This is a genomic window from uncultured Haliea sp. (assembly GCF_963973825.1).
In the GTDB taxonomy this organism is placed as follows: Bacteria; Pseudomonadota; Gammaproteobacteria; order Pseudomonadales; family Halieaceae; genus Haliea.
Window position 1 is genome coordinate 57,672 of record NZ_CAXBAE010000010.1, and the last position, 56,003, is coordinate 113,674.

56 protein-coding genes and 1 tRNA gene (2 of these 57 cut by a window edge) are annotated in these 56,003 nt (G+C 60.7%); 40 read left to right on the top strand and 17 right to left on the bottom strand.

Going from position 1 to position 56,003, the window contains the following annotated elements; all coding sequences use genetic code 11:
• The 3 genes in view from AACZ17_RS12335 to AACZ17_RS12345 are tightly spaced (at most 31 nt apart) and all read right to left on the bottom strand, a layout consistent with a single transcriptional unit that may run on beyond the window.
• Nucleotides 1-870, bottom strand: partial view of an alcohol dehydrogenase catalytic domain-containing protein gene (locus AACZ17_RS12335; RefSeq protein WP_290739886.1) — the 5' portion only. It extends 72 nt beyond the left edge of the window; 870 of the gene's 942 nt are visible here — the first part of the coding sequence; the start codon lies at nt 868-870; its stop codon lies off the left edge, out of view.
• A 31-nt stretch (nt 871-901) separates the two neighbouring features.
• Complete coding sequence (locus AACZ17_RS12340) at nt 902-3,082, bottom strand: FAD-dependent oxidoreductase (RefSeq protein ID WP_290739889.1); 2,181 nt, start codon at nt 3,080-3,082, stop codon at nt 902-904.
• Nucleotides 3,083-3,109: 27 nt separating this feature from the next.
• Entirely contained in the window at nt 3,110-3,538 is a 429-nt protein-coding gene (locus tag AACZ17_RS12345; RefSeq protein ID WP_290739892.1) for a lipocalin-like domain-containing protein, read from the bottom strand.
• Nucleotides 3,539-3,774: 236 nt separating this feature from the next.
• On the opposite strand from AACZ17_RS12345, the gene AACZ17_RS12350 reads away from it, so the two are divergent.
• The gene (locus AACZ17_RS12350; protein ID WP_290739895.1) at nt 3,775-6,120 is read left to right on the top strand and encodes a TonB-dependent receptor; all 2,346 of its coding nucleotides are present in this window, start codon (nt 3,775-3,777) and stop codon (nt 6,118-6,120) included.
• 17 nt (nt 6,121-6,137) lie between these two features.
• On the top strand, nt 6,138-6,917 hold the full coding sequence (locus AACZ17_RS12355) for an SDR family oxidoreductase (RefSeq protein WP_290739898.1): 780 nt from the start codon (nt 6,138-6,140) through the stop codon (nt 6,915-6,917).
• Nucleotides 6,918-6,924: 7 nt separating this feature from the next.
• On the opposite strand, the gene AACZ17_RS12360 is transcribed toward AACZ17_RS12355, so the two are convergent.
• The 4 genes from AACZ17_RS12360 to AACZ17_RS12375 all read right to left on the bottom strand — a co-directional run bounded on the left by AACZ17_RS12360 (nt 6,925) and on the right by AACZ17_RS12375 (nt 9,752).
• Nucleotides 6,925-8,142 carry an FAD-dependent oxidoreductase gene (locus AACZ17_RS12360; RefSeq protein WP_290739901.1) on the bottom strand — a complete coding sequence of 406 codons (1,218 nt, stop codon included), beginning with the start codon at nt 8,140-8,142 and terminating at the stop codon, nt 6,925-6,927.
• A complete protein-coding gene (locus AACZ17_RS12365; RefSeq protein ID WP_290739904.1) occupies nt 8,139-8,558 on the bottom strand; it encodes an FdtA/QdtA family cupin domain-containing protein in 420 nt (139 codons plus the stop codon). The genes AACZ17_RS12360 and AACZ17_RS12365 overlap by 4 nt, the downstream gene beginning before the upstream one ends.
• Nucleotides 8,555-9,394: a glycosyltransferase family A protein gene (locus tag AACZ17_RS12370; protein WP_290739908.1), complete on the bottom strand. Its 840-nt coding sequence runs from the start codon at nt 9,392-9,394 to the stop codon at nt 8,555-8,557. Before AACZ17_RS12370 ends, AACZ17_RS12365 begins: the two co-directional genes overlap by 4 nt.
• A 271-nt stretch (nt 9,395-9,665) precedes the next feature.
• Nucleotides 9,666-9,752, bottom strand: a tRNA-Leu gene (locus tag AACZ17_RS12375).
• Between the two features lie 192 nt (nt 9,753-9,944).
• On the opposite strand from AACZ17_RS12375, the gene AACZ17_RS12380 reads away from it, so the two are divergent.
• From AACZ17_RS12380 to AACZ17_RS12405, 6 genes are read left to right on the top strand one after another with little or no spacing between them, the layout of a single operon-like run.
• A complete protein-coding gene (locus tag AACZ17_RS12380) occupies nt 9,945-10,199 on the top strand; it encodes a hypothetical protein (protein ID WP_290739911.1) in 255 nt (84 codons plus the stop codon).
• A gap of 47 nt (nt 10,200-10,246) precedes the next feature.
• Nucleotides 10,247-11,317 (top strand): tRNA preQ1(34) S-adenosylmethionine ribosyltransferase-isomerase QueA, encoded by a 1,071-nt coding sequence (gene queA, locus AACZ17_RS12385; protein ID WP_290739913.1) that lies wholly within the window; start codon nt 10,247-10,249, stop codon nt 11,315-11,317.
• Nucleotides 11,314-12,435, top strand: coding sequence for a tRNA guanosine(34) transglycosylase Tgt (tgt, locus tag AACZ17_RS12390; protein ID WP_290739915.1), 1,122 nt, complete (start codon nt 11,314-11,316; stop codon nt 12,433-12,435). The genes queA and tgt overlap by 4 nt, the downstream gene beginning before the upstream one ends.
• A gap of 3 nt (nt 12,436-12,438) precedes the next feature.
• The gene (locus AACZ17_RS12395) at nt 12,439-13,047 is read left to right on the top strand and encodes a CoA pyrophosphatase (protein ID WP_339638350.1); all 609 of its coding nucleotides are present in this window, start codon (nt 12,439-12,441) and stop codon (nt 13,045-13,047) included.
• Nucleotides 13,044-13,568 carry a gamma carbonic anhydrase family protein gene (locus tag AACZ17_RS12400; RefSeq protein WP_290739921.1) on the top strand — a complete coding sequence of 175 codons (525 nt, stop codon included), beginning with the start codon at nt 13,044-13,046 and terminating at the stop codon, nt 13,566-13,568. Before AACZ17_RS12395 ends, AACZ17_RS12400 begins: the two co-directional genes overlap by 4 nt.
• The gene (locus AACZ17_RS12405; protein ID WP_290739924.1) at nt 13,568-13,759 is read left to right on the top strand and encodes a DUF1289 domain-containing protein; all 192 of its coding nucleotides are present in this window, start codon (nt 13,568-13,570) and stop codon (nt 13,757-13,759) included. The genes AACZ17_RS12400 and AACZ17_RS12405 overlap by 1 nt, the downstream gene beginning before the upstream one ends.
• Here the strand turns inward: AACZ17_RS12405 and AACZ17_RS12410 are convergent, their stop codons facing one another.
• Both AACZ17_RS12410 and ccsA read right to left on the bottom strand, forming a co-directional pair.
• Entirely contained in the window at nt 13,760-15,037 is a 1,278-nt protein-coding gene (locus tag AACZ17_RS12410) for an HlyC/CorC family transporter (protein ID WP_290739927.1), read from the bottom strand.
• 114 nt (nt 15,038-15,151) lie between these two features.
• Nucleotides 15,152-15,955: a cytochrome c biogenesis protein CcsA gene (gene ccsA, locus AACZ17_RS12415; RefSeq protein ID WP_339638353.1), complete on the bottom strand. Its 804-nt coding sequence runs from the start codon at nt 15,953-15,955 to the stop codon at nt 15,152-15,154.
• Nucleotides 15,956-16,053: 98 nt separating this feature from the next.
• On the opposite strand from ccsA, the gene ffh reads away from it, so the two are divergent.
• From ffh to AACZ17_RS12485, 14 genes are all read left to right on the top strand, one after another.
• Nucleotides 16,054-17,433 (top strand): signal recognition particle protein, encoded by a 1,380-nt coding sequence (gene ffh / locus AACZ17_RS12420; RefSeq protein ID WP_339638355.1) that lies wholly within the window; start codon nt 16,054-16,056, stop codon nt 17,431-17,433.
• A gap of 159 nt (nt 17,434-17,592) precedes the next feature.
• Nucleotides 17,593-17,841: a 30S ribosomal protein S16 gene (rpsP, locus tag AACZ17_RS12425; protein ID WP_290739930.1), complete on the top strand. Its 249-nt coding sequence runs from the start codon at nt 17,593-17,595 to the stop codon at nt 17,839-17,841.
• 16 nt (nt 17,842-17,857) lie between these two features.
• A complete protein-coding gene (gene rimM / locus AACZ17_RS12430; protein WP_290739934.1) occupies nt 17,858-18,397 on the top strand; it encodes a ribosome maturation factor RimM in 540 nt (179 codons plus the stop codon).
• Between the two features lie 20 nt (nt 18,398-18,417).
• Nucleotides 18,418-19,170: a tRNA (guanosine(37)-N1)-methyltransferase TrmD gene (trmD, locus tag AACZ17_RS12435; protein ID WP_290739938.1), complete on the top strand. Its 753-nt coding sequence runs from the start codon at nt 18,418-18,420 to the stop codon at nt 19,168-19,170.
• Between the two features lie 45 nt (nt 19,171-19,215).
• Nucleotides 19,216-19,575 carry a 50S ribosomal protein L19 gene (rplS, locus tag AACZ17_RS12440; protein ID WP_290739941.1) on the top strand — a complete coding sequence of 120 codons (360 nt, stop codon included), beginning with the start codon at nt 19,216-19,218 and terminating at the stop codon, nt 19,573-19,575.
• Nucleotides 19,576-19,675: 100 nt separating this feature from the next.
• Complete coding sequence (gene xerD / locus AACZ17_RS12445; RefSeq protein ID WP_290739944.1) at nt 19,676-20,581, top strand: site-specific tyrosine recombinase XerD; 906 nt, start codon at nt 19,676-19,678, stop codon at nt 20,579-20,581.
• Between the two features lie 92 nt (nt 20,582-20,673).
• Nucleotides 20,674-21,423, top strand: coding sequence for a DsbC family protein (locus AACZ17_RS12450; protein WP_290739947.1), 750 nt, complete (start codon nt 20,674-20,676; stop codon nt 21,421-21,423).
• A gap of 121 nt (nt 21,424-21,544) precedes the next feature.
• Nucleotides 21,545-22,741, top strand: coding sequence for an alanine transaminase (gene alaC / locus AACZ17_RS12455; protein WP_290739949.1), 1,197 nt, complete (start codon nt 21,545-21,547; stop codon nt 22,739-22,741).
• Between the two features lie 3 nt (nt 22,742-22,744).
• Nucleotides 22,745-24,082 (top strand): homoserine dehydrogenase, encoded by a 1,338-nt coding sequence (locus tag AACZ17_RS12460; RefSeq protein ID WP_290739952.1) that lies wholly within the window; start codon nt 22,745-22,747, stop codon nt 24,080-24,082.
• 11 nt (nt 24,083-24,093) lie between these two features.
• A complete protein-coding gene (gene thrC, locus AACZ17_RS12465; RefSeq protein ID WP_290739954.1) occupies nt 24,094-25,491 on the top strand; it encodes a threonine synthase in 1,398 nt (465 codons plus the stop codon).
• Between the two features lie 11 nt (nt 25,492-25,502).
• Nucleotides 25,503-27,245 carry a single-stranded-DNA-specific exonuclease RecJ gene (gene recJ / locus AACZ17_RS12470; RefSeq protein WP_290739958.1) on the top strand — a complete coding sequence of 581 codons (1,743 nt, stop codon included), beginning with the start codon at nt 25,503-25,505 and terminating at the stop codon, nt 27,243-27,245.
• 80 nt (nt 27,246-27,325) lie between these two features.
• Nucleotides 27,326-28,424 (top strand): peptide chain release factor 2 gene (prfB, locus tag AACZ17_RS12475; RefSeq protein ID WP_290739961.1). Its coding sequence is split into 2 segments (ribosomal slippage): nt 27,326-27,400 and nt 27,402-28,424, totalling 1,098 coding nucleotides; the frame shifts between segments, so codons are not numbered across the junction.
• A gap of 8 nt (nt 28,425-28,432) precedes the next feature.
• Nucleotides 28,433-29,929, top strand: coding sequence for a lysine--tRNA ligase (gene lysS, locus AACZ17_RS12480; protein ID WP_290739964.1), 1,497 nt, complete (start codon nt 28,433-28,435; stop codon nt 29,927-29,929).
• A gap of 92 nt (nt 29,930-30,021) precedes the next feature.
• Nucleotides 30,022-30,633, top strand: a complete 612-nt coding sequence (locus AACZ17_RS12485) for a hypothetical protein (RefSeq protein WP_290739967.1) — start codon at nt 30,022-30,024, stop codon at nt 30,631-30,633.
• Here AACZ17_RS12485 and AACZ17_RS12490 read toward each other — a convergent pair.
• From AACZ17_RS12490 to AACZ17_RS12500, 3 genes are read right to left on the bottom strand one after another with little or no spacing between them, the layout of a single operon-like run.
• Nucleotides 30,581-32,116, bottom strand: a complete 1,536-nt coding sequence (locus AACZ17_RS12490) for a HAMP domain-containing sensor histidine kinase (protein ID WP_290739971.1) — start codon at nt 32,114-32,116, stop codon at nt 30,581-30,583. The genes AACZ17_RS12485 and AACZ17_RS12490 overlap by 53 nt on opposite strands.
• Complete coding sequence (locus tag AACZ17_RS12495) at nt 32,113-32,487, bottom strand: response regulator (protein ID WP_290739974.1); 375 nt, start codon at nt 32,485-32,487, stop codon at nt 32,113-32,115. The genes AACZ17_RS12490 and AACZ17_RS12495 overlap by 4 nt, the downstream gene beginning before the upstream one ends.
• Nucleotides 32,480-33,922 carry an adenylate/guanylate cyclase domain-containing protein gene (locus AACZ17_RS12500; RefSeq protein ID WP_290739977.1) on the bottom strand — a complete coding sequence of 481 codons (1,443 nt, stop codon included), beginning with the start codon at nt 33,920-33,922 and terminating at the stop codon, nt 32,480-32,482. The genes AACZ17_RS12495 and AACZ17_RS12500 overlap by 8 nt, the downstream gene beginning before the upstream one ends.
• A 213-nt stretch (nt 33,923-34,135) precedes the next feature.
• Between AACZ17_RS12500 and AACZ17_RS12505 the strand changes: the two genes are divergently transcribed.
• Nucleotides 34,136-34,783, top strand: coding sequence for a Crp/Fnr family transcriptional regulator (locus tag AACZ17_RS12505; RefSeq protein ID WP_290739980.1), 648 nt, complete (start codon nt 34,136-34,138; stop codon nt 34,781-34,783).
• 11 nt (nt 34,784-34,794) lie between these two features.
• Here the strand turns inward: AACZ17_RS12505 and xseA are convergent, their stop codons facing one another.
• Complete coding sequence (gene xseA, locus AACZ17_RS12510) at nt 34,795-36,153, bottom strand: exodeoxyribonuclease VII large subunit (RefSeq protein WP_290739983.1); 1,359 nt, start codon at nt 36,151-36,153, stop codon at nt 34,795-34,797.
• Between the two features lie 77 nt (nt 36,154-36,230).
• Here xseA and guaB point away from each other — a divergent pair, with 77 nt between their 5' ends.
• The 3 genes from guaB to AACZ17_RS12525 all read left to right on the top strand — a co-directional run bounded on the left by guaB (nt 36,231) and on the right by AACZ17_RS12525 (nt 40,796).
• On the top strand, nt 36,231-37,700 hold the full coding sequence (guaB, locus tag AACZ17_RS12515) for an IMP dehydrogenase (protein ID WP_290739986.1): 1,470 nt from the start codon (nt 36,231-36,233) through the stop codon (nt 37,698-37,700).
• Nucleotides 37,701-37,713: 13 nt separating this feature from the next.
• Nucleotides 37,714-39,291 (top strand): glutamine-hydrolyzing GMP synthase, encoded by a 1,578-nt coding sequence (gene guaA, locus AACZ17_RS12520; RefSeq protein WP_339638359.1) that lies wholly within the window; start codon nt 37,714-37,716, stop codon nt 39,289-39,291.
• A 308-nt stretch (nt 39,292-39,599) separates the two neighbouring features.
• Nucleotides 39,600-40,796 (top strand): tyrosine-type recombinase/integrase, encoded by a 1,197-nt coding sequence (locus tag AACZ17_RS12525; RefSeq protein WP_339638361.1) that lies wholly within the window; start codon nt 39,600-39,602, stop codon nt 40,794-40,796.
• On the opposite strand, the gene AACZ17_RS12530 is transcribed toward AACZ17_RS12525, so the two are convergent.
• Both AACZ17_RS12530 and AACZ17_RS12535 read right to left on the bottom strand, forming a co-directional pair.
• On the bottom strand, nt 40,780-41,028 hold the full coding sequence (locus AACZ17_RS12530) for an AlpA family phage regulatory protein (RefSeq protein ID WP_035230350.1): 249 nt from the start codon (nt 41,026-41,028) through the stop codon (nt 40,780-40,782). The genes AACZ17_RS12525 and AACZ17_RS12530 overlap by 17 nt on opposite strands.
• Nucleotides 41,029-41,274: 246 nt before the next feature.
• A complete protein-coding gene (locus AACZ17_RS12535) occupies nt 41,275-42,015 on the bottom strand; it encodes a S24 family peptidase (RefSeq protein ID WP_339638366.1) in 741 nt (246 codons plus the stop codon).
• Nucleotides 42,016-42,219: 204 nt separating this feature from the next.
• Between AACZ17_RS12535 and AACZ17_RS12540 the strand changes: the two genes are divergently transcribed.
• From AACZ17_RS12540 to AACZ17_RS12580, 9 genes are all read left to right on the top strand, one after another.
• Complete coding sequence (locus AACZ17_RS12540; RefSeq protein WP_339638367.1) at nt 42,220-43,839, top strand: ParB family protein; 1,620 nt, start codon at nt 42,220-42,222, stop codon at nt 43,837-43,839.
• Nucleotides 43,826-44,428, top strand: a complete 603-nt coding sequence (locus AACZ17_RS12545; RefSeq protein ID WP_339638394.1) for a DUF2857 domain-containing protein — start codon at nt 43,826-43,828, stop codon at nt 44,426-44,428. The genes AACZ17_RS12540 and AACZ17_RS12545 overlap by 14 nt, the downstream gene beginning before the upstream one ends.
• Complete coding sequence (locus AACZ17_RS12550; protein WP_339638368.1) at nt 44,376-45,674, top strand: STY4528 family pathogenicity island replication protein; 1,299 nt, start codon at nt 44,376-44,378, stop codon at nt 45,672-45,674. The genes AACZ17_RS12545 and AACZ17_RS12550 overlap by 53 nt, the downstream gene beginning before the upstream one ends.
• Before the next feature lie 187 nt (nt 45,675-45,861).
• Entirely contained in the window at nt 45,862-46,602 is a 741-nt protein-coding gene (locus AACZ17_RS12555) for a TIGR03761 family integrating conjugative element protein (RefSeq protein WP_339638370.1), read from the top strand.
• A 433-nt stretch (nt 46,603-47,035) separates the two neighbouring features.
• Complete coding sequence (locus tag AACZ17_RS12560) at nt 47,036-48,142, top strand: ParM/StbA family protein (protein WP_339638371.1); 1,107 nt, start codon at nt 47,036-47,038, stop codon at nt 48,140-48,142.
• Nucleotides 48,143-48,331: 189 nt separating this feature from the next.
• Nucleotides 48,332-48,760 carry a DUF3577 domain-containing protein gene (locus tag AACZ17_RS12565; protein WP_290740010.1) on the top strand — a complete coding sequence of 143 codons (429 nt, stop codon included), beginning with the start codon at nt 48,332-48,334 and terminating at the stop codon, nt 48,758-48,760.
• A gap of 104 nt (nt 48,761-48,864) precedes the next feature.
• Complete coding sequence (locus AACZ17_RS12570; protein ID WP_290740013.1) at nt 48,865-49,380, top strand: JAB domain-containing protein; 516 nt, start codon at nt 48,865-48,867, stop codon at nt 49,378-49,380.
• Between the two features lie 93 nt (nt 49,381-49,473).
• Nucleotides 49,474-49,899, top strand: coding sequence for a DUF6573 family protein (locus AACZ17_RS12575; RefSeq protein WP_290740016.1), 426 nt, complete (start codon nt 49,474-49,476; stop codon nt 49,897-49,899).
• Between the two features lie 246 nt (nt 49,900-50,145).
• Entirely contained in the window at nt 50,146-50,478 is a 333-nt protein-coding gene (locus AACZ17_RS12580) for a YegP family protein (protein WP_290740018.1), read from the top strand.
• A gap of 133 nt (nt 50,479-50,611) precedes the next feature.
• Here AACZ17_RS12580 and AACZ17_RS12585 read toward each other — a convergent pair whose 3' ends face one another.
• Together AACZ17_RS12585 and AACZ17_RS12590 are read right to left on the bottom strand one after the other, a co-directional pair.
• Entirely contained in the window at nt 50,612-51,862 is a 1,251-nt protein-coding gene (locus AACZ17_RS12585; protein ID WP_290740021.1) for a type II toxin-antitoxin system HipA family toxin, read from the bottom strand.
• Nucleotides 51,855-52,139, bottom strand: a complete 285-nt coding sequence (locus tag AACZ17_RS12590; RefSeq protein ID WP_290740024.1) for a helix-turn-helix transcriptional regulator — start codon at nt 52,137-52,139, stop codon at nt 51,855-51,857. The genes AACZ17_RS12585 and AACZ17_RS12590 overlap by 8 nt, the downstream gene beginning before the upstream one ends.
• Nucleotides 52,140-53,006: 867 nt before the next feature.
• On the opposite strand from AACZ17_RS12590, the gene AACZ17_RS12595 reads away from it, so the two are divergent.
• From AACZ17_RS12595 to AACZ17_RS12615, 5 genes are all read left to right on the top strand, one after another.
• Nucleotides 53,007-53,873, top strand: a complete 867-nt coding sequence (locus AACZ17_RS12595) for a phage integrase N-terminal domain-containing protein (RefSeq protein ID WP_027948952.1) — start codon at nt 53,007-53,009, stop codon at nt 53,871-53,873.
• A 228-nt stretch (nt 53,874-54,101) separates the two neighbouring features.
• Entirely contained in the window at nt 54,102-54,482 is a 381-nt protein-coding gene (locus AACZ17_RS12600; protein ID WP_290740027.1) for a PilL N-terminal domain-containing protein, read from the top strand.
• Nucleotides 54,482-54,709 (top strand): hypothetical protein, encoded by a 228-nt coding sequence (locus tag AACZ17_RS12605; protein ID WP_290740030.1) that lies wholly within the window; start codon nt 54,482-54,484, stop codon nt 54,707-54,709. The genes AACZ17_RS12600 and AACZ17_RS12605 overlap by 1 nt, the downstream gene beginning before the upstream one ends.
• On the top strand, nt 54,699-55,517 hold the full coding sequence (locus tag AACZ17_RS12610) for a TIGR03759 family integrating conjugative element protein (RefSeq protein WP_290740032.1): 819 nt from the start codon (nt 54,699-54,701) through the stop codon (nt 55,515-55,517). The genes AACZ17_RS12605 and AACZ17_RS12610 overlap by 11 nt, the downstream gene beginning before the upstream one ends.
• A 12-nt stretch (nt 55,518-55,529) precedes the next feature.
• Nucleotides 55,530-56,003 carry the 5' portion of a lytic transglycosylase domain-containing protein gene (locus tag AACZ17_RS12615; protein ID WP_290740034.1) on the top strand. It continues 87 nt past the right edge of the window, so 474 of the gene's 561 nt are visible here — the first part of the coding sequence; the start codon lies at nt 55,530-55,532; its stop codon lies beyond the right edge, outside the window.

The following is a 56,003-nucleotide window of genomic DNA, read 5'->3' on the forward strand; positions in this document are numbered from 1 at the left end:
CTCCAGGGGCAGCCTGTGGGTAATCAGGGTGGGCGCGATCAGCGGGTTCCCCGCGAGGGTGGCGGCGGCGATATCCACATCACGCACAAGCCCCTGACGCGCCTGTGCCATGGAGGTGACTGTGCGCAGTTCCTTCATCATCATCTGCATTGCCGGCAGGGTTAAACCGCCCCAGTAGGAGGCCAGCATGAGGATGGTGGCACCGGGGCGGCAGAGGTCGGCGGCCTGCGCCATCGCCGAATCCGTTCCTGCGCAGTCAATCACCAGATCGTAGTCGTCTGTGGCGCCGTCCAGCGTCGCGCCGAGAATTTCGCCGGCGCGCTGTTGCGCGGGATGGCGTGCGAACAGGTGCACCCGGGGACTGACCTGGCGCGCCACCACCACGGCGCACTGGCCGATGGTGCCGCCGCCGATCACCGCAACTTTGTGCCGATGGCTGATGCCCGCCATGGCGATACCTCTCACCGCCACCGACAGCGGCTCGACCAGGCAGGCATCCTCCACCGCGATGCCACCCGGCAGGGGCACCAGGCAGTGTTCGGGCACGATGATCTCTTCGCTCATGCCGCCGTCCCGGCCCACCCCCAGCACCGCATCGCTGCCGCGCACGCAGAGGTTGTAGTCACCCCGCACACAGCGCTCGCAGTGACCGCAGTAGACGGTTGGCTCGATGGCCACCCAGCGCCCGTCGGGCGTGATGCCTGATATCTCATGGCCGAGGGTGAACGGCACGGGAAACCCGCCCTGCCAGAAGTGCAGGTCGCTGCCGCAGATGCCGGCCGCGGCCACCTTCACCCGCACACCTTCACCGCTGGGTGCCGGCACGTCGTGCACGTGTATTTCATGATTGTGGCAGCGTACTGCTTTCATCCCGCACCTTTCTGTCGATCGGTGTACAGCGTCACGCTGTTGCGGTCTCCATGCCGTGTTCTGTGGCAGGGGCGATACCGGCATTGATGGCATCGACGACCTGCTGGGCGTTGCGGATGGCCCCCTCGATATAGCCAACGCCGGTGCAGTCGCCGGCCTCATGGACCTCAAAACCCGCGCCGCGGAGCTGCTGTGCGACGCGTGTATCGCCGGTGGCGCCCTTGGCAACAATCACCTGCTGTGCTGTGACCCGCTGTGCACTGCCGGTCGCGTCCCGGAAGGTGACGGCATCAGCTTCGATGCGGATATCGGCTGCGGAGGGCTGCAGTGCGACGCCGTGCTCCCGCAGCTCTGCCAGCAGGCGCATGCGGCGCACAATGGGCAGCCCGGCGCCAAAGCGCGGCGCTTCATCGACCACGGTGACCACGCGCCCGCGCTCGGCGAGGAACTCGGCCAGCTCGACGCCCACCAGCTCGCCACCGATGATTACGATATGCCTGCCCAGCGGCATCCAGGTATGGGTCAGTTTGCGCACCAGATTGAGATTGGCGCTGAGGCCGGTCGCCGCACCGATACGCGTTGCCAGTCGGGTCAGCGGGCTGGTGCGCGCCGTGAGTCGCTCGGAGCTTTCGCCCAGGATCAGCTTGCGCATGTCGTCGCCGCTGAATACGTGGTGCTGATCGTTGCCGGGGATCTCCGGAAGGTCACGCCTGGCACCGGTTGCCACGATAACGGCGTCGGCGCCCAAAGACGCAAGCAGCGCAGGTGTTGCCTCAGTGTTCAGGCGCAGGTCGATATCCGCCTTGCCGACCTCTCTGCGCAACCAGGTCAGGAAGCGCTGGTTGGGTTCATAGGCCAGGGATGCGAACTGCAGCGTGCCGCCCAGCCGCGGCCCGCGTTCCAGCAGCGTGACTCTGTGCTGGTCAGCGGCGAGCAGGCGCGCCGCCTCCATGCCGGCGGGCCCGCCTCCCACCACAACAATATGGCGCGGCGTGCTGGACCGCGGGCGGGCGATGCGCAGGTGCTCGACGCCGACCTCGGCATTGACGGCACAACGCGTGGCGTCGCCGGTGTAGATGGCGCTGGCGCAGGTAATGCAGTAGACGCAGGGGCGAATCGATGCCGTGTCGCCGGCGGCGAGCTTATTCGGCAGTTGGGGATCGGCGAGCAGTTTGCGCCCCAGGCCGAGAAAATCGAAGCTGCCTTTTCGCAGCTCTGCTTCGCCGACATCCAGCTCGATGCGCCCCGAGGTAATCAGGGGTATTTTCACCACCTGGCGGATGGCAACGGTTGCCGGCAAATTGGCACCGGGTACCTGGGGGATGTTGGATTCGGAGTGCATCTTGCCATACGCCGTCTCGTGGTAGGCGCTGACCGTAATGGCGTCGACGCCAGCGTCTTCGACCAGCTGCGCGGTTCGCTTGGCATCCTCCAGGGTGATGCCGCCTTGCTTGCCCACTTCCCGGGAATCGAGTTTTACCCACAGCGCAAAGTCGTTGCCGACTTCGGCGCGAATGGCGTGGATCACTTCCAGCAGCAGGCGGGCGCGGTTCTCCACGCTGCCGCCGTAGGCATCCGTGCGCGTATTGGTCTTCGGTGAGATGAATGAGGAGAGTATGTAACCATGCCCGCCGTGTATCTCGATGCCGTCGAACCCCGCCTGCTTTGCGCGCCGCGCCCCCTCGGCAAACTGCTGCACAAGCTGTTGAATATCCGCCAGGTCCAGCACTTTAACCTGCGGTGGTCCCTTCATGCCGGCAGACAGTTTTGCCAGTTCCTCGGGCAGGAAGTAACTCATGAAATCGGCATCCTTGACCGGGCTGGGAACCGCGGGCGCCCACAGCGGGTGACCGTCCCGTGCACTGTCTCCAGCCACCAGGCCACCGTGGTGAAGTTGCACGGCAGCTCGCGCACCGTGGCGTTGTACCGCCCTGGCGAGTTTCTCGAGGCCCGGCAGGAAGCGATCCTCGGATATGCCCACCTGCCAGCGCTGCACGCGACCCACGGGCAGGGCGACGCCCGTCGCGCCGGTTATGACCATGCCGACACCGCCCCGCGCCTGCTCTTCGTGATACGCGATCAGCCGGTCGCCGGCGCTGCCATCACTCTCGGCAAAGTTCACCCCCATGGCGGTGACGATCATGCGATTTTTCAGTTCGAGGCTGCCAATCCGGCCGGGTGACAGGAGTGTGCGGTAGTGCGATGCGCTCATCGGCGTGTCTCCGTGCGTCGCTGACGTTCAGCCAGTCCGTTGCCAGCGCAGCGCTGGGGCATAACCCTGGGCGTTGGCCTCGGCGGTCAGCGTCAGCTGGTGATTATCGAGCTGGTAGGCTCGTGGAAAAACGGCTCCGGCCCAGCCCAGCACGGATGCGCCTTGCACGAAGTGCGTGACCTCGTTGCGTTGCTCATCGACCTCGTAGCGACCGAAGTAGCTGGAATAGCAGCCGTAGGATAGGGCCAGGTCCGGCGTGATGCCGGCGGGCAGGCTGTCCGCTGGTGGCGGCTCTGCGCCGGGTTGCATCAGGTGTACCGACAGCTCGCCAGTGCTGCCGTAGACCAGCAGTCCTCGCGGGGACTCACCCATCGGAAAGAGAACGGACCCATCCGCGGTGGTGAGCGTGTAGGACACCAACTCCCAGCAACCGACAAGTGCCTGTGCGTCCCTCATGCTGTCCGTGACCCTCTGGTGCGCTTTATTACTCGCTGACAGCATACTCCATTCAGCCATCGGCACCCTGATTCCCGCGCGCCGTAGCGCATTCAACCTGGCTCGGGTACCAGTTATTTGTACTCCGCAGTGGTGCCGGCGGTGTGCCTGAAAATTAGTGGTGGCGCAGGAGCCGCGCACGGGAGTACAGTCGGAATATTAATAAGCATAATTTTAATTCCCCGGAGGTTCGGCCCATGCGTCATTTCTCGTCCCTGTCCCTGCTCGCTTCATCGATCGCGCTGATTGTCAGCGGTAATGCCATCGCGCAGGAAAACCAGCGCAACGTTGCACTGGAGGAGATCATCGTCACGGCACAGAAGCGCGAACAGAACCTGCAGAGCGTGCCCATCGCGGTCACCGCACTCAACGCGCAGACGCTGAACATGTTCCGCGTCACCAACACGGAAGACCTCAGCAATCTGGCGCCCAACCTGAACATCCAGAACCAGGGGCGCGGCACAATCCCCCAGATCAATATTCGCGGCGTATCCTCGGGCGTGTCGGCGGCTGAAGTGGACCCGAAAATTGCGACCTACCTCGACGGCGTATACATCGGGCGCACCATCGGCTCGATTTTCGATATGGCCGATATCGAGCGCGTAGAGGTGCTGCGGGGCCCGCAGGGTACCCTGTTCGGTCGGAACGCCACGGGGGGCGCGATCAGCATCACCACATCAGCGCCAACGGGTGAATTCGGGCTCTCCCAGGATGTGTCCGTGGGTAACCTCAATGCACAGCGCTTCCGTACCATCCTCAACCTGCCCTCGGTCGGCCCCCTGAGTGTCAAGCTTAGCTACTTGTACGACAGCAACGATGGCTACTCGGACAACCTGATCGCCGGACGCACACTGGATCTGCGCTTGCGCAACCCGGAGATGGGCGTGCTCACCTACGCGGAGAACCTCGGCAGCAAGAACGTTGAAGCCTTCATGCTGGCCGCCAATCTGGACTTCGACACCATCAACGTGGACTACCGCTTTGACTACACGGACAGCCTGACCGTCGGCGCACCGGTGCAGCAGGTCGGGATCATCGGCGCGACTGCGCCGCTGGTTGGCGCCATCAACCAGTTCCAGCCACTGTATGGCGGCATCACCAACCTCAGCACCACACCGCTGAAAGACGTCGCGGCTGCCACCAGCGAGGAGCCTCTGCTCATTCAGGGGCATAACGTCACCGTGAGCTGGGAAATCAACGACAACCTGAGCCTGAAAAGCATCACAGCGTTCCGCCAGATGGACCAGCGCCCGGCTATCTACGACCTCGGGGCAACCGGCGGCTGGAAGTTCACCGCCGCGCAGCTGGGTGCCCTGCTGCAGGGAGACGTGGGTGGAATTCTCGGCAATCCCCCCGGCCCCAACGATTCCCTGTTCACCCTCTTGACTGCCCGCGCGCTGGAGCAAGAGCAGTTCAGCGAGGAACTGCAGCTGACCTGGAGCACCGACAACTACACCCTGGTCGGTGGCGTGTTCTATTTCCAGGAGGAAGCAGAGGCGCGTAACGTGCTGGGTGTATTGCAGCCCGTAGCCAATGGCGTGGTGATCCCCACGCCCTTTGATGCGATTTTCGGCAGTGGCGTCAACTCCACCGATACCGATAACAGCTCCTGGGCCGTGTTCGCCGAGGGCACCTTCCACGCAACGGAGAAGCTCGACGTCACCGTGGGCATCCGCCGCACAGAAGATGATCGGGAAATCGAGCTGATCGACATCAGCGCAACCTCCGGTGGCGGCAGCCTGGATGAAGGCCTCTACAAGCTCAGCTACGGTGAGACCAACTACAATGTGGTGCTCAGCTACAACTGGGCCGATGATGTGATGTCCTACGCGAAGGTGAGCACCGGCTTCGTCGCCGGCGGCATTCTCAATGGCATATCCTACGACCCCGAGTCCATCACCAACTATGAACTGGGCCTGAAGTCACAGTTTCTGGATAATCGTCTGCGCCTGAACGCTGCAGCGTTCTTTATGGATTACGAAGACCTGCAGGTGCAACTGTTTGAAGATGGCAAACAGAGCTTTGAGAACGCCGGCAACGTGGAGGTGACTGGTCTCGAGATTGAAATGGACGCCATTCTTGGCGAGGGCCTGACGCTCAGCACGACCCTCGGCACCTACGACTACGAATACAAGGAATACATCCGCAATGGCGTGAACGTGGCGGATGATGTGCGCCCGATTCGCGCGCCGGATTTCAATACCCGTATTTCGCTGCAGTATGACTTCGGCCAGAAGATGCTCGGCGGCGCACCCTTTATGCGCCTGGACAGCCGCTACCTCGCAGAGGGCGAGAACACGGCCTTCGCCAGCGGTTTCCCGGAAGCCGATCGCCTGTCCCAGCGTGAAGCCTACTGGTTGATCAACGCGCGCGCCGGAGTGATGGAAATTCCCATGGGCTCCGCCGTCAGCAGTGTGTCATTCTGGGTCAAGAACCTGTTGGACGAGGATGAAATCAACGTCTTCGGCAATGAGGTGATCAACATGACTGCCCAGTACAGTTTGCCGCGTACCTACGGCATCGACTTCAATATCACCTTCTAGGTTACAGGAGTGCCGTGGTGTCGGTCGTTCTGGAGAGGCTTGCCGGTAAAGCCATAATCGTTGTCGGGTCGGGCACCGGAATCGGTGCCGCCACCGTGCGCCAGCTGGCGGCTGAGGGTGCCCGCGTGTGTGTCGCGGATATCAATCTCGATGCCGCGGAGTCGGTGGCTGCTGCGGTAACCGACTCCGGCGGAGAGGCTTTCGCCGTGCCTGTTGATATTGCCGACGAAGCATCGGTCGATACGGCGGTCGCGACCGCCTGCGCCAGGCTGGGTCGACTGGACGGCGCCCATATCAACGCGGCGGACCTGCGGGTGATCTTTGAGGACAGCGACGTGCTGGCAGAGGATCTCGCTGTGTTCGACCGCACCCTGCAGGTCAACCTGCGCGGGCACGTATTGTGCACGCGGGCCGTGCTGCCGCATCTGTTGCGCGGCGGTGGCGGTGCCATCGTCTACACCAGTTCCGGTGCAGCGGATGCGGGTGACAGGGAACGGCCGGCGTATGCCATGGCCAAAAGCGGCCTCAATGCGCTGATGCGGCATGTGGCGTCTCGCTGGGGTCGAGAGGGTATCTCCGCCAACTGTGTTGCTCCGGGCTTTGTCTTCACCCCCGAGATGGAGGCCAGCGGCAACGTGCCTCAGGCCATGCTCGACGCGATACTCGCGCACACGCCGACGACGCGACTGGGTAAGGCCGAGGACATCGCCGGGTTGGTGGCACACCTGCTGTCGGACCAGGGCCGCTGGATCAACGGACAGGTGTACAACATCAATGGCGGCGCATTGATGCGTTAAGACAGGGCTAACCGTCCGTCAGCGCCTGTACGAGATTGCGCGCGGTCCAGGGCGCAGTGGCGTATTTCCCGGTATCAATGCTCAGGTAATTGCCATTGCGGGTAATGCCGTAATCAGAGCGCTTGTGCAACGTGGCTGTGGGGTCCGACAGTGCGCCACGGCCGGCGGCAAACACCCAGCCCCCGCCCACCTGAACACGCTCCGCGTTCGCGCGGATGTCTGCCACCCAGGGCAAAAGCCCTTCCAGGGTGTCCAGAACACGGGTTGTCAGTGCGGCGTGATCGGGTGTATCCAGGGTGTGCAGGGGCGGTGGCTCGATGGCGGAGCTGTCGACGCGCAGTCCGGCGGGGTACCACGACAGGTAAAAGTCACGTTCGTTGTAGTTTTTGATGTCGCCGAAGGGGCCTGTGGCAATGATCGCGCAGGGAGTGCGCACGCGTTGCCGCGTGCGCAGAAACAGGGACTGTCGATAGCGGTTTGACCAGACACCGGCAGCTGCGATCCCGGCAGTCTGGTCGACGGCCATGCGGCCGTGCCAGAGGGCGTTGATCACTTCACTGTAGTGTTCGGCTTGTCGGACGTTTGTGGCTACTGTCCAGCGGCCGTGTACCGAGTTCCCCTGCGGGTACGCCGCCAGAACGCGCTCGCCCAGGCGCAGGGTGATGCGTGGCTCAGCGGCCACGGCCTGGAGAAAGCGGTCGGCGACCCAGTTGGTTTCCACCGAACGCTCGGGAACCTGAAAGCCGGCGATGATCTCGTCACTGCCCGCTGCGGCCTTCAACTCTGCGCCGGACAGCCGCCGTGCGCGAGCCTGCGAGGCATCCACGAGGTATTTTCCGGCATCGGGGTGGGAGCGAACCAGGCCGCTGACCTGCGCCAGGTAGTGCGCCATGTCGTCGGCAGACACCAGCGAATCGCGGTGGCACAGGTACAGGTCATCCTGTTCGGTGATAACACCCGCCAGTGATGTGTCCAGTAGCTCTTCGGTCAGTCTTCCAAAAAGCAGGCTGCCACTCAGCACATGCTGCGCCGAGCGCAGCGAGCTGTCTGCGGCGTAAAGGTAGCCCAGGTGAATCTTGCCTTCATTCCAGCGGCTGGCACCGGTGAACGGCGCGCTGGCCTCGTCAAATAGCGATACGTCGATTCCCCGGCGAGCCAGAAACAGTGCGGTAGAGCAGCCCATGATGCCGGCACCGAGCACCGCGATGTGTCGACTTGCAGTCATGGAGCGGCGCCGTCCAGTGAAAAGTAGGAGTCGGCATCGTAGGGGTCGCTGGCCAGCACCAACAGCACGCTTTGCGCGTCGATATACGTCTGTTCTCCCCAGATTCCCGCACTCACCAACAGTGCCGGGCTCGCGCCGTCAAGGGTGATGTCCACGCGCTCGCCGTCACGCTGCAGCGTGACGAGGATCTTTCCGGACAGGCAGGCCAGCAATTGCTGGCCACGCAGGTGCCCGTGTCCGCCGCGGCGGGTGCCTGCGGGCACTGCGGAAACCGTAAATACACGCTCCGGCCTGAAAGGCAGCTGCGCGAAGTCCAGGGGCAGCAGGGAGCCCCGGCTGTCGTTGTGGCGCTGCACCGCCAATAAGCGGGCCGCGCCTCCAAACCACCGTGTAGCCGCGGAGGCCGGTATTGTCATGCCGCGGTGACGCCCTGGGGACGGTTGTGGTGCAGGTACTGAACCAGTGGTACCGCAATATCCAATTTCGCGGTGCTGCTGATGTTGGCATTCCAGAGCTCCCGCAGGCAGGCGCAGAGCACCTCGAAGCGCTGTTCCGGGGTGAAGGCCCAACTGCGCGACAGGCTGCCCGGCTTGTAGTATTTGAAACACAGGGTCTCGGGCACGCGGAGGAACTTTCCCAGCAGGCTCATGTGGAACAGCCACGGCCAGTCAGTGGAAAACTCGCCCGCGCCGTGCAGTTTCAGGCCACCGATCTGCCGCGCCATCGACAGGCGGAAAACGCCGCGGTTGGGTACCCACCACTTCAGCCCTCCGGCGAGCATCAGGTGGCCGCGTTCTGCCGGGTTGGCGATACCTTCTAGTTCGCTGAGTACCCAGTGCTCTTCGCGGCCATCGGTGTGCGTCAGGTGAACATCCGAGAAGCTGACAACAGCTTCCGGATCGCCATCCAGCGCGGCAGCCAGTCGCTCAATGTAGGTGGGGGCGATGATGTCGTCATGGAAGGCGAACATTGCGTAGTCGCTATCGGCGAGCTGGAGAAGGGCATTGCAGTTGCCAACGTAGCCCAGCCGTTCGCTTTGCTGAACAACTCGAAACCGCGGATCGCCCTCAGCGTGCGCCCTGCACAGCTCAGCGGTGTCGTCGGTGCACTGGTCCACGGATACGATGACGCGGAAGTTGCGATAGGTCTGTGCCGAGAGCGACTCCAGTGTTGGTTGGATGAACTCGGCCGCCTGCCAGGCGGGCAGCAGCGCGCAGACAGACGAGGAACCAGCAGCGGTGTGTTCGGTCATGATCCCGGTATTCCCAGCCAGAGGGTATGCAGTGCTGGCAACCTGGAGGCACGAAGTACACGCCGTGTTGCATACGGAGACCAGCCGCCAAATGTTACCGCGTAGGTGAGATGATTACACGCGCTCGCGTGCCGCATGATGTTGTTTGGTACCGGAGGCCGGACTCGATGGTCCGACATTTCGGCCGGCACGCGCTCGCGTGCCGCATGACGTCAATCGAGTTTAGTGAGAACCGGTCTATCCCCCGTTAATTGGGGAGAGCCACGTTGTTTGGTACCGGAGGCCGGACTCGAACCGGCACGCTTTTTACGGCGGGGGATTTTGAATCCCCTGTGTCTACCAATTTCACCACTCCGGCAAAGAGTGCGGGCGTTGCCGAGGGCGGCCCGTGAAGAGGGCGCGATTATAGCAACCCGCGCCCGCGCTGCAATGATTTTCCTTAACCTCGCGCTGGTTTGCAGGTAGACTTCGCCCGGCTCGCGCGGTTCGCTGTGCGGGCATGGGTGGCGCCTCCGGGGCCGACATTCTGAGTATCGAAGGAGAAAAGATCATGGCGATGAAATTGGTCAAGAAGACAGACGAATACAGCATTTTCCAGCGTGGTGATGAGCGCTATGCAGTCAAGGACGCAAATCGCAAAGCGGTGAATGGCGACGAAAAAGTCCGCATTCTGTCTGCCGAAGGCTTGGTGAAGGCGCCGGCGCCAAAGGCGGTCGAAGCACCCGCGGAAGAGGCACCTGCAGAAGCGGCGGCCGAAGAAGCTGCTGTAGAGTCAGATGCAGCCGAAGGCGATGCCGAGGCCTGAGCGCCCCGATTGCGTGGAGAGCCGGCTTGAGGCCGGCTTTTTTTTCAATGAAACTTGACGATTTCCACTACGAATTGCCCCCGGAGCTGATCGCCCAGTATCCGCTCAAGGAGCGCAGCGCCAGCCGGTTACTGGTGTTGGACGGCGCCTCGGGCGCTACCCGGCACGGTGTGTTCAGCGCGTTGCCAGGCTGTTTGCAGCCCGGTGACCTGTTGGTATTCAACAACACCCGGGTGATTCCGGCCCGGCTTTGGGGGCAGAAAGCCACCGGCGGGCGCGTGGAGATCCTTATCGAGCGGATTACCGGGGAGCACACCGCCCTGGCACACATCCGCAGCAGCAAGTCGCCCAAGCCGGGCAGCGTCATCCACCTGTCCGCTGAACCCGGTGGAGCGCCCGGCCCGCTGCAGCTGACGGTGACCGGCCGCGAAGGCGCGTTGTTCCAGCTTGCATCGCCACCCCAGGTGGCCTTGCACAGCGTGCTGGCAGACATCGGCCACATGCCGCTGCCACCCTACATCGAACGGGGCGACGAAGCGGCGGATCAGGAGCGTTATCAAACCGTGTACGCGGAGCGTGCCGGTGCAGTGGCCGCCCCTACGGCCGGATTGCACTTCACGGAGGCGCTGCTGGAGCAGCTGGATGCCGCAGGCATCCAGCGTGCAACGGTGACCTTGCACGTCGGCGCCGGCACGTTCCAGCCAGTGCGGGTGGACAATATCCAGGAGCACCACATGCACGCCGAGTACCTGGAGGTGGATGCCGGCGTGTGTGCGGCGGTGGAAGCCACCCGCTTGCGCGGTGGTCGCGTGGTTGCCGTGGGGACCACGGCCGTGCGGTCACTGGAGTCCGCCGCCTGTGGCCAGGGTCGCATTGCACCGCTCACCGGCGACACAGACATATTCATCTACCCCGGATACCGCTTTCAGGTTGTGGATGCGATGATCACCAATTTTCATCTGCCGGAATCGACACTGTTGATGCTGGTCAGCGCCTTTTGCGGCCGCGACAACATGCTGGCCGCCTACCGGGAAGCGATCGCCGAGCGCTATCGCTTTTTCAGCTACGGGGACGCCATGTTCCTGACGCCCACGCCGGCTGCGATGGGGCCCCGATGAGCCGCCAGTGCCACATGCGGTTTGAGCAGTTGGGTAGCGACGGTGCAGCGCGGCGCGGGCGACTGCTGTTCCCGCGGGGCAGCGTTGAGACGCCTGCGTTCATGCCGGTGGGCACCTACGGTACCGTCAAGGGCATGCTGCCGCGCGATATCCGCGATATCGGCGCCGAGATCATTCTGGGCAACACTTTCCACCTCTGGTTGCGACCGGGTACCGACATCATCGAGCAGCATGGCGATCTGCATGACTTCATGGGCTGGAGCGGTCCCATCCTGACCGATTCCGGTGGTTTCCAGGTGTTCAGCCTGGGCGCCATGCGCAGGATCTCGGAAGAGGGCGTCCGCTTTCAGTCGCCGGTCGATGGGTCGAAGGTGTTTCTCGATCCGGAAACGTCAATGGCCATACAGCGCAAGCTGGGCTCTGATATCGTCATGATATTTGACGAGTGCACACCCTATCCGGCCACCGAGGCCGAGGCCCGCGCCTCCATGGAGCTGTCACTGCGCTGGGCAAGGCGCAGCCGCGACGCCCATGGCGATAGTGCCTCGGCCCTGTTTGGCATCGTCCAGGGTGGCATGTACGGGGACTTGCGTGCTGAATCCCTCGCTGGCCTGGAGTCGATCGGTTTTGACGGCTATGCCATCGGTGGGCTCTCTGTCGGCGAGCCCAAGGACGAGATGATTGCTGTGCTCGAGTCCCTCCAACATCGCCTGCCCGCCGACAAGCCGCGGTATCTCATGGGCGTAGGGACGCCGTCAGACCTGCTGCAGGGTGTGCTGCGCGGCGTCGATATGTTCGATTGCGTCATGCCGACGCGCAACGCCCGCAATGGCTTCATCTTCACCTCTCGCGGCGTGCTGAAGCTGCGCAATGCACGGCACAAGACCAGTACCCTGCCGCTGGACGAGCGCTGCGATTGCTACACCTGCCAGAACTTCTCCCGCGCCTACCTGCATCACCTGGACAAGTGCAACGAGATCCTGGGCTCGCAGCTCAACACCATCCACAACCTGCGCTACTACCAGAACCATATGGCCGGGATTCGCGCCGCGATTGAACAGGGCACCCTGGCGAGCTTTGCGGCCGGGTTTTATGCGGCCCAGGCAGAGGGTGTTTAAGCCGTGAACGATTCGGCGCAGTTGTTTCAGCGGCTGCGGGAGGCTCTGCCGCTGGCGCGAGCATCATGGACATGCAGCGGGCGCCAGGCGGGTGTGCTGGTGGCGCTCACCGATGAGCAGCGCCCCCGGGTCCTGCTGGGGCGCCGCGCCCTGCATTTGCCGCTGCACCCGGGCGAGATCGCCTTTCCCGGCGGCAAACGGGAAGCGGGCGATACGGGGCCCTGGGATACGGCACTGCGCGAGGCGTTCGAGGAAGTGGCCTGTCCGCCCGGCGCCGTGTGCCCGTTGGGGGAACTGCCCCCGCTGCTGACTCGCAGCGGTTATACCATCCACCCCTGCGTTGCGATCATTCCCGCATCGCTACCGCTGCGAGCGGACCCCGGTGAGGTGGCGGAATTACTGTTGCCGCGGCTCGAGCGCTTCGCCGACCCGGCGGGCTGGCACGTGCAGCACATGCCTGAGCCAGACAGCGGGCGCGTCACCCCGGTGCCGCATTTTCGCCTGCCGCGTGATACGGTATGGGGCACTTCGGCGCGAGCGTTGCTGCTGCTGGTGAACCTGGGGTTGCAGGCGCGGTTGGATTTGTCGACATTCAAGGAGAACAGGGAATGAAGTACAGCCTGGAAGGGCAGGCGGTAATGCTGATCGGCAGCGGGCATTTTATTGCCCCCAACGCCGCGGTTATCGGCGATGTCACCTTGCATGAAAACAGCAGCGTATGGTTCAGCTGTGTGCTGCGCGGCGATGCTGAACGTATTGAAGTTGGCGCGGGTAGCAATATCCAGGACGGTGCGGTATTGCATGCGGACCCGGGCTTTCCGATGGTGGTGGGCGCCAGCGTCACGGTGGGTCACAAGGCGATGCTGCACGGCTGCACCATCGGCGACGGCACCCTGGTGGGTATTGGTGCCATCGTCCTGAATGGCGCAAAAGTGGGGAACAACTGCCTGATTGGTGCCGGTGCGCTGGTCACCGAGGGCATGGAAATACCGGATGGCAGCCTGGTGCTGGGGGCTCCAGCGAAGGTAAAGCGCACGTTGTCTGCCGAGCAGCAGGCGGCGGTGGGTCTCAATGCCGAGCATTACGTGCAGAACGCGGCGCGATTCCAGCGCGGACTGCAGGAGCAGGCGTAATGGGGAATGCTGAACCTGCATCACCGTGCATTTCGGTCTGTCTGCTGGACGAGAACGATGTCTGCCTCGGCTGCTATCGCAGCGCGGAGGAAATCACCGATTGGTTCATGGCCAGCCCACAGGAAAAGCGCGAGATGCTCCTGCGGGCAGCGGAGCGCCGTCAGGCAGACGACAAGCCGCAACTGCGTTGATCAGCGCCGGGCCTTGCCCTTGACGGCCGCGGGAGAGGCTAGCACCGACTGCACGACATTGCCCTGCAGTTCGAGGATCTCCAGCCGGTAGCCGGCAATCGCCAGGCAGGCATTGCCGGCGGGAAACGACTCCAGGTACTCCAGAATCAGGCCGCTCAGGGTCTTTGGACCGTCGGTGGGCAGGTCCCAGTCCAGCGCCTTGTTCACATCGCGCAGGTTGGCGTTGCCGGCGATGATGTAGCTGCCGTCGCGCTGGGCAAAGATGCTGTCGCCGGTATCGCCCATGCGCGAGGTGAACTCGCCGACAATTTCTTCGAGAATATCCTCCAGGGCGACAATGCCCATCACCTCACCGTATTCGTCGACGACGATGGCCAGGCGCAGCTTGTTTTTCTGGAAGTGCAGCAATTGCGTGTGCAGGGGTGTGCTTTCTGGAATGAAGTAGGGTTCGTCCATCTCCCGCTCCAGCGCGCCGCGATCCAGGCCATGTTTGTCGATGACCCGGCTCAGGTTGCGCAGGTGAAGGACGCCGACGATATTGTTGATGTCGTCGCGCCAGACCGGCAAGCGGGTGTGGGTGGAGGCCTGCAGGCAGCGGAGAATTTCGTCATCACTGTCGTCCAGGTCGATACCGTAGACGTCATTGCGCGGCACCATCACATCGTCGACGCTGACCTCCTCGAGGTCGAGGATGTTCAGCAGCATGCCCCGATGTCGGGGGGGGATCAGTGCGCCGGCCTCGGTCACGATGGTGCGCAATTCCTCGGACGAGACGTGTTCTTCCTTGGCGGCCCCGGCATCCACACCGAGCAGGCGCAGAAGCCCGTTGGTCACCCCGTTCACCAGCCACACCACCGGGTACATCGCCTTCATCAGGGGCAGCAGAATCACGCTGGCCGGGAAGGCGATGCGTTCCGGGTACAGCGCGGCAATGGTTTTCGGGGTGATCTCGGCGAACACCAGGATCACCAGCGTGAGGCAGATGGTGGCGATGGCAATGCCCGCATCGCCCCACAGGCGAATGGCGATGACCGTGGCGATGGCTGAGGCCAGAATATTGACCGCGTTGTTGCCGATCAGGATCAGGCCGATGAGCCGGTCCGGACGATCCAGCAGCTTGCTCGCGCGCCGGGCGCCGCGGTGGTTCTGCTTTCTCAGGTGTTTCAGCCGATAGCGGTTGAGCGACATCATGCCGGTTTCCGAACTGGAGAAGAAACCAGACAGGAGAATGAGAACAACCAGGATGGACGACAGGAGACCCAGCGGGGCTTCGTTCAAAGCGGGGGCGAACCTTTGGCGTGAGTGGACCGCGTATCTTGAAGAAAAAGGCTGGCTGGGGCAACCCCCGGGGCGTTGCCCCCTGTGGCGGGCGCTCGCCTCTGATCCGCGGGTCTAGCCGCGTTGCAGCAGCAACTCCAGCACCAGTTTGGAGCCCAGGAAGGCGAGCATGAGGAGCAGGAAGCCGCCGATGGTGAAGCGCACCGCCGTTTGACTGCGCCAGCCAAGCTGGTAACGCCCCCACAGCAGGGTGGAGTAGATCACCCAGGCAAGCAGGGTCAGCACGGTTTTGTGCACGAGGTGCTGGGCAAAGAAATCGTCGACAAACAGAAATCCGGTAGCGATTGCCACGGTGAGCAGTATGACGCCCATCCACACCAGCTCGAAGAGCATGGTCTCCATCAGCTGCAGGGGTGGCAGGAAGCTGACGATGCCGGTGGCCCGGTGCTGTTTCAACTGCCTGTCCTGAACCGCCAGCAGGGCGGCCTGCACGGCGGCGATGGTCAGCACCGCATAGGCCAGAATGGATGAGGCAATGTGTACCAGCAGGCCGTTGTCCAGGGCTTCCGGTGTGGTGCTGGTCTGGGGGGCAAAGGCGGAAATGAGTACAGTGGAGGCAGACAGGGGCAGAAGCACGATCAACAGGTTCTGCAAGGGCCAGCGCACCAACCAGGTCACGCAAACCAGGTTGATGACGAAGGAGATCAGGGCGAGGATGCGATACAGCCCCAGGTGTATGCTGTGCTCGTCGAAGATGCTCGACCAGGCCACTAGCGCGTGGCAGGCCAGCGCCACGCCGCCCAGGACGATCACCGAGGTGCTCAGGCGCGGTTTTCGCTGCAGGATGTGCATCAGGTGCAGTCCCGCAGCTGCCAGGTAAAGCAGCGCGGCAGCAATGGCGAGCAGTGGCAGTGGCATGGTTGGGGGTTAGACCCGGGTGGCGTATACTGCGCCCCTTTGTACCGATTTGTCCGGCCATTGGCAATAGTGGCCGCCTGCTGCTGAGAGTTCTAGCGATGTTCGAGAGCCTGTCTGACCGCCTTTCCCAGAGTTTGCGCGCCATTACCGGCAAGGCGCGCCTCACCGAGGACAATATCCAGGAGACCCTGCGCGAAGTACGCATGGCCTTGCTGGAGGCCGATGTGGCGCTGCCGGTGGTCAAGGACTTCGTAGAGGCAGTGAAGCAGCGCGCGCTGGGCCAGGAAGTGAGCAAAAGCCTGAGCCCCGGCCAGGCGTTTCTGCGCATTGTGCAGGCAGAGCTCGAGGCAGTCATGGGCACTGCGAACGAGGGCCTGAACCTTGCCACGCAGCCACCGGCGATCATCCTCATGGCTGGTCTGCAGGGCGCGGGCAAGACCACGTCGGTCGCCAAGCTGGCGCGCCTGCTCAAAGAGCGCGACAAGAAATCGGTGACCGTGGTCAGCGCCGACGTTTACCGGCCGGCAGCGATCAAGCAGCTGGAAACCCTCGCCGCCGAGGTGGGTGTCGACTTCTTCCCCAGTGAGTCGCAGCAGGCGCCGGTGGACATCGCCAAAGCGGCGATGGAGCACGCCCGCATCCGTTTCAGCGACGTGCTGATTATCGATACCGCAGGGCGCCTCGCGGTGGATGAGGCAATGATGGCCGAGATCGCCGAGCTGCACCGGGTGACGCAACCTGTGGAGACGCTGTTTGTGGTGGACGCCATGACTGGCCAGGATGCCGCGAATACCGCAAAGGCCTTCGGCGAGGCACTGCCGCTCACCGGCGTTATCCTGACCAAGGTGGATGCAGATACCCGCGGTGGTGCGGCGCTGTCGGTGCGTACCATCACAGGCAAGCCCATCAAGTTCCTGGGTGTGGGCGAGAAAACCCAGGCGCTGGATCCATTCCACCCGGACCGGCTGGCGTCCCGCATCCTCGGCATGGGCGACGTGCTGTCGCTGATCGAGGAGGCCGAGCAAAAGGTCGACAAGCAAAAGGCCGAGCGCCTTGCACGCAAGGTAAAGAAGGGCGGGCGCTTCGACCTGGAGGATTTTCGCGACCAGTTGCAGCAGATGAACAACATGGGTGGCATCACCGGCATGCTCGATAAACTGCCGGGCATGGGCAACATGGCGCAGATGGCGCAGCAGAATCTCGACATGAAGATGTTTGCGCGCATGGAGGCCATGATCAACTCCATGACGGTCAAGGAACGGCGCAACCCGGACCTGATAGCGGGCTCACGCAAGCGGCGGATCTGCCTGGGTTCAGGCACCCAGGTGCAGGACCTCAATCGCCTGCTCAAACAGCACAAGCAGATGCAGAAAATGATGAAGAAAATGAAGGGCGGCGGCATGGAGCGGATGATGCGCGGCCTCGGCGGCATGATGCCGCCGGGCGGCGGCGGTGGTGGCGGTTTCCCCTTTCGGTAAGCCCCCAGAATCCTTGAAAATTTCCCGCCTGCGGGGCTTTTAAATCCTGCTGAAGTTCCGTATGATACGCCACCTTTGCGGCCGTGGTGCCGGTGTTTGTCGTGGGTGAGGCGGCAGGTTAGCCGCAGATCCCGACTCATTTTCAGGAAATTACGGAATATGGTAACAATTCGTCTTTCTCGTGGTGGTGCCAAGAAGCGCCCTTTCTATCATCTGACGGTGACTGACAGCCGCAAATCACGCGATGGTCGCTTCATCGAGCGCGTCGGCTTCTTCAACCCGGTCGCCCGTGGTCAGGAAGTGCGCCTCAACGTTGACGTCGAGCGGGTAGCGTTCTGGCAGAGCCAGGGGGCACAGCTGTCTGACCGCGTGGCCAAGCTGGTCAAGGAAGCTGCCACCGCTGCCTGAGACAGCGCCACCCGGGATGAATGAAGCCGCCAGGGAACGCCTCGTCATCGGCCGCATCACGGGCTGCTACGGGATCAAGGGCTGGGTGCGGATTCATTCATTCACCGAACCGATGGAGAACTTCCTCGAGTTCAAGGGTGTGAAAGTGCAGCGCCGCGGTGGTTATGAAGCCATCGAGTTTGATCAGGGGCGCAGGCAGGGCAAGGGGCTGGTAGCCCACATCCGCGGTGTCGATGACCGCGACCTTGCCGAGACATTCCAGGGCCTGGAGGTCAGCGTCGACAGTGATGCCCTGCCGGAACTGGAAGAGGGCGATTATTACTGGCACCAGCTGCAGGGTTTGCAGGTGTGGTGTCACACGGACAACGGTCAGGTGCTGCTCGGCGCAGTCGATTACCTGATCGAGACCGGAGCGAATGACGTGCTGGTGGTGAAGCCCTGTGAGGGCAGCATTGACCAGCGGGAACGGCTCATTCCCTGGCTGCCCGGCACCACCGTGCGGCAGGTTGACGTAGAGTCGGGACGGATAGATGTGGACTGGTTCCCGGAAGACTAGGAGCGGTTCACAGGGGGCGGATGGCGCACATGCACATTGCTTTGGTGAGCCTGTTCCCGGAAATGTTCAGCGCGGTCAGCGAGCACGGTATTACCGGGCGCGCGGTGCAGCAGGGGCTGGTGGGGCTCAGCCACAGCAACCCCCGGGACTTCACTGACGACCGCCACCGTACGGTGGACGACAGGCCGTTTGGCGGTGGTCCCGGCATGGTGATGAAGGTGGCACCCCTGGCGCAGGCGATACGCGCAGCCAGGGAGCAGGCAGCAGAGCCTGCGCGAGTGATCTACCTGTCGCCGCAGGGACGCAGGTTTGATCACCGCAAGGCGGTCACGCTGGCGCAGGAAAGAGCGCTGGTGCTGGTGGCAGGCCGCTACGAAGGTGTGGATGAGCGCCTGATTGAGCGCGAAGTCGATGAAGAGCTTTCCATCGGCGATTATGTGCTCTCGGGCGGTGAGTTGGCGGCCATGGTGGTCATGGACGCGGTGATCCGGCAACTGCCGGGTGTGTTGGGGCACGCGCTGTCGGCACAGGAAGACTCCTTTGCAGACGGCTTGCTGGATTGCCCGCACTACACCCGCCCCGAAGTGTATGGGGAGCAGGCAGTGCCGGAGGTATTGCTCAGCGGCGATCACGAGAAGATCCGCCGCTGGCGCCTCAAGCAGGCGCTGGGTCGCACGCTGGAGCGGCGCCCGGATCTGCTGGAGGGCAGGGCCCTGACGGCCGAGGAACAGGAACTGCTGGCACTGTATCGCCAGGAACGGAATTTGAGTTGATACGCTAGCTGTGAAGCTACGCACGTTAAATGACAGGAGCGCACCATGAGCACCAACAAGATTATCTCTCAGCTTGATGCTGAACAGATGCAAAAAGATCTGCCCGAGTTCAGCCCCGGTGACACCGTGGTGGTGCAGGTGAAAGTCAAGGAAGGCAACCGCGAGCGCCTGCAGGCGTTCGAGGGCGTGTGTATTGCCAAGCGTAACCGCGGCCTGAACTCGGCGTTCACCGTGCGCAAGATCTCCCACGGCGTGGGTGTGGAGCGCACGTTCCAGGCCTACAGCCCGCTGGTCGACAGCGTGACGGTCAAGCGCCGTGGTGACGTGCGTCAGGCCAAGCTCTACTACCTCCGCGAGCTGTCCGGTAAAGCGGCGCGCATCAAGGAAAAGCTCACAGCCAAGTAAGACTTATGCTCGCGAGCGGAAGCGGCCCCTGCGGCCGCTTTTTTGTGCGCCCGGTTTCCGCAGTTCTGTGCACTCTGAAACGGTGCTAGGCTAGTTCCCCATGCCCTCGCAAACTGACGCCACAGATCCCATCATCGAGCACTATATCGATGCCCTGTGGATGGAAAAAGGCCTGAGCCGCAACACCCTCGAAGCCTACCGTCGCGACCTGGGACACTACCAGCTTTGGCTTGCCGGCCGCCGGGTGAAACTGCTGGAGGCGGACCGCATCGACCTGCAGGCCTATCTGGCGGCGCGCCTCGGCAAGGGGCAATCCCCGCGCTCGACGGCGCGCTTCATGTCCTGCGTCCGTGGTTTCTACCGCTATCTGCTGCGTGAAGGGCGGCTTGACGCAGACCCGACACTCGATATCGACAGTCCGCAGCTGGGGCGCCCCCTGCCCAAATCCCTGTCCGAGCAGGATGTCGAGCGCCTGCTGGCGGCACCGGATACGGGTGACGCGCTGGAGTTTCGCGACAGGGCCATGCTGGAGCTGCTCTACGCCTGCGGCCTGCGGGTGTCCGAGCTTACCGGCCTGCAGCTGGTGCAGGTGAGCCTGAACCAGGGTGTGGTACGCGTGTTCGGCAAGGGCAGCAAGGAACGTCTGGTGCCGATGGGGGAGGAGGCGCTCAGCTGGTTGCAGCGGTTTTTTGCCGGTCCCCGGCAGGAACTGTTGAGGGGCGTACCCAGCGAGGCGGTGTTTCCCAGCCGCCGCGGCAGCATGATGACTCGCCAAGCGTTCTGGTATCGTATTAAACTCTACGCCCTGCGCGCCGGAATCAGTAAACCGCTGTCGCCGCATACGCTGCGTCATGCGTTTGCCACGCACCTGCTGAACCACGGCGCGGACCTGCGTGTGGTGCAGATGCTGCTCGGGCACAGCGACCTGACGACAACCCAGATTTACACCCACGTTGCCCGGCAGCGCATGCAGGAGCTGCACGCGCGCCACCACCCGCGGGGTTGAGGGCCGGTGGAACTTGTCGCATGCCCTGCGTTCCAAATTGCCGCAGAACACGAATCCCGGTGGCCGAGTCCGCCCGTAAACGAGGAATATTCATGATCAACCGAGTCCTGTCCCTGCTGCTGGCCTGCGTGCTGACCGGGTCCGTTTTTTCTGTCAGCGCCGCAGAGCCGGTGCCCGCGGAGATCGTGGACTCCCTGCGCAAGATGCTCGAAAGTCCCGCCAACGGTCTCAAGGTCGGCACGGTTGAGCACAGTGAGATCGATGGTATGTATGCAGTGCAGCTGGTAGACGGCCCGCTGGTATACGCCAATCGCAGTGGCCAGTTCTTCATTGTCGGCGACCTGTTTACGGTGGGGCCTGCCGGTTACGTCAACCTGGCGGAGAAACGTCGCGACGGGCAGCGCGCCGAGCAACTGGCCGGGCTGTCACCGGCCGACATGATCATCTTCCCGGCCCAGGGCGAGACGCGTTCACACATCACCGTCTTTACCGACGTCACCTGCTTTTACTGCCAGAAGCTGCATCGCGAGGTGCCGGAACTGAACAAGCGCGGTGTGGAGGTGCGCTATCTGGCCTACCCGCGCTCCGGGCTGGCATCAGAGGGTTACCGCAAGCTGGCCACTGCATGGTGTGCCGACGATCGGGCCGATGTGCTCACGCGCCTGAAGAACGGCGAGTCGATGGCGGACAACGTCTGCCAGGGCTCGCCGGTGGCTGATCAGTACCAGCTCGGGCAGTCGATGGGCGTACGCGGCACGCCTGCCATTATCACGGCCACGGGCCAGATGATCCCGGGCTACCAGCCCGCCGATGAGCTGATGGGTACCCTCGGTCTGGAATAGCGCCCGGACGCGGCGTTTCGCCGGCCTGCTCCGTTGACAGGCCGGGATGGACTCAGTACTGTTTGCCACCTTTTTTTTAGATTGCAGCCCCCAGGGGTTTGCCCAACCGAGTCCCAGTGCCGTGGAAGACCAGTTTCAGCGCATTCAGCGCCTGCCCCCTTATGTATTCAATATCATTGGTGAACTGAAGCAGCAGGCGCGCGCGGCGGGCCAGGACATTATCGACTTCGGTATGGGCAACCCGGACCAGCCCACGCCGTCGCACATTGTCGATAAACTGGTGGAGACGGCGCGCCGCGGCGACACACACCGCTACTCCCAGTCCAAGGGCATCCCCCGGTTGCGCAAGGCGATCTGCGACTGGTACCAGCGGCGTTACAACGTCACCCTGGATCCGAACAGCGAGGCGATTGTCACGCTGGGCTCGAAAGAAGGCCTGGCCCACCTCGCACTGGCCACCACCGGGCCCGGTGACGCCATTTTGGTGCCCAACCCGGCGTACCCCATTCACCCCTACGGTTTTGTGATTTCGGGCGCAGATATCCGCCATGTGCCGATGGGTGATGAAAACAGCTTCTTCGATGAACTGGAAAACGCAATCCGCAACAGCTGGCCCAGGCCCAAGATGCTGGTGTTGAGTTTTCCCTCCAACCCCACCGGCCAGGTGGTGGAACTGGAGTTCTTCGAGCGGGTCATCGCCGTCGCCCGGGAACACCAGATCTGGGTAGTGCAGGACCTCGCCTACGCCGACCTCTGCTATGACGGCTATGTGGCCCCGTCGATCCTGCAGGTGGAGGGCGCGAGGGAAGTGGCGGTGGAGTTCTTCAGCATGTCCAAGAGCTACAACATGCCGGGCTGGCGTGTGGGCTTCTGCTGTGGCAACCGGCAGCTGGTCGGCGCGCTGGGGCGTATGAAGTCCTACCTCGACTACGGCATGTTCACGCCCATCCAGGTCGCCGCCATCGCGGCCCTGGAGGGAGACCAGACCTGTGTGCAGGAAATCAACGCCATGTACAAGGCGCGGCGCGATGTGCTGTGCAGCGGCCTGAATGCGCTGGGCTGGCCGGTTACCCCGCCACGGGCGACCATGTTTGTGTGGGCGCGTATCCCCGAGTTCTACCAGCCACTGGGGTCTCTGGAGTTCAGCAAGAAGCTGTTGCAGGAGGCCCACGTGGCGGTGTCACCCGGTGTCGGCTTCGGTGAATACGGAGAGGGCTACGTGCGTTTTGGCCTGATCGAGAATGAGCACCGCACGCGGCAGGCACTGCGCAATATCAAGCGTATGTTTCGCGCCGATGGCCACACGGGAGCAGCGTGACCAATGACAGCTGAAGCAACAGGGGAGAACGTGGTGCAACCCGTGAGAATTGGCCTCTGCGGCCTCGGGACAGTGGGCAGCGGGACGTTCAACCTGCTGCGGGAAAATGCCGAGGCGATTGCGGCACGGGCACAGGCACCGCTGGCCATCGTGCATATCGGTGCACGCCGCGACAACCCGGCCTGCAATACCGCTGGCGTGCGCGTCAGCCGGGACATTTTCGAGGTTGTGGCAGACCCCGAGGTCGACGTGCTGGTGGAGCTGATTGGTGGCACCACCGTGGCCCGCGAGCTGGTAGAGGCCGCCATCCTCGCCGGCAAGCACGTGGTGACGGCAAACAAGGCGCTCATTGCGGAACACGGCAATGAGTTGTTTGCGCTGGCGGCGGAACACAATGTGGCAGTGCGCTATGAGGCGGCGGTGGCGGGTGGCATCCCGATCATCAAGGCCCTGCGTGAGGGCCTGGCGGGGAACCATATCGAATGGCTGGCGGGCATCATCAACGGCACCGGAAACTTTATCCTCAGCGAAATGCGTGAGCACCGTCGGGAGTTTGCCGACGTGCTGGCGGAGGCGCAGGCCCTGGGCTACGCGGAGGCCGACCCGACCTTTGACGTGGAAGGGATTGATGCGGCTCACAAGCTGGTGATTCTGGCATCCATCGCCTTCGGCATTCCCCTGCAGTTTGCCTCGGTGTACACCGAGGGCATCACGCGCCTCACGCCTCAGGACCTGGACTACGCCGAAGAACTGGGGTACCGGGTGAAGCATCTGGGTATCGCCAAGCAGGGGCCGCGCGGTGTGGAGTTGCGTGTGCACCCGACACTGATTCCGGAAGACCGCCTGCTGGCCAATGTGAATGGCGTGAAGAACGCGGTGCTGGTCGAGGGCAGCGCCGTCGGGCCGACGCTGTATTACGGTGCAGGCGCCGGTGGCAAACCCACCGCATCTGCAGTGGTCGCCGACCTGGTTGACCTGGCTCGGGACCTGAGCGCAGGCCAGGTCAGCCGGGTGCCCTCCCTGTCGTTCTCGAATGAAGCCCTGCGCGATCTGCCCATTGTGCCCATGGCCGACGTGGAGACACCCTGGTACCTGCGCATGGAGGCCGAGGATCGCACCGGCGTGCTGTCGCGTATTGCCACCATTTTCAGTGACCACGGTATCAGTATCGAGGCGTTGATCCAGAAGGCGCCCGCGCCGGGGCAGACGACGGTACCGCTGATCGTCCTGACCAATCGCGCAGCCCAGGGTCGGGTCGACGCGGCCGTTGCGCAAATCGAGGCACTGGACACCATCGAGGGCCAGGTCGTCAGAATCCGCGTTGAGCCGCTGGACGGCTAACAGGAGCAGATATGCAGTACATCAGCACCCGGGGCCAGGCCCCCGCACTGAACTTTGAGCAGGTCCTGCTGACCGGCCTGGCGTCCGATGGCGGCCTGTACGTACCCGAGAGCCTGCCCCGCTTCAGCCAGCAGGAGATCGCCGCCATGGCGGGTATGGACTACCCGCAGCTGGCCCAGCGCATCATCGAACCCTTCGTCGGTGACTGCATTCCCCGGGACGACCTGCGCGACCTCATCGCTGACACCTATGCGGTGTTCCGCCACGGCGCGGTTGCGCCGCTGGTGCAGATTGGCCACAACCAGTGGGTGCTGGAGCTGTTCCATGGCCCGACGCTTGCGTTCAAGGACTTTGCATTGCAGCTGCTGGGGCGCCTGCTGGATTACGTGCTGGAGCGCCGCCACCAGAAAGTGGTCATCATGGGTGCGACCTCCGGCGACACGGGCTCTGCCGCCATTGAGGGCTGCAAGCGCTGCAAAAATATCGACATCTTCATTCTGCATCCGCACGACCGCGTGTCGGAGGTGCAGCGCCGGCAGATGACCACGGTTGTGGGGGACAACATCCACAACATCGCCGTGCAGGGCAACTTCGATGACTGCCAGGCCATGGTCAAGGCCAGCTTCGGTGACCGCAGCTTCCTGCCGGATGACCGCCACCTTGTGGCCGTCAACTCGATCAACTGGGCGCGGATCATGGCGCAGATCGTGTACTACTTCTATGCGGCCCTGGCGCTCGGTGGTCCCGCGCGTCCTGTGGCGTTTTCCGTGCCTACCGGGAACTTTGGCGACATTTTCGCCGGTTACCTGGCGCACCAGATGGGCCTGCCCGTTGCGCAGCTGATTATCGCCACCAACCGCAATGACGTTCTGCACCGGGTGATGACCACCGCCACCTATGGCCGCCAGTCGTTGGAGCATACACTCTCACCGAGCATGGATATCACAGTATCCAGCAATTTTGAGCGCCTGCTCTTTGACCTCTACGATCGCGATGGCGCCGCGGTGGCGGCCATGATGCGTGACTTCGACAAGGGCGATATTCATTTCTCCGACACCGCGATGCAGCGCGCCCGGCAGCTGTTCTCCAGTTACCGCGTGCCCGACGAGGAAACCTGTGCACAGATTGCTGCCGTCTGGCAGGAGTCTGAATACCTGCTGGACCCGCACAGCGCGATTGGTGTCAAAGCGGCCCTGGCCTCAGGTATCGGCGACGGCATTCCGGTGGTGACCCTGGCAACGGCGCACCCGGCGAAGTTTCCGCAGGCTATCCAGCGTGCCGTGGTCGGCTGTGAGCCACCGCTGCCCCTGCACCTGGCCGATCTGTTTGATCGTACAGAGCGCTTTGAAGTGTTGCCCTGCGAACTGTCCGCCGTGCAGGCCTTCATGGCGAACCACCTCGGCGCCTGAGCGCCGGCGGAGTGATTCGACGCGTAGTTCGCCGCGCCCTGGCGCCCAGCCCCGAACTCGCGGCGGGCGGCCTGCCACCCCTGCTGGCGCGGGTCTATGCCAACCGCGGCGTGCGCAGCGCCCGTGACCTGCAATTATCCCTGCATGACTTGCTGCCACCCGAGACCCTGACCGGAGCGGATGCCGCAGCGTGCCTGCTGGCAGATGCCCTGGCCACCGGGCAGCGCCTGCTGGTGATCGGTGACTTCGATGCCGATGGTGCAACCAGCACCGCACTGGCGCTGGGCGCATTGCGTGCCATGGGCGCTGCAGAGGTCGATTACCTGGTACCCAATCGCTTCGAGTACGGCTACGGACTGACGCCGGAAATTGTCGCGCTGGCCGCCCGGCGCCAGCCGGACCTGATCATCACCGTGGACAACGGCATCGCCAGTATCGACGGTGTACGCGCCGCGCGCGCGCAGGGAATTGCCACACTGGTCACCGACCACCACCTCGCGGGGGAGACGCTGCCGGCGGCGGAGGTGATCGTCAACCCCAACCAGCCTGGCTGCGGCTTTGCCAGCAAGGCGCTGGCCGGTGTGGGGGTGATTTTCTATGTCATGCTCGCGCTGCGCGCTGAGCTGCGCCGCCGCGGCTGGTTTGCCCAGCGCGCCCTGCAGGAACCGAATCTGGCGGAATTCCTCGATCTGGTGGCGCTGGGCACGGTGGCCGACGTTGTCCCGTTGGATCGCAACAACCGGATACTGGTTGCGGCGGGGCTGCAGCGTATTCGCCGCTGCCTGGCCCGCCCGGGGCTGATTGCCCTGTTGGAAGTGGCAGGCCGCAACCCCGCGACCACCGTCGCGTCGGACCTCGGCTTCACCGTCGGGCCGCGATTGAATGCAGCAGGGCGGCTGGATGATATGTCGGTGGGTATCGAATGCCTGTTGTCACCCGGGCGCGAGCGCGCCGCGGACTACGCCGCCCGGCTGCAGCGCCTCAACGAAGAGCGGCGCCGTATTGAACACGGCATGCAGGAGGAAGCGCTGGCCTTGCTGGATCAGCTCGCGCCGCTCTCGGACACGGACGAGGTGCCTGCCGGCGTCACGCTGTATGAGCCCGGTTGGCACCAGGGCGTGATTGGTATTCTGGCGTCGCGGGTCAAGGAGCGTGTGCACCGGCCCACCGTGGTCTTCGCCGACGCCGGCCCCGACAGCGACGAGCTCAAGGGTTCTGCGCGCTCCATTCAGGGTATTCATGTACGGGATGTACTGGATGCAGTGGCAACGCGGCATCCCGGCCTGCTGAATCGGTTCGGCGGCCATGCGATGGCCGCGGGCCTGACCCTGCCGCGGGCACACTATGCAGCCTTTGCCATAGCCTTCGTCGCCGAAGTGGAGCGGCACGGCCGCGACCTCGATCTGGAGGCGGTGCTGGAGTCGGACGGCGAACTCGCGCCCTCTGATTTTGATCTGGCGCTGGCCGAGTCCCTGCGTCTCGGCGGACCCTGGGGGCAACATTTCCCGGAGCCCCTGTTCGATGGCCGCTTTCGCCTTGTGCAGCAACGGTTGGTGGCAGGGAAGCACCTAAAGCTTGTTCTCGGCCTGCCCGGCTCGCATGAGATGCTCGACGCCATCGCCTTCAACGTGGATCTCGAGCGCTGGCCGGATGACGAGGCGCAGTGGGTGCGCGCCGCCTATCGGCTGGATGTGAACGAGTTTCGCGGACGGCGCAGCCTGCAGCTTGTCGTCGAGCAGCTGGAGGCCGTATAGGCGGCTCCTGTGGCTCGCCGGTGGCCTGTTTTTGTTCCCTACGGTACACTGCGCGCCTTTTCCCGCAGGACAGGCGCGTCATGTTAGAGATCAATCCGCTGTTACAGACCCTCAAGGACATCGAGGCACGCACCGCCGTGCTGAGGGGGTATCTTTGACTTCGATACCCGCAAGGAACGCCTCGCTGAAGTAGAACTGGAGCTTGCCGAGCCCAGCGTCTGGGACAAGCCGGAGCGGGCCCAGGAACTGGGGCGGGAGCGCGCGGCACTGGAAAAAATCGTCTCCACCATCGAACACCTGGACGGTGCCACCGGTGACGCCGCCGACCTGCTCGAGCTGGCAGCCGTCGAGGATGACGAGGGCACGGTGGCCGAGGTGCGCGCGGATATCGAGGCGCTGCTGAAACAGCTGGAGCAGCTGGAATTCCGGCGTATGTTTTCGGGTGAGATGGACCCGAACAACGCCTACCTGGATGTGCAGGCTGGCTCCGGTGGCACGGAAGCCCAGGACTGGGCGGAAATGCTGCTGCGCATGTACCTGCGCTGGGGTGAAGCCAGCGGCTTCAAGACCGACCTGATCGAAGTGTCTGCGGGGGAGGTCGCCGGTATCAAGAGCGCGACCATCCACTTCGAGGGCGAATACGCCTTCGGCTGGCTGCGCACTGAAACTGGCGTACATCGGCTGGTGCGCAAGTCGCCGTTCGACTCCGGGAACCGTCGACACACGTCCTTCGTGTCGGTGTTCGTCTCGCCGGAAATCGACGATGACATCGAAATCGACATCAATCCCGCCGACCTGCGCGTCGACACCTATCGCTCCAGCGGGGCAGGCGGGCAGCACGTCAACAAGACCGACTCCGCCGTGCGGATTACCCACAACCCCAGTGGCGTGGTTGTCTCCTGCCAGACCGAGCGCTCGCAGCACCAGAACCGCGACCGGGCGATGAAAATGCTGCGTGCCAAGCTGTATGAGCTGGAGATGCTCAAGCGCAGCGAAGCGAAGCAGGCGACGGAAGACAGCAAGGCGGATATCGGCTGGGGCAGCCAGATCCGCTCCTATGTGCTCGACCAATCGCGGATCAAGGATCTGCGCACCGGTGTTGAAACGAGCAACACGCAGGCGGTGCTGGACGGCGATATCGACCTGTTTATCGAAGCCTCACTGAAAAAAGGGCTGTAGGACGACTTATGAAAGAGCAGGATCAGGCCGCGCGTGGCCCGGAAGAGGAAAACAAGCTGGTCGCCGAGCGGCGCGGCAAGCTCCGCCAGCTGCGTGCGAGACGCAACGCCTTCCCCAACGACTTCAGGCGCACCGGGTGGGCCGCCGACCTGCAGCGTGAATACGGCGCCAGCAGCAAGCAGCAGCTCGAGGAGGACGACCAGCATTTTGCCGTAGCCGGGCGTTTGATCCGCAATCGCGGCGCGTTCCTGCTGATCCAGGACGGGTCCGGCCAGATACAGCTGTACCTGAACCGCAAGGGGCTGGACGAGGACACACTCGCCGAGATCAAGAGCTGGGACCTGGGTGATATCGTCTGTGCCGAGGGACCGCTGCACAAGTCCGGCAAGGGCGACCTGTACATCAACATGGAAAGTGCCCGTCTGCTGACCAAGGCCCTGCGCCCCCTGCCAGACAAATACCATGGCCTGTCGGATCAGGAGTTGCGCTATCGCCAGCGCTACGTGGACCTGATTGTGAACCCGGACTCCCGCGCCGTGTTCACCCTGCGCTCGCGCATTGTGCGTTTTATTCGCGACTACATGGATGGACGCGGCTTCATGGAAGTTGAGACACCCATGATGCAGGTGATTCCGGGCGGTGCCGCCGCGAAGCCTTTCGTTACGCACCACAACGCGCTGGATCTGGATATGTACCTGCGCATTGCGCCCGAGCTCTACCTCAAGCGGCTGGTGGTGGGCGGCTTTGAACAGGTGTACGAGATCAACCGGAATTTCCGCAACGAGGGTTTGTCCACGCGGCACAACCCCGAGTTCACCATGCTGGAATTCTACTGGGCCTACGCGGATTATCGTGATGCCATGGACCTGACCGAGGACATGCTGCGCCAGCTCACCGCGACGGTGCTGGGCGATACGCGCGTGACCTATCAGGGCTCGGAGTATGATTTCTCGCGGCCTTTCACCCGCATGACGGTGTTCGATGCCATTCTCAGCCACAACCCCGGCATGCGCGCCGATGCGCTGTCGGACGAGCAGGGCGCGCGGGCCATCGCCGCCGAGCTCGGGATACCGCTGAAAGACAGCTGGGGCCTGGGCAAGGTGCAGATCGAAATCTTCGAGAAAACCGTGGAGCACCGGCTGGATCAGCCTACCTTCATCACCGCCTATCCTACCGAGGTGTCACCCCTGGCGCGGCGCAGCGACGCAGACCCGTTTGTGACAGACCGTTTTGAGTTTTTCGTCGGCGGCCGGGAGCTTGCCAACGGCTTCTCCGAGCTGAACGATGCCGAGGACCAGGCAGAGCGTTTCCGGGCGCAGGTGGCCGAGAAAGATGCCGGCGATGAAGAGGCGATGCACTACGATGCCGACTATATCCGCGCGCTGGAATACGGCATGCCGCCCACGGCGGGCGAGGGTATTGGCATCGACCGGCTGGTCATGCTGCTCACGGATTCGCCCTCCATTCGCGATGTTCTGCTGTTCCCGCACCTGCGCCCTGAATGAGTGCCGACGCTGCCGGTTGTCGCGTTTACCGTGGGAAGGCTCACGCCCCGGTGGTACACTGACGGCGTGACAGTCAGCCCGAGGACACTGCCGTGAGCCCCTTTCTGCCCCCACTCCTGCTGGCCAGTGCGCTGCTTGGCTTGTCTGCCTGCGCGGCCACGCCGGAGTCCGCAGAGGCGCCCTCGGAGGCGCCGCCCGCAGAGGCCGGCGCCGCCGTCACGGAGGCACCGCAGCTGACCTTGAACCTGCCGTCCCGGTCCGGCTGTGATTGCGCGAGCAAGCCGGCGAGCCGCGACTACACCTTTCTGGAACGCGGCTATCGCGCCCTGAGTGAGGGGGATGCGGTGGCTGCCCTGCAGCATTTCCAGCGCTACAAGCGCCTTGAGCTGGAGCCTGCGGCGCAGTGGGAGGCGGATATCGCGATCGCCTATCTGGGCATGTTGCCCGACAGCCCGTTCTACGACCACGATGCGGCGGAAGCGACCTTCCGCCGTCTGGTGGCACAGTTTACCGATGAGATGCAGGTGCACCCCACGGCACTGCTGATGCGGGACTCCCTGGCGGCCTTTGCCCTGCTGAACCGGCACATCTCCGACCTCGAGAGCAGCAATGCCACCCTGCGGGAAGATCTGCAAAAGCGCGAGGAGGCGATCAAGCGCTTGCGGGAGCTGACTCTCGGACCTTCACGGGCAGTTCAACCGTAAACTCGGAACCGGCCCCGGGTGTGCTGCGGACGCTGATGTGGCCACCCATCAGCGTGCAGTACTCGCGGCAGATTGCCAGGCCGAGGCCGGTGCCACCGTAGTTGGCGCTGATGGCGTTCTCTGCCTGCACAAAGGCATCAAAAATGCGCGCCTGCTGGGCTGCATCCATACCGATGCCGGTATCGCGCACCGTGCAGCGCAGCCAGTCCGCGCCGTCCTTCTGATAACACGCCGCCGTCAGGTGCACCTCTCCATCCCGGGTGAACTTGCAGGCGTTGCTGAGCAGGTTGAGAAAAATCTGCCGGAAGCGCGTTGCATCGGCGTACAGCGGTGGCAGCTGCGACCAGTCGGGCCGGTATAGCTGGTTGTTGCGCTCGCGCAGCATGGGGGTCATGGCGTCACACACCTGCTGCAGGATGTCGCCAGCGGCGAAGGTTTCTAGGTGCAGGGTCATCTTGCCGGTTTCAATCTTCGACAGGTCCAGAATGTCGTTGATCAGGGCCAGCAGCTGGCGTCCCGAGCGCACGATCTTTTCGAGGTCGTCGCGGAACTGTTCGCGGTCTACTTCACCGGGGTCTTCCAGTTCGTCCTGCAGCATTTCGCTGTAGCCGATGATGGCGTTGAGCGGCGTGCGCAGTTCGTGACTGACATTGGCGAGGAACCGGCTCTTGGCCGCGTTGGCGTCGTCCGCGTCGTCCTTGGCGCGGCGCACATCCTCGATGGCGCGGCGCATCTTGTCCGACATGTCGTTGAACGCCTTGGCGAGATCGCCCAGTTCGCCGCGATCGTCGAAGTCGGCGATACGGTAGTCGAGGTCACCCATGCCGATGCGCTCGGTGCCGCGCTTGAGCCGTTTCAGCGAGCGCTTGGTGTAGCGCAGCAGGTAGAAGCCGAGCAAGGCGGTGAGGAAAATGGTGGCGACAAAGCCGATGACGGTAATGCGGTCGGTGAGCGCGATGGTCCGGTCGATGATGGTCGAGCGCTGGGCGGCGATGAAGGCCTGGCGCTGCTCCAGCTGGCGCAGATGCTCCAGCGTCTCCACAAAGGGCAGGGGGTCATCAATGTCACTGTCGAAGTCGGGATCGTTGAAATTGCGGTAGAACGCCAGCCAGCTGTCCAGCAGGTAGCGGCTCGCCTGCTGCAGTTTCTCGTACTGCGGGCGGGTGACCTCGCTGGTCAGCGCGCCGAGTTCGGTCAGCTTGCTGTCGATGCTTGCGATGTCGGCTTCCGCGTCCGCCAGCTCGTCACCATCCAGCATGTCGCCGGTGGTTTCACGCAGGGTTTCCAGCACCAGGATCTGCTGGCGCTGGTTTTCCAGCAGTTGGGCCGCATCCGTGGACAACTGCGCTGCGGTGACCGAGCTGCGATAGGCGAGCATGCTTTCCTGGCGTGCGTAGCTGCCCCAGAAGTGGGTGCCGACGTTGATCGAAAACAGCACAAGGATGGTGCACAGCGACAGGGTAAGGCGGCGGCGCAGGCTCATGCGGGCAACAATCGCTGGATTTTCGCCAGCAGCCCGGGAAAGTCGATGGGCTTGGTGGCGTAGTCGTCGCAACCGGCGGCCAGTGCGCTCTGTCGGTCCGTCTCCATCGCGTGTGCGGTGAGGGCGATGATCGGGATGCCCTTGAGCCGGGGGTCCTGGCGGGCCGCGCGGCAGGCGCTCCAGCCGTCCAGCACAGGCAGGTTCATGTCCATCAGTACCAGCGCCGGGGCTTCACTGGCCATCAGCCGCAGTGCCTGTTCGCCGTCTGCTGCGGTGACCACCCGAAAGCCCGCTCGCGTCAGGCGCCTGGCCAGCATCTCGCAATTGATCGCGTTGTCCTCCACCAGCAGGATGGTGGCTTGCTCAGCCATCGGTTTGCTCCTCGATACGGTGCACCACGACGGTCTGGTCGAGCCCGCGGGCATCCAGTTCACGGCGGTTGCTCAGTCGGTAGCGCCCGGTCAGTTTATTGACGGTGCTCTCTGAAATCAGTATTTCACCACCCAGACAGTGGTCTTCTATTCGCGAAGTCACATTCATGGGGTGGCCGACGAAGCCGTATTTGCTGCGCCGCTCGGAGCCGATATTGCCGGCAATCACGGCGCCGGTATTGAGGGCGATGCCGGTGGCGAGTGCCGGCAGACCGGCGGCGGTATTGTCTGCGTTGATGCCGTCCATCGCCGCCTGCATGGCCAGCGCACAGCGCACCGCCCGGTCGGCGTCGTCGTCGCGGCGCTGCGGCGCACCGAATACGGCGAGGATGGCGTCACCAATGAATTCATCGATAGTGCCGTTGTGCGCCATGATGATGTCGGTCATGGCGCCGAGGTAGCGGTTCAGCATCGCGACCACCTCGGCGGGGGCCAGGTGCTCGCTGAGGCTGGTGAAGCCCCGGATGTCCGACATCATGATGGTGACTTCGCGCAGGTCCCCGCCAAGCTCGAGCCCTTCCGGGCGCTCCAGGATGTCGGTGACAATTTCATCAGACAGGTAGCGGCCGAAGGTGGCGCGGATGAACTTTTCGTTGCGCTCCAGCTGTTGTCGATACTGTTCTTCCCGGTCGTGCCAGCGCTTGCGCTCAATGCCGGCCTTGATCCGCGCCTGCAGCAACACCGGGTTGAAAGGCTTGAACAGGTAGTCATCGGCACCCGCCTCAATGCAGGCGATGATGCCGTCCATGTCCTGACTGCCGGAGATCACGATCACCGGTGTGGCACGCCAGTCCGGATTGGCCTTGATGCGGCGCAGCACCTCGCGCCCGTCCATGTCGGGCATCATCAGGTCCAGCAACACCACATCGACGTCAGACTCCGCCAGCGCGCGCAGCGCTTCGGCACCGCTGGCAGCCGTGACTACCAGGTGCCCGGAACGCGACAGGTAGCGCGCCACCAGCTCCCGGTTCTCGGCAAGGTCGTCCACCGCGAGGATAAACCCCGGCTCAGCGGCGACCGTGGGTGCCCGGCTTGCCGCGCTGCGATTGACGGTACCCGTGGCGGCGCTCTCCGTCGCTTTCAGCAGCCGCGCCAGGCTGTCAGCGAGGTCGGGCTGCTGCGAACCGATGTCCTCCTGCAGCATTTCGGCATAGCCACGGATGCCGGTGATGGTGTTCATCAGGTCATGATGATTGCTGGCGGCGGTGAGCTGCTGATCCAGTGTCGCAGCGAGGCTGAAGATGCGCTGCAGATCCTCCATGGCGGAGGCCGGCAGATGCTCGCCGCGCCCGCTGGCCAGGGCGCGCAGGTCGGTGACGGCGCCGCGCAGAATGTGGCTCCAGAGGTCGGGCAGGCTGGTGCTGTCGTGACTCACGTGGTGTGGGTTCCGGGTCGCATGGTGGCCTGCAGTATAGCGATGCACGGATTACTGTGGAAATCGGAGTTTCATTCGTTATATAAGAACACGGGCGGCGCTGTGGTGTAGCGGGTGGTAAATCCCCTGACAGGTGTGTTTTGCTGTGGCACTTGAGGTAGTATGTGGGCATGGCTTCAGGGACAGACTTTGCATGAGGCAGGAATAACAAGCATGTTGCAGCAGGTAGAAATATTTCAGGGGCTCTCGCGAGAGGAACTGGACGCACTGGCGAGCAGCAGTACCAGCCGGTCCTTCCCCAAGAATACGGTCGTGATCCACGAAAACGATCCGGCGGATTCTCTGTTCGTGATCGAGAGCGGAAAGGTCAAGGTCTACTGTAGCGACAAGAACGGCAAAGAGTTCATCATGAACACCCAGGGGCCCGGCGACTATTTCGGTGAGCTGGCGTTGCTGGATGACTCCCTCCGCTCCGCCTCTGTGCGCACGGTAGAGAAGTGCTCCTTCTGCATCATTTTCAAGGAGGATTTCAATCGCGTGCTGGACGAGCACCCGAGTATTGCCCGCAAGCTGATCAGTAACCTGGCCCAGCGGGTGCGCAAGCTTACCGCTGATGTCAAAAGCCTGGCACTGCAGGACGTGTACGGGCGCGTTGCCAACGTGCTGATGGATCTCTCCGAAGAGCGCGGTGATGGCACCCTGTTCATCCCGGAGAAGCTCACCCAACAGGACATCGCGGACCGCGTGGGCGCCTCGCGGGAAATGGTGGCGAGGATACTGAAGGATCTCACCATCGGTGAATATATCCGCTTCGAGGGCCGCCATATCATCATCAACACCCGGCTCCCCGCCAAGTACTGACCTCCCGGGGGCTATTGGGTCCCCAGTACCTGCAGCCGCAATTCTCCACGGGCCAGTCGGGCTTCCAGTGTGTCCCCGCATGCCACGTCTGCGGCGTCGCGCACCACGGCACCCTGTGCGTCGCGCAGAATACTGTAGCCCCGGCTCAGGGTAGCGAGGGGGCTGACTGAATCCAGTAACTGCGACAGGTGCGCGAGCTGCGAATTCGCGCCGCGCAGCTGCTGCTGCATCCCGCGCTGCAGGCGCTGCTCCAACTGGCCGACCGCAGCCTGCAGCGCGCGCACGCGAGTGTCGGGCGCGCGGGATCGCAGCCGGTTCTCCAGCAGCGCCAGTGCGCCTCGCTGCTCGCGCAGTTGGGCGCGCTGGGCGCGGAGCAGGCGCTGTTCCAGCTCATCCAGCCGTTGTGCCTGCTCGCGCAGCAGTTGCCCGGGGTGGCGCAGACGTTGCCGCAGGTAATGCAGGTCGCGCCCGGCACGTTCCAGGCGCTGGCGCATACGGCCGGCCAGGGTGTGTTCCAGCCTGAGCAGCAGTGCGGCGCGCTCGCGCTGGTCCGGGCTGAGCAACTCGGCTGCGGCAGAAGGCGTCGCCGCGCGCTGGTCGGCGACCATGTCGGCAATGCTGATGTCCACTTCGTGGCCGACCGCGCTGACGACGGGCAGGGCGCTGGCGACAATCGCCCGCGCCACAACCTCCTCATTGAATGCCCACAGATCCTCCAGGGAGCCGCCGCCGCGGGTGACCAGCAGTGCGTCAAATGGCACGTCCCCCGCCGCCTGCCAGCGGTTGGCGCGCGCGATGGCGGCGCTGATTTCACCCGCAGCCGCCTCGCCCTGCACGGCTACCGGCAGCAGGAAAACCCGCATGGCGGGGCAGCGCCTCTGCAACACGGTCAGCACATCGTGAATGGCCGCGCCCGTGGGGGACGTGATGACCCCGAGGGTGCGCACCTCTGCGGGCAGCGCACGCTTGCGCTCCGGCGCGAACAGACCCTCGGCCTGTAGCTTGTCCCGCAGCCGCTCAAACGCGGCCTGCAGCGCGCCGGCACCCGCGTGCTCCAGGTGCTCCACGATCAGCTGGAACTCTCCGCGACCCTCATACAGCGATACGCGACAGCGCAGCCGGATGGCCATGCCGTTGGCCGGCGTCACCCGCATATGCTGGTTGCGATTGCGGAACATGGCGCAGCGCACCTGGGCGCCGCTGTCCTTGAGGGAGAAGTACCAGTGACCGGAGGAGGGGGCCGCGAAATTGCTCACCTCGCCTTCCACCCAGATGTAGTCGAAATGGCTCTCCAGCAGGCGCCGTGCTTCCCGGTTCAGCTGGCCGACGGTGAGTGTGGGCGGGTTACCGGACGTGGGGTGTTGCAGCACGGACTTTGGTTTACCTGTAGTGGCCAGAAGATTTATAATTGCACGTTTAGCTGCCACCTGCCAGCCGGAGACCTCCCATGTTGCGTATCGCCCAGGAAGCCCTCACGTTCGATGACGTACTGCTGCTGCCCGGGTACTCCGACGTGATTCCCAGTGATGTGTCGCTGCGTACCCGTCTCACCCGCGGCATCGAGCTGAACATTCCGCTGGTGTCGGCGGCCATGGACACCGTGACCGAGGCGCGCCTCGCCATTGCGCTGGCCCAGGAGGGCGGCATTGGCATCATCCACAAGAGCATGACCATTGCGGAGCAGGCGGAGCAGGTGCGCCGGGTGAAGAAGTTCGAGAGTGGTGTGGTCAAGGACCCTATCACCATTCAGCAGAACGCCTCCCTGGCCGAGCTGCGTGAACTCACCAATGCCCACGGCTTCTCCGGTGTGCCGGTGCTCAATGGCAAGGACCTGGTGGGGATCGTCACGCGTCGGGATACCCGGTTCGAATCCGACCCGACCAAGTCCGTCTCGGAGCTGATGACGCCGAAAGACAAGCTGGTAACGGTGCGCGAAGGGGCCAGCTCCGAGCAGGTGCAGCGCTTGCTGCACCAGCACCGCATCGAGAAGATCCTCGTGGTAAACGACAAGTTCGAACTGCGTGGCATGATCACGGTCAAGGATTTCGACAAGGCCGAGAGCTTCCCCATGGCCTGCAAGGATTCCTACGGCCAGCTGCGCGTCGGCGCTTCGGTAGGCACCAGCCCGGACACCGCAGACCGGGTTGCGGCCCTGATCCGCGCGGGTGTGGATGTGCTGGTCGTGGACACCGCGCACGGTCACTCGCGCAACGTGATTGAACGGGTGCGGCAGATCAAGGCGGATTACCCGTCCGTGCAGGTGATCGGCGGGAACATTGCCACCGCTGCAGCGGCGCTGGCCCTTGCCGAGGCCGGCGCAGATGGTGTCAAGGTCGGCATCGGCCCCGGGTCTATCTGCACCACGCGGGTTGTGACCGGCACGGGCGTGCCACAGATCACTGCCATCTCCAACGTGGTCGCGGCGCTGGCTGAGCGCGACGTACCGGTAATCGCCGACGGCGGCATCCGCTTTTCCGGGGATATCGCCAAGGCGCTGGTGGCGGGTGCCCACTCGGTGATGATGGGCGGCATGTTTGCGGGCACCGAGGAAGCGCCGGGCGAGGTGGAGCTGTATCAGGGGCGCACCTACAAGGCCTACCGCGGCATGGGCTCCCTGGGCGCCATGTCGCGCACACAGGGCTCCTCCGACCGCTATTTCCAGGATGCCGGCAAGGGTGCGGAGAAACTGGTGCCCGAAGGTATTGAGGGGCGCGTGCCCTACAAAGGCCCCGTTTCAGCCATCATTCACCAGCTCATGGGCGGTGTCCGCTCGGCCATGGGTTACACCGGCAGCCTGACCATTCACGACATGCGTACCCGCCCGGAATTTGTCCGCGTCACCTCGGCCGGCATGTCCGAAAGCCACGTACACGATGTCTCCATCACCAAGGAAGCGCCCAATTACCCCGTGCGCTAAAGGCCAGACCGCAATGACAGCAGATATTCACGCCAGCCGGATCCTCATTCTGGATTTCGGTTCCCAGTACACCCAGCTGATTGCGCGCCGGGTGCGGGAGGTGGGCGTGTACAGCGAGATTCGCGCCTTCGACATGAGTGAGAGCGAGATCCGCGCGTTTGCCCCCAGTGGCGTGATCCTGTCTGGCGGTCCGGAATCGGTGCCGGCCCCCGGCTCACCGCGTGCGCCCGCCTGCGTGTTCGAGCTGGGGGTGCCGGTGCTGGGCATCTGTTACGGCATGCAGACCATGGCCGAGCAGTTTGGCGGCCAGGTCAGTGCATCCCACACCAGCGAATTCGGTTACGCACAGATTCGCCTGGTGACCAACACCGGCCTGTTCCACGATATCCGCGACCATTTCGACAGCGCGGGGAACAGCCTGCTGGACGTGTGGATGAGTCACGGCGACAAGGTGGTCGAACTGCCGCCGGAATTCGAGCTCGTGGCAGCCACTGACAGCTGCCCGATTGCCGGCATGGCGCACCGCAGCAAGCCCTTCTACGGCATTCAGTTTCACCCCGAGGTGACTCACACCCTGCAGGGCAAGCGCATCTTCGAGCATTTTGTGCTGGAACTGTGCGGCTGCGAAGCCCTGTGGACGCCGGCGAATATCGTGGAAGATGCGATCGCCCGGGTTCGGGACACCGTGGGCAGCGGCAAGGTGCTGCTCGGGCTGTCTGGTGGTGTGGATTCCTCGGTGGTGGCGGCGCTGTTGCACCGCGCCATTGGTGACCAGCTCACCTGCGTCTTCGTCGACAACGGCCTGCTGCGCCTCAATGAAGGTGACCAGGTCATGGAGATGTTTGCGCGCAACATGGGCGTTAAAGTCATCCGGGTCAACGCGGAAGACCTGTTCCTCGGCAAGCTCGCCGGCGAGGCGGACCCAGAGGCCAAGCGCAAGATTATCGGCAACACCTTCATCGAGGTGTTCGACGCCGAAGCCACTAAACTGCGCGATGTGAACTGGCTGGCGCAGGGCACCATCTACCCCGACGTGATCGAATCTGCCGGCGCCAAGACGGGCAAGGCGCACGTGATCAAGTCACACCACAATGTGGGCGGCCTACCCGACGACATGGCGATGGAGCTGGTCGAGCCCCTGCGTGAACTGTTCAAGGACGAGGTGCGCCGCATCGGCCTGGAACTGGGCCTGCCTTACGACATGGTCTACCGCCACCCGTTCCCCGGCCCCGGCCTGGGGGTGCGGATTCTCGGTGAAGTGAAAAAGGAATACGCGGAACTGCTGCGTCGCGCGGATGCCATTTTCATTGAGGAACTGCATCGCGCGGACTGGTACCACAAGACCAGCCAGGCCTTTGCCGTGTTCCTGCCGGTGAAATCCGTTGGCGTGGTCGGCGATGGGCGTCGCTACGAGTGGGTGATTGCACTGCGCGCGGTAGAGACCGTGGACTTCATGACCGCGCGCTGGGCACATTTGCCCTACGAATTGTTGGAGACGGTGTCCAACCGGATTATCAATGAGATATCGGGTGTGTCCCGGGTGACCTATGACGTGAGCAGCAAGCCGCCGGCGACGATTGAGTGGGAATGATTCCACGTCTGGCACTGGCTGGCATTCACAAGCAGTAAACCTCTATTAACCCATTGATATCAATGGGTTTTTCTTTATTTTTCCTGGCAATGTCAGGCACTCCCCAGCACCCTCAAGCAAACTTTTTTCATGGTATTTTTGATGGTATTGTTCGAGCTGATACCGCGACCTCAAAGAAATACCATGCCATGAATTTTGGAGTAGTCATGGTATCGAAAATCACTAACATGCTGATATTAAAGTAAATATAGGCGAAAAATACGGCATGTTTGATCATGGTATTAAGGACGAGAAAAGGAGGATTAGCCATGCTGACCGATACCAAGCTTCGCAACCTGAAACCTCAAGACAAGCTCTACAAGGTCAACGACCGAGACGGCCTTTACGTAGCAGTCACGCCGGCAGGGACAATCTCTTTTAGACATAACTACTCCATCAGCGGCCGCCAGGAGACGTTGACCATCGGTCGGTATGGCAGTGGCGGTATCACACTGGCGGAAGCGCGGGAACTGCTGAGCGAAGCAAAGAAAATGATTGCAGCCGGCAAATCCCCGGCCAGAGAGAAAGCGCGCGACAAATCGCGCGTGAAGGATGCCGAAACATTCGGGGCATGGGCTGAAAAATGGTTGCGCGGCTATCAGATGGCTGACTCGACACGCGACATGCGTAAATCGGTCTACAACCGCGAGTTGAAAAAGCGCTTCGGCAATCAGAAATTATCTGAGATCACGCATGAGGATCTCCGGGCAGTGACCGATGCCATCGTGGAAAGAGGAGCGCCAGCAACAGCCGTCCACGCCCGAGAAGTGGTATTACAGGTTTATCGGTGGGCGATCGAACGCGGACAGAAAGTTGAAAACCCCGCTGAAATGGTTCGCCCCAACAGTATCGCCAGATTCGAACCCCGTGACCGCGCCCTGAGTCCTGCCGAAATTGGTCTGATGTATCAGTACATGGATCGAATCGGGACCTCGCCGCAATATAGAGCCGCAATCAAGCTGCTGTTATTGACCATGGTCAGAAAATCCGAGTTGTCCAACGCCACCTGGGAAGAGATCAATTTTAGCGAGGCACTCTGGACGATCCCGAAACAGCGTATGAAGCGACGAAATCCACATTTGGTGTTTCTGTCTCGCCAGGCACTGGACATCTTTATCGCACTGAAGACCTTTGCCGGTGGCTCCGAATTCGTGCTTCCCTCGCGGTATGATTCGGACTTGCCTATGAGTGCAGCGACTTTGAATCGCGTTCTTGCCCTGACGTATCAGTCTGCACAAAAGGATGGTGAGCAGCTTGGTAAATTTGGTCCGCACGATCTGCGTCGCACAGCCAGCACCTTATTGCATGAAGCAGGCTACAACACTGATTGGATTGAAAAGTGTCTTGCCCATGAGCAGAAAGGAGTAAGGGCAATTTACAATAAAGCCGAATACCGGGAGCAACGGGCGGCGATGTTGCAAGACTGGGCTGACATGATTGACGAGTGGACTAGCGTGAAGCGTTAATATTGATTCCTGGCCGGATAGGTTGATCTTCAGACTCTTTGCGGGATTCGATCCACTTTTCCACCTCGGCCAAGTCCCAGGCGACATTGCGGCTTGTCAGCACGATTCTGCGCGGAAAGTCGCCTCGTTTCTCCATATTGAAGATGGCGCGATCTGAAAGCGGAATCATAGCCAGTAATGTTTTTCGATTGATTAAAGTCTTTCTTGGTCGAGTAGGGTGTCCGTCATCCATTGCTTCTCACTCTCGCTCCGGACCGCACGTGTCAGAGTCTTAGGCTTGCCAAAAACTAAACGTTAGCACCGTGCAAATCATTTTGGCAAAAGAGAATGTTTAGCAATGTGATAAACAATTACTGCATCAGGGTGGGGTGATGGACTTAGGAGTGTTGCCGTGACAGCGTCATTCACCATATTTGCGCTGCATGCGGTCACTTGAATTAATTATTGTTGTTCCTGCCTTTGGGCAGGCTGGGAATACTTAGACCACCTCCCCCTTGAAGACAATGACTCCACAGATTGTCGCTTCTTCATCCACTTCGATAATGCGATTCGGCCAGTCAGGGTTGAGTGCCTTCAGGTACTGCTTGCCCTCTTCAATAATTAACTGCTTGAACGTGGCTTCATTGGATTCATCGAGTCGAACAACCACGTACTTTCCGTGGTCAGGTGAAACATTGGGGTCAACAAAAATCAGGTCGCCCTCATGAAACTTGGGTTCCATACTGCTACCGCGAACCCTAAGTACAAAGGATTCAGGACTACAACAAACCGGGCAGGGTAAAAGTTCTGAACCGTAGGCCGGCACGAAACTTTCAGAAATCTCATACCAGTTTCCCGCTTGGACCCAGGATATCAGCGGGTGGAGACTGCGCAAATCCGGGCCGTCGTGGGCGTTGTGTTCCTCTTGTCTTGCCCCGTCCGCATGGGGGGTATCCATCCATCCTTGGTCTTTATTCATGGCCTTTTCCAGTTTCTCCGCCAGCTCATCTCCAATAGAGCGGGGCGTTCCTTTTTTGGTCGGCAGCTGGTTGCGCACCTGACTGAGGTAGGAGCTATTGGTCCCAGCCGCACGCGCCAACTTGGCAGCTGACCCCGCTTCGGCAATCAGAACCTCAAGATTGTGGAGCCGGATCTGGTTAATTTTTAGCGTCATGCGAAACACTTTAGCATGATTTTTAGCAGAGTGATAAACAAAAAGCGGTGATTGCGCGTTGTTCAATGATTCGCACGGTGCTAATGTTTCTGCGCATGGAGCTAAAGGATTTCCTCAAAATGGCAACCAAGCGGGAGCGGGCCGACGTCGCTGCGGCGTGTGGCGACTCAGTCTCCTACTTGTATCAGATTGCCGGCCAGCATCGATATGCCAGTCCATTGATGGCGACGCAAATCGAGCATTACACCCGTACTGTGGCGGACCTTTCGGATGGTCGACTGGAGCCTGTGCCTCGGGCGAGCATGGTTCGACATCCAGAGATTTTCTACGGCGTCGTGCCTGAATCGGGTGCACAAGAAGCAGGTGGCAACGATGACGCCTGAGAGATCGCCATCCGCCCACGAGATCACCCGTGTAGACGTCACTCGTATCCACCATTACTCCCGCAATCCCCGTCGGCAGCAGAACCCTGAATACGATCGAATAAAGGCGTCGATCCAGGCTGAAGGCCTGGATCAACCATTGGTGCTATCACAGGAGCCGGGGGCTGCTGATTATGTGCTCCACAGTGGCGGCAATACACGGCTGAGGATACTAAAGGAGCTTTTGGACGAAACCGGCGATGAGCGATTTCGCTGGATTGATTGCGTCGTCAAGCCCTGGTCGCAGGAGTCCAACGTACTTTTTGCCCACCTCCGCGAAAACGAGCTCCGCGGCGGTTTGCCTTTCATTGATAAAGCGTTGGCCGTATTCGAAGCAAAGCATCTCCTCGAAAGCGAGATGGGGGTTGAGAGCCTGTCTCAGCGCCAACTGGAAGAGTTGTTCAGAGAGCGAGGTTTCGGGCTCAGCCACAGCATGATTTCCAAAATGGGATATGCCGTTGAGACCTTGTGGCCATTGATGCCAAAAGCCTTGGCTGCCGGATTGGGTCGGCCACAGGTGGAAAAGATCCGAGCCCTTGAACGCGCTGCCCGAGCGATCTGGGATCGTCGCCAATTGGGGGATAACACCGTTTTCGATGCGATCTTTGCTGAGTTGTGTCGCCGTCATGACGGCGCCGAATGGGACATTCAGCCACTGCGCGATGCATTGGAAAATGAGATCGCCGTGGAGTCCGAACTGAATCGCCAAGTGATTCATCTGGAGATGGAGGCACAACTATCGGGCCGCGCATTCAGCCTTCCCGCTCATGCCGAAGAGGATACAGAGCCGGGGGCGGACAGGGACTCGGAACACCCGGAGCATTCTGATAGTGGGCCGTCATCGAATACGACGACATTGGAAAAGCAGCCCGCTGACATCGATTCACCGGCGAGTGGTCATGACAAAAGCAAAGACCAACCGAACATGCCGGCTGAGTTGACCTCTGCGCCGAATTCCCAAAAAGGTGGTCAACAAAGAAATCTTGAAGTTTTGCGGAGCCAGTTGTGGGACTGCGCCGTAACCCTGGCGGCATCCCACGGATTGCACGATACAGTCATTCGTCTGCCGGATCAGGGCTTGGGCTTTCTGCTGATTGATGTGCCTTCACTGGAACTGCGGGAATCCCTTGACCAGGACATGCTGGATTTAGTGTCCGCACTCTGGTGGCAGTTGGCTGCGAGCTCAGAGTTGACCGTCGCTCCCACGGACATTGTCCTGGCCTACCTGGATAAAGACTCGCTTCTATACCAGGCCTTGGCATCCCATGATGCTGGTCTGCTCTTTGGCAGTGTCTGGACGCCTGATCCCGGCCATCTCAACAGCCAGCTCTGGCAACAATTGAACCCGCCAGACTGGCAGCGTTTGCTGCAAATGATGGAGTCCTACCGGAGCATTAAACGGTTAGCCTTCGATACCGGGGTCGAGCTTTGGGCGCAACAAGGAGGTGAAAGCGATGTCGTCCAATAAGGAAGCCGACCTCACCACCGCCGTTCTGTTGTACGCCATGCGATGTTTGGCAGAAGGGGATCAGCAGGCATTGCGTGCCATGAACTTTGGCCCCAAAGAACTGGACGCCCTGAAAGAGATGAATCTGGCCGATCTCTATCGGGCCGATGCACTGCGTGTGCACTGTCTGCAGATTGGTCTCAATCGTGATGTTTTTTGGCCGATGCTCGATCACCTGCGTCATCAGCGGGAATCTGAGGATCTGCAGCGAACATTGCTGGTCGCGGACGCACCGTTAGAGATGATGCAGCAGCTGTTTGGTGTGAGTTCTCGGGAGTACACGCGATGGCGCCGATTGTTGACGCTGGCGCCGGCCGTGGGCCGGCCTCCCGAACTGAATGAAACCGATACCCACGCGCTCTGGTATGCCTGGCAGGATAAGGTACAGGCGGATGACAAATCCACATTGACTGCAGAGGACTATCTCGACCTACAGCAACAGACAGGCATTGGATTGCGATCGATTTGGACGCTGGTGCAGCGTTGGGAAACCTACGGTGAGGGAAGCAGTGCCGCAACGTTCGGGCGGGTTGCCGAGAATGGCCCATGACGCGGATGCGCTGCGACCAGAAACTGTTGCTCTCGACGCTTTAATCAAGGCAACTGTTGCCAAGGTTCGTGCCCAGAGTGAGCCATCGTTACCGGATGCCATGTTGTTCATGGGGAATTGGCATCAGGCCGTGCCGGCCATGGTCATCCAGGACCCGGTGTTGGAACCCGTCGATAAACTGGTATGGATGGTTATCATGCTCCATGCCAGAGAGACTGGAGGGCGAACGGCGTTCCCCGATTACGATACCATTGCGGCTAAAACTAACGTTTCCTCAACCTCCACTGTCTCTCGTGCTATTGCCATTCTGCGCTTGACGCGTTGGCTCACGCTGTGCGCCAGAGTGCGTCAAAAAAGCGGCCGTTTCACCGGCAATGTCTACAGTCTTCACGATGAACCCCTGCCTCTGGTCGATGCCCTGTACCTGGATGAGGCTTATATGGCATTCGTCACCCAATCCCAGGAACATCATCACGCCCGCGTCCGGCGCGTGGCGCAAGCTGTGTTGGAGAGTCTGGATAAGGATATTCAGGAAGGTGAGTCGTTAGGACGGAAGGAGTCAACTATTGAGCGTCGACTGCAGGCCGCCCAACAATTGTCGGATTCCAGCGGAAACCACAGCAAAAGCGGTCGTTATTTTACCTTTCACGCCGCGACCATTGGGAAACTGAAAAATTCATCCGAGGCCAGCGCATCAGCACAATCCGTCCAGGACCAAAATTCAAAGGCGGAGGCTAAGGAACACTACAGTAGTCGTTGTAGTAGTCATTATAAAAAAACAACTACAACAACCACTACACAAAATACAAACCATGAAGAGAAAACATTTTCTGAATCCAATCCATCAGTTCCGTCGGTGACAGAGCGAGCGCTGATCTATCCGCCGCGCTTGTCGGAGAACCAGAAACACCTGGCGGACAGGTATCTTGCCATGATCGATCTTGATGATCGGCAGTTGGTGCTCGACGAACTTCAGGGTCGTCTGGAGTCTGAGCAAAAAGGCATGAAGCCGGTTTATGACGAGCTGCGGTTCTTGCATTCGCTCTGCAAGGCGGCACAACAAGGCGAATTTGTGCCCAACCTCGGGATCAAGGTGGCCGAGGCAAGACACGATCGGGTACTTCACGTCCCGCCGCCAGAAAACGAAGAACAGAAAAGCAAAGCGGCTGAAGAGCGAGCACGAAACCAAGCCTATGGGCGTGAGCAGCTGGCCAAGTTACGAGCATCATTGAATATGGATAAATAGCGCGACCGCCCGTTATCACACACGATGTGACACCCCTCCGTCGTTACTTCCCTGCACTGTTTCCACTGGAACCATCTGATCGCAACAACACAAAACACTGCATCAGTCGGATGGATATTCCGTGGTGTCATATCCCCATTCGTGGATTCATAGAACGTCAGAGTTGACCTTGAAGGGAATGACGCAAATGAATTCAGATGCACAGCAGTCACACGAGAGTACAGCCGAAAATCAAAACGAGTCAGTGCCAGGCTCCCTGCAGGGTGAAGTTTGGTTGACGATTCAGACCTATCAGGCCCAGAGCCTGATCCGCGGCCGCCGTGCAGCCGATGGCAAGCCTGCCATTATGGGATTGATCGGTTTTGCAGATCGGCTGAAGTCGCTATGGCAGGCCGTCCGCTTCGACGACCCTTATGCCGACTGGTGGTTGCTCAAAGTGGAAGAGGGCGTTGCCGATATCCGAGCACAACTGCAGGGATTGCAGCAAAGGATGGACGCCCTTATCACTGAATCCAACAGTGCGCTCGAATTCACTGTCGCACAATCGAGTCGACCACAGCGCGTATCGTTACAGTTCGCCAATCCCTACGCCTTTCGCGCAGCACAGTTGCTGGGTGAGTACGACCGGTTGATGTGCGCAGACATGACGTTGCATTACTTAGGTCTCGACATGCCCACTGACCTCATTGAGCAGGTGTCGGCTAGTGGGCGATGGGTGCGCCGGGTGTTTGCGTTGCCCCAGGGGTATCACTGCCTGGACGTTCGTCGCTCCGATATCCGGCAAGGAACACCGGCAGCCATCAAAGCGAGAGAGCGGATGGGCGAGATTCCCCCGGACATCCTCAATGGCGAGCGGTTGCCGTCTCTGCGTCCCCTGGCAATTCAGCAGATGAATTGCAACGCCATCGCAGATTCTGACGAGGCCTGACCGCCGTGGCCACCAGCACGCTTCAGCAGCTCGTCATCTCGCTCGATACGCGAATTCCACTCGAAGCGATGGTGCTTCAGCGTCTACGCCGCCTGCCTAACAGCAGACAAAACGAGTGGTTGCGGCAGCTGTTGCTGCTGGGATTTCGAAGCGAGTGTCAGGCCATCAGATCTGAGCAAGCGCTGCCGGCACACACAATTCCTATGAGCCAGCCGTGTACATCCACCCAGATAAACGGAAGTCGCGGAGCGTGTTCCGTCCAGCCGCGAACAACCGAGACGATGCTCGATCATGCTGCGCGGTCACCTGGCAGCTCACACATCAGCGAACACTCTGAGCTTGCTCCCCCAAATGACGCCAGAAAACCCTTTACGCACCTGAGACGAGTGATCGGTGAGTAAAGACATCTAACCCTGATATCAGGAATCGCACCATGACAGAACTGACCGATGAGAAATTTTCTGACGAAGACAAACCACCCGTGGCTACTAATCCCATGGCGGTGGGACAGGTGGGCCTCGATGACGGCTATGCCTATACCAAAGTGGCGTTACCGGATGGTCGCCTCCTGGCGGTGCCTTCGCGGGCACGTATGGGGTCGGCCGGGGTCACCTGGATACGGGATGAGGAACAGAAAATTTTTGAGTATGAAACCGGTGGCAGTGTGTATTCCGTCGGTGCGGTCGATGGTGAGCCCACCCAATTCGATGAATACCCGGGCTCGGCCCTGAATCGGGTGATCGTCCAGCATGCACTGCAACAGGCGGGTTTGTCGGGCCGATCCGTCCATGTGGTGACGGGGTTGCCGGTCTCCGCCTTTTACCGCAACGATGGTCAGCAACGACGACAAGCGATCCAGGCCAAAAGGGATGGTTTGAAAGTGGCGGTTGAGCCTGTTGTTGCCAGAAAAGCATCGCAAAGGTCAGCGCAACAGGGGCTCCTAAAGGTGGGCATCGCCTTTCATGAAGTTATTCCGGAGGCGCTGGCTGCCTGGTACGACTATGTGATTGTTATGACCGATGATGATGGTGTGACGTTGGATGCGGATCGCGTCAACGCGCCCATCGCCATTGTCGATATCGGTGGCCGCACCACGGATTACGTGGTGGTCCAGGATCAGGGCATTGTGCACGGTTCTTCGGGCTCTCTGAATCGCGGCATGCTGAACGTCAAAATTCGCGTGGCGAACCGTATACAGGAACAGTTCGATATCAACGAGCTTGGCGAGCAGAGTATCAGTCGGGCCGTCGATACACATCGGTTGCGTTTGCATGGCAAGGATCATGATGTCTCGGCCATGGTGGCGGAAGCAAAACGCGAGTTGGTGGAACGACTCTATACCGAAACCCGCCGCAAGCTTGGACTCGGTGTGGAGTTGGATCGTGTGCTGTTCGTCGGCGGTGGCAGTGCTGCGTTAGCCGCTGATATTGCCAACTGGTTTCCCAATCAAATTATGGCCGACCATGCCGCTTTTGCTAACGCAAGGGGCATGCTCAAGTACCTGCAGTTTGTCTGCGACGCCCCGGTGAGGGAGGGGTAACGACTTTGTACGTGGCCACTGCGGTCTCAGTGGCAAAGAAGATGTCAGCGGATTGTGCAAGTGACATCGCGGTTTTACCGTCAATCCAGTATCAGGGCTTGTCCTGATTTTACTCACCCTGCCGGGAAACACCTTCCCGCCAGGGAATCGTGTTCTCCGGCTTTCCATTATGTTCAAGGAGAAACTGTTATGACCAGTAGACAAACTACCCCTGAAAAACCGAAGTATTTCGATCTTGATATTCACGGCATCGGTTACCTCAACCGGGTTCGCGAAGTGACACCCGAGAATGGGTTCCCCTTTCTCAGCGTCACCATCGCGGCGCTACGAGGGCCAGCCGATAACGTTCAGCACACGCATTTCGAGTGCGTGGTGGTGGGTGAAGAGGCGAAGGACCTGGTGCGTCAGCTGCTGCCAGCGGTAGAAGCTGACTTTAAAGTGCTGGTGGGTTTTCACCTCAGTGATTTGCAAGCCGAAACCTTCATCTTCAAAAACGGTGATCGAGCCGGTACGACGGGCATCAGCCTGAAGTCCCGGTTACTGCGGTTCCAGTGGATCAAAGTCGAAGGCCAGCCCTTTCCGGCGCCGACGGCTGAGACCCACAACGCCGTAGCCTGACGACCAAATCTGATCGCATCTTTTGATGCGATCAATCTTTCAACCCAGCGAGGGAGATTCTCCCTTGCCGGGCAGGTCTCCTCGACTCTTCAAGGAGACCGCTCATGGCTTCCAAATCCTCACCCTCCCGGGTGATTCCTAAAAACCGTTTCGCGGCCATTCGCATGGCGTCGTTGAACGATCCTGAAAAGCAATCCCTGCTGCAGCTGGCCTTTGCGATATTGCAGGGCCTGCACCAGCCGGGCCTTGAGTTACCGAGTCCCAACCACACCCGTGATTACTTGCGGATGTTGTTGGCTGAACGCAAAGCGGAAGTCTTTGGTTGTGTGTACCTGGATAATCGGCATCGGGTAATCGAAGCCGCAGAGTTGTTCCAGGGAACCATTGATGGTGCCTCGGTGTACCCCCGCGTGGTGGTGCAACAGGCGTTGACGCTTAACGCGGCAGCGGTGATGTTTTTTCACAATCACCCGAGTGGTGTCGCCGAGCCCAGTCACGCGGACGAAGCGATTACCCGGCGCTTAAAAGAGGCATTGGCACTCGTTGACATCCGTGTGCTGGATCACTTTGTGGTCACGGTGGGGGAATCAGTTTCCTTTGCCGAACGCGGATTGCTGTAAATCCATTCAATCAACCCATTGGGGAGTCTTCTTCCCCAATGGGAAGGAGGTGCTCCCTGAATTTCTTAATTCATTTTTCCAGGGAGAAACCTTATGAAAAATTCAGAGCACAAGTCGTTGGAAGATGTCTTCGGTCCTGTTGTCGCAAGTTACAGTCGTGCACAGGCTATCGAAGATAGCGTCCTGATCGATGTCACCGCTATGGCACGTGAGGCTGGCTTCAAATGGCCAGTCGCACTTACCCATACCGCTTGGTGTGATTGCGTCGCCTGGACAGAGCGGAATAACCGCTTTCAAGTGCACCAGGACGAGTCTGGCCGTTTGTGGGACGTGCTGTTTATGGCGTTCTACGCCATTCGAACGGCTACTGCTCCTGGTGATCGGTTGCTGTTCTCGTTGTACCGCGTGCCGAAAGACGGGCATTCGACAGAAGCCGGCGAGGTGAGTTTGAAACTGATGGTTGGCCCCGGTGATGCCGGTGAACCGGTCGTCACGATCATGCTGCCCAACGAAGATTAATGTCGCCGATCGAATCGGCTCCTTGCCCTGGCCACTTGGGATAAAGTGGCACTTTTTACTCCTGTCTGCTGCTTTTCCCTGGAAATGCGGCACCGTACGCCCCTCGTCGATTTTAACGTGGTTTTACGGTCATCACGATGGAAATGATATTGGTTTTGACCCCTGTTATTGGTATAACACTCGGATGTAGTGTCGATGCACTCATATTAACGACGAATGAATTTCATACTATCAAAGGAGTGCCCCATGGCAGGGAAATACGATCTCAAGAAAAGCCCAAGCGGCAAATTTATGTTCAACCTGAAAGCCGGGAATGGTCAGATTATTCTCACCAGTGAACTTTACGAAGCCAAAAGTGGTGCCGAAAACGGTATTGAGTCGGTGCGTAAGAACTCACCCAGTGACAGTAATTATGATCGTCGCACCTCAAAAAAGGGCGAACCCTACTTTGTCCTCAAGGCGGGTAATGGGCAGATCATTGGTAACAGCGAAATGTACTCCAGTACGGCTGCCATGGAAAACGGCATCCAGTCCGTCAAAACCAATGGGCCTACAGCCCCGGTCGAAGACAATACCTGAATGAATCCATGCCAATACCTCGGATGGAAATCACTTTTCACCCGAGGTAAATTTGCCAAATCGCTCACGGGTTTATCGGTGAGATCAATACCCCTGATAGGGCGAGATCGCGTATTCCCAATACATGCTGCCATTAAGGATTGAGTGTGCGTTGACACTGTTTGGTGACGACCTGCTCGATCCGTTGCAGGGCTGCATACTCCCCATACCGACTTTGGAAATGTTTTTTCACGGGTTGCAACTGTTCCAGCAGTCTTTTCGCAACGTCCTGAACCTGATCCTGAAGAAAGCGCGGACGCAACCCGCATTGTTGCGCCAGGTCATCCCAGTGTTTTGTGGCAACGACCCCAGGGTTCCTCTCATTGCCAATGGAAAAGGCCAGATGATAATCAATGCGCTCAATGGCACGGGTACACACCAGGTCATAGAAGGGCGCTAATCGAATCTCACCACCCGGTCGGTATAGGAGCGACAGGTTTTTGGCATGGCCGTCGGAGTTGCCCGCCAGCACATTGAAAATTTGCCAGCGCAGTAAATGCTGCAGATCGTTGGCAGGATCACTGGAAACATCCTGGATCAGTCGATAACAATCGGCGAATGTGGGACCGCCATACTCCTGGTATTTGTGCTCATGGCCGAATCCCAATGCCTGACAAAAATCCTCCTGATGCAGTCTCGCAATCTGACCACTCTCAAGCTTGTAGCGATCATAGCGCTTGATCAACGCATAGTGCGTGTCCGCGATTGAGCGGAGCTGGATATCGACTACGGGCAAGCCGATAGCCTCCGCCAGCAGTGTCGTGAACGTCTCGTAGGCGGGTAGGTGGCGATAATCGGACAGTTCGAACTTGAGGATATGGCTGGATGGCGATTCTTTTCTGGGTAACCAGTAGGTGCTATCCCTAACGAGGAGAGGGCATTTGTCCTGGGCGCCAGCCAGGGAGAGCCGGGGACGTTCATTCGTCGTCCAGGTGTAGACCTGACCGCGGCGGGCCACCAGATTGGCGAGCTCCTCATCCGAGACTTTGTGGTACTCATAGTCCACAGCGGGTTGATATTCCGCTTCCAGTATGGACAGTGCGCCAGCGCATTCGCCACCAATGGCTCTGAGCAGGTTGAAATCGGTATTGGGAATCTTGAGATCACGAACAATCTGGTCGCGAACACCGCCCTCGGGGAGCAGGTTGGCGAAAAAGCGATGGGCAAGACCCTCGTCAGGCACAAAATCACCGTTTCGCAAGGGCAACGTATGAGAGATTGCAAAGCCGCCCTGCGCCAGCCAGTTATCGTCGTAACGAAAACCGATCAGACCCTGGGTATTGCGCCACAGATAGCCGACAAGTCGCTGATCACTCCAGACATTGAGACCTTCCGGGTCAAGCATGGCTATCTCCCGCTTGTTTAGGGAGCGGCTTTAAGGGCGTCTGCCCACGGGGCTGAATCACCACCTCCAGTCCCAGGGTGCGGAGTGCTTTCAACACCTTGCCCAGCTCTGCCGTTTCCTTGCCGCGCTCGAACTCCGACAAAAAGCGGGTGCTCAAGTTGCCCAACCCGGAAATGGTTTCTAGTGTCAGCTTTTTCTGTTTTCGGTGGGCACGCACCAGCTTGCCGAGTTCTTCAGCGGATCGGATTGCACCGTATTGCACCGGATCGTTGCTCATGTTTCACCTGAAAAAAATTACCGTACGGTAAAAAATAGCATATGCTGGGCATATAAACAATAATTTTATATCGTACGTGATAATTGTTCTCTTGGAGCGCCCAATCAGTATAATTTTATCACGTACGGTAAAAATATCGGCTGTTCGCAAGTGCAACCGCGATGGTTCCACTGTAACCATCGTTTGAACACACAAACCTGTTCAACTGCCAGGACAGGTCGCAGACCTGGCGTGGGCGTTGATTCGAACGAAGCCCTCGTCACTGCTTAGCGAAGCGGCGTAGTGACGAGGGCGGCGGAGCACGGAACGACAACGGATTGCGCTCGGATTGATGTGTTCCCAGCGAGTTCGCTCTAACTATACTAGCGGCCAAGAAACGTAAACAGTTCCATACGCGGCCACGGCGGTAACGTGGATGAGGATTGTCGCCCTCGCCATCAAAAATGGCAAAAACGGCAACGGCGCCAGCCGAGCTACCCTGGCGCACAGCATCAGCTGCAGCTCATCTTCAATATTTCCTCAATAGCAGGACGTTCGTCCTCGCTTCAATCTGGCTAATGCCACCTCAAACCCGGCTTGCAAGTAGCCGACTACCAACGCGCCGTTTCACCGACGGTTTCTTTCAACTCGCGGACCGATGGTTCCGCTCATTTAAAAGGAGGTGAAGTACTCACCATCGCAACTGACTCTTAGAGTCCATTGGTTTACCCGGCACCATCTTCAGCAGAAGAGCAGCCAGGTTGCCTGCGACCAGGCTTATCAGGTCGAAAGGGGAGTAGTGTCCCTTGACCCATCCGCTTCGGCGGACCCAGTCAGGCTACGAGCCTGTGGTTGGTCAGAAACACTTACCAGACTGGAAAGTACACGATGAGAGACCTGAACTACCAATTGAAACAGTTGTGCAAACGCAATCGCGATGGCAGTTACAGTACGCAAGCCAATCGCGCGCGCATACTTAACCAGATTGCCAATCAACTGCAGGAGATGGGGTATCGGCGCATGACTACCCGATCCCTAAAGCCGAAGCACGTGGACGCCCTGGTGAAACGCTGGTTCAGCGAGGGCATGGCGGCCGGTACCATCAAAAACCGTATGAATTGCCTGCGCTGGTGGGCCGCCAAGGTGGATAGGCGCAATGTTATTGCCCGATCGAATGAGTTCTACGGCATTCCCGATCGGCAGTTCGTCAGTCAACACTCCAAGGCGGTGGTTGTCGGTAACGATGCGTTGACCAGCGTTAAAGATGAGCATGTGCGAATGACTCTGGAGTTACAGCGCGCCTTCGGATTGCGCAGGGAGGAGGCGATCAAATTTATCCCAGCTTATGCCGACCAGGGTGATCACGTTCGCCTGAAAGCTACCTGGACGAAAGGGGGCAAGATGCGGATCGTGCCGGTGCTCACTCAGGAACAGCGTGCCGTCTTGAATCGTGCCCACCGACTGGTGGGATCGGGTTCCCTGATTCCACCGCAGAAAACCTACATCCAGCAGCTGCGGACCTACGAACGTCATACCACTCAGGCAGGTTTATCGAAACTGCATGGCCTGCGCCATGCGTATGCCCAGTCACGCTATCAGGCGTTGACGGGTTGGGCCTGTCCTGCGGCGGGTGGACCGGTCGCAAACAGTTTAAGCATCGAGCAACGACAGCAGGACCATCAAGCACGACTCACCATCAGTCGCGAGTTGGGCCACGCCCGCGAGCAGATCAGCGCTGTGTATTTAGGTCGATGAGTTTGGGCCGAGGCGTCTCATGGATAAGCACGACACTCACCGAGTGGATTAACTATTCACGCCAGAAGATCACTTGGCGATCATGATGCCATTCATCACGATCGAGGCCAAAACATGTCTTCGTTTAAACATCATGGAATCCCTCGTCTCCTAACGATACTGGTGTGCTGTTCTGGTGCTGCCGTCGGGAGCCATTCGGTAGTGGCGGCAGAGCGGCCCGCCACAACAATGACCACACTGAAACAAACGGGTCGCTATTCAGTGATGGTCGCTCAGCCGACCACCGGGCAGCGGGATCTGTTATCGGTGACGAGAGCGATCACCATTCCAGGCGACATCAACAGTGTGGGGGAGGCCTTCCACTGGATGTTGCGAGATTCCGGCTATCGCCTGGCGGCCGATGCTGTGCTGTCGGAGGAGGCGAAAGCCATGCTGGCGCTGCCGCTGCCAGCGGTGCATCGTCGCTTTGAGCCCATGCCACTCCAAACCGTGATGGGACTTATGATCGGTCCTGCTTTTTATCTTATCCAGGATCCCGTTCACCGCCTCATTGCATTCGAGCGTTGCGTGGATATTTCCGCCCCCAATGCGACGGGAGGTGCGCAGTAATGGAAGCCTTTGTCATTGCCATCGTTTTTGTTACCGCATGGTTTTTGGGTGCTGAGTCCAGGCAAGTTGATCCGGAACCGCGTGCTGAAAGTGAGGCGGTTTCGATCGGCGATCAGATAGACGATCGAGAATGCTCCGTGCGTATTTGTGATCAGGAGTATCAGCTGATCATTCAGCGCGACCTGACCGTGCCCATCGATCAACAGGTCAATGAAAATGACCATTGAGCATCGCATGAGAAAATCTGCCATCGCATTAGTCGGGTTCTGTCTTTGCGTCACGTTGCCTGTTAACGCGGATACCCGGCAGGCAGCCGATTCACAACCTTCGAACACTCTGGCGATCGAGCAATCTGCAACAGAACGTATCGATTCTCAGACGTTTCGTGCTGACCAGTGGGGATTAGATGAATCGGAATGGCAGCGTTACCAATCTTTGCTGCAAGGTATCCGGGGCAGCGTGAGTCCTGCGACCTTGTCACCCCTCGAAGTGCTTGGCATCCACGCCCGCAGTGCCGGTGAACGTCGGCGCTACGCTGAACAGTGGGCAGTGATGATGCGTGACGATGCCGAACGCATTCTGGCGTTTCAGCGGGCCTACGACGACGCCCAGCGGCGCCTGTTCCCCAACGGTTTATTGATCGACCCCGGTGTTGTAGCGTCCACCAAGCCGGATCAAGGTCTGGCTGGAAAATTCGTGTGGCAATCGTCTGACCGGGTGTTGTTCTTTACCGATACCCAATGCCCGACCTGCGATGCGGTGCTGGAGCGATTGGTCAGCCAGATCAAACAGTTCTCTGGCATCGATCTGTACCTGATCGATGTGTTTGCCGGTGATGAATCCCGTATACGTGACTGGGCGGCTTCGAAACAGATTGACCCCCAATGGGTGAGTGAGCACAAGATTACCCTGAACATCGACGATGGTGCGATAGGTAAGGTCTCCGCACATACGGGTCTGCAAGGACAAGATTTGCCCGTATTGATACTGCGGCGGGATGATCGCTTGATCCCCTTGCCGGTATCACGATTCTAGCGGGCGCCGGTCATGGGGAGTTGGCCGATCATACCTTGTGTCATCGGTTTGCTGTGGTGGTCGACGGCCGCGCAGTCGCAATCCGTGCCAGTGGGTTATCAGCAAGTCGCGATCGAATACGGCCTGCCTCCGGGCCTGCTCTACGCGGTGGCCTTGACCGAGAGCGGACAAAGCTCGCTCAGCGGTGGGCAGTTACGCCCCTGGCCGTGGGCGCTCAATATTGATGGGGAAGGGCACTATTTCCCGTCGCGTCAGATGGCATGGCAGGCCCTGCAGGCGGTGTTGACGGAAACCAAAACCTCGGTGGATATCGGGCTGATGCAAATCAGTTGGCGTTACCACCGTTCAGTCCTCGGCTCATCCTGGCAAGCGCTGGATCCCTACCACAACCTGCGTGTGGCCGCCGCGATCCTGCGCGACTGCTTCGTCGAACACACCCACTGGATTCAAAGCGCCGGCTGCTATCACGCACCCAACGATCCTGCC

Excerpts from the sequence above, each read along its gene's own strand:
- AACZ17_RS12340 (WP_290739889.1), bottom strand. The coding sequence starts at position 3,082 with ATGAGCGCATCGCACTACCGCACACTCCTGTCACCCGGCCGGATTGGC.
- AACZ17_RS12345 (WP_290739892.1), bottom strand. The coding sequence starts at position 3,538 with ATGAGGGACGCACAGGCACTTGTCGGTTGCTGGGAGTTGGTGTCCTAC.
- AACZ17_RS12350 (WP_290739895.1), top strand. The coding sequence starts at position 3,775 with ATGCGTCATTTCTCGTCCCTGTCCCTGCTCGCTTCATCGATCGCGCTG.
- AACZ17_RS12360 (WP_290739901.1), bottom strand. The coding sequence starts at position 8,142 with ATGACTGCAAGTCGACACATCGCGGTGCTCGGTGCCGGCATCATGGGC.
- AACZ17_RS12365 (WP_290739904.1), bottom strand. The coding sequence starts at position 8,558 with ATGACAATACCGGCCTCCGCGGCTACACGGTGGTTTGGAGGCGCGGCC.
- AACZ17_RS12370 (WP_290739908.1), bottom strand. The coding sequence starts at position 9,394 with ATGACCGAACACACCGCTGCTGGTTCCTCGTCTGTCTGCGCGCTGCTG.
- AACZ17_RS12380 (WP_290739911.1), top strand. The coding sequence starts at position 9,945 with ATGGCGATGAAATTGGTCAAGAAGACAGACGAATACAGCATTTTCCAG.
- queA (WP_290739913.1), top strand. The coding sequence starts at position 10,247 with ATGAAACTTGACGATTTCCACTACGAATTGCCCCCGGAGCTGATCGCC.
- tgt (WP_290739915.1), top strand. The coding sequence starts at position 11,314 with ATGAGCCGCCAGTGCCACATGCGGTTTGAGCAGTTGGGTAGCGACGGT.
- AACZ17_RS12400 (WP_290739921.1), top strand. The coding sequence starts at position 13,044 with ATGAAGTACAGCCTGGAAGGGCAGGCGGTAATGCTGATCGGCAGCGGG.
- AACZ17_RS12405 (WP_290739924.1), top strand. The coding sequence starts at position 13,568 with ATGGGGAATGCTGAACCTGCATCACCGTGCATTTCGGTCTGTCTGCTG.
- ccsA (WP_339638353.1), bottom strand. The coding sequence starts at position 15,955 with ATGCCACTGCCACTGCTCGCCATTGCTGCCGCGCTGCTTTACCTGGCA.
- ffh (WP_339638355.1), top strand. The coding sequence starts at position 16,054 with ATGTTCGAGAGCCTGTCTGACCGCCTTTCCCAGAGTTTGCGCGCCATT.
- rpsP (WP_290739930.1), top strand. The coding sequence starts at position 17,593 with ATGGTAACAATTCGTCTTTCTCGTGGTGGTGCCAAGAAGCGCCCTTTC.
- rimM (WP_290739934.1), top strand. The coding sequence starts at position 17,858 with ATGAATGAAGCCGCCAGGGAACGCCTCGTCATCGGCCGCATCACGGGC.
- trmD (WP_290739938.1), top strand. The coding sequence starts at position 18,418 with ATGGCGCACATGCACATTGCTTTGGTGAGCCTGTTCCCGGAAATGTTC.
- rplS (WP_290739941.1), top strand. The coding sequence starts at position 19,216 with ATGAGCACCAACAAGATTATCTCTCAGCTTGATGCTGAACAGATGCAA.
- xerD (WP_290739944.1), top strand. The coding sequence starts at position 19,676 with ATGCCCTCGCAAACTGACGCCACAGATCCCATCATCGAGCACTATATC.
- AACZ17_RS12450 (WP_290739947.1), top strand. The coding sequence starts at position 20,674 with ATGATCAACCGAGTCCTGTCCCTGCTGCTGGCCTGCGTGCTGACCGGG.
- AACZ17_RS12460 (WP_290739952.1), top strand. The coding sequence starts at position 22,745 with ATGACAGCTGAAGCAACAGGGGAGAACGTGGTGCAACCCGTGAGAATT.
- thrC (WP_290739954.1), top strand. The coding sequence starts at position 24,094 with ATGCAGTACATCAGCACCCGGGGCCAGGCCCCCGCACTGAACTTTGAG.
- lysS (WP_290739964.1), top strand. The coding sequence starts at position 28,433 with ATGAAAGAGCAGGATCAGGCCGCGCGTGGCCCGGAAGAGGAAAACAAG.
- AACZ17_RS12490 (WP_290739971.1), bottom strand. The coding sequence starts at position 32,116 with ATGAGCCTGCGCCGCCGCCTTACCCTGTCGCTGTGCACCATCCTTGTG.
- AACZ17_RS12495 (WP_290739974.1), bottom strand. The coding sequence starts at position 32,487 with ATGGCTGAGCAAGCCACCATCCTGCTGGTGGAGGACAACGCGATCAAT.
- AACZ17_RS12505 (WP_290739980.1), top strand. The coding sequence starts at position 34,136 with ATGTTGCAGCAGGTAGAAATATTTCAGGGGCTCTCGCGAGAGGAACTG.
- guaB (WP_290739986.1), top strand. The coding sequence starts at position 36,231 with ATGTTGCGTATCGCCCAGGAAGCCCTCACGTTCGATGACGTACTGCTG.
- guaA (WP_339638359.1), top strand. The coding sequence starts at position 37,714 with ATGACAGCAGATATTCACGCCAGCCGGATCCTCATTCTGGATTTCGGT.
- AACZ17_RS12525 (WP_339638361.1), top strand. The coding sequence starts at position 39,600 with ATGCTGACCGATACCAAGCTTCGCAACCTGAAACCTCAAGACAAGCTC.
- AACZ17_RS12530 (WP_035230350.1), bottom strand. The coding sequence starts at position 41,028 with ATGGATGACGGACACCCTACTCGACCAAGAAAGACTTTAATCAATCGA.
- AACZ17_RS12540 (WP_339638367.1), top strand. The coding sequence starts at position 42,220 with ATGGTCGACTGGAGCCTGTGCCTCGGGCGAGCATGGTTCGACATCCAG.
- AACZ17_RS12545 (WP_339638394.1), top strand. The coding sequence starts at position 43,826 with ATGTCGTCCAATAAGGAAGCCGACCTCACCACCGCCGTTCTGTTGTAC.
- AACZ17_RS12555 (WP_339638370.1), top strand. The coding sequence starts at position 45,862 with ATGAATTCAGATGCACAGCAGTCACACGAGAGTACAGCCGAAAATCAA.
- AACZ17_RS12560 (WP_339638371.1), top strand. The coding sequence starts at position 47,036 with ATGACAGAACTGACCGATGAGAAATTTTCTGACGAAGACAAACCACCC.
- AACZ17_RS12565 (WP_290740010.1), top strand. The coding sequence starts at position 48,332 with ATGACCAGTAGACAAACTACCCCTGAAAAACCGAAGTATTTCGATCTT.
- AACZ17_RS12570 (WP_290740013.1), top strand. The coding sequence starts at position 48,865 with ATGGCTTCCAAATCCTCACCCTCCCGGGTGATTCCTAAAAACCGTTTC.
- AACZ17_RS12575 (WP_290740016.1), top strand. The coding sequence starts at position 49,474 with ATGAAAAATTCAGAGCACAAGTCGTTGGAAGATGTCTTCGGTCCTGTT.
- AACZ17_RS12580 (WP_290740018.1), top strand. The coding sequence starts at position 50,146 with ATGGCAGGGAAATACGATCTCAAGAAAAGCCCAAGCGGCAAATTTATG.
- AACZ17_RS12585 (WP_290740021.1), bottom strand. The coding sequence starts at position 51,862 with ATGCTTGACCCGGAAGGTCTCAATGTCTGGAGTGATCAGCGACTTGTC.
- AACZ17_RS12590 (WP_290740024.1), bottom strand. The coding sequence starts at position 52,139 with ATGAGCAACGATCCGGTGCAATACGGTGCAATCCGATCCGCTGAAGAA.
- AACZ17_RS12595 (WP_027948952.1), top strand. The coding sequence starts at position 53,007 with ATGAGAGACCTGAACTACCAATTGAAACAGTTGTGCAAACGCAATCGC.
- AACZ17_RS12600 (WP_290740027.1), top strand. The coding sequence starts at position 54,102 with ATGACCACACTGAAACAAACGGGTCGCTATTCAGTGATGGTCGCTCAG.
- AACZ17_RS12605 (WP_290740030.1), top strand. The coding sequence starts at position 54,482 with ATGGAAGCCTTTGTCATTGCCATCGTTTTTGTTACCGCATGGTTTTTG.
- AACZ17_RS12610 (WP_290740032.1), top strand. The coding sequence starts at position 54,699 with ATGACCATTGAGCATCGCATGAGAAAATCTGCCATCGCATTAGTCGGG.